Source organism: Serratia sp. X3, from assembly GCF_014982455.1.
GTDB classification, from domain to species: domain Bacteria; phylum Pseudomonadota; class Gammaproteobacteria; order Enterobacterales; family Enterobacteriaceae; genus Serratia; species Serratia ureilytica.
Genome location: NZ_JADCNB010000001.1, coordinates 225,115 through 282,785, shown reverse-complemented (window position 1 = coordinate 282,785; position 57,671 = coordinate 225,115). Strand labels below are relative to the sequence as shown.

Annotated in this window: 48 protein-coding genes and 3 tRNA genes (1 of these 51 running past the window's edge); 30 read left to right on the top strand and 21 right to left on the bottom strand. The window is 58.0% G+C overall.

Translation table 11 applies throughout. The annotated features are described in order from the left end of the window. Positions 1-129 precede the first annotated feature (129 nt). The 3 genes from IMX17_RS01390 to torA all read left to right on the top strand — a co-directional run bounded on the left by IMX17_RS01390 (position 130) and on the right by torA (position 4,432). The gene (locus IMX17_RS01390) at positions 130-552 is read left to right on the top strand and encodes an NUDIX hydrolase (protein ID WP_033652539.1); all 423 of its coding nucleotides are present in this window, start codon (positions 130-132) and stop codon (positions 550-552) included. Positions 553-784: 232 nt separating this feature from the next. Then, entirely contained in the window at positions 785-1,945 is a 1,161-nt protein-coding gene (locus tag IMX17_RS01385) for a NapC/NirT family cytochrome c (protein ID WP_074055852.1), read from the top strand. A 12-nt stretch (positions 1,946-1,957) separates the two neighbouring features. Continuing rightward, positions 1,958-4,432 (top strand): trimethylamine-N-oxide reductase TorA, encoded by a 2,475-nt coding sequence (torA, locus tag IMX17_RS01380; RefSeq protein ID WP_193549249.1) that lies wholly within the window; start codon positions 1,958-1,960, stop codon positions 4,430-4,432. Positions 4,433-4,717: 285 nt separating this feature from the next. Here torA and IMX17_RS01375 read toward each other — a convergent pair whose 3' ends face one another. Next, complete coding sequence (locus IMX17_RS01375; RefSeq protein ID WP_019453627.1) at positions 4,718-4,972, bottom strand: YkgJ family cysteine cluster protein; 255 nt, start codon at positions 4,970-4,972, stop codon at positions 4,718-4,720. 271 nt (positions 4,973-5,243) lie between these two features. On the opposite strand from IMX17_RS01375, the gene mtr reads away from it, so the two are divergent. After that, positions 5,244-6,488 (top strand): tryptophan permease, encoded by a 1,245-nt coding sequence (gene mtr, locus IMX17_RS01370; protein WP_193549248.1) that lies wholly within the window; start codon positions 5,244-5,246, stop codon positions 6,486-6,488. Positions 6,489-6,614: 126 nt separating this feature from the next. Further along, entirely contained in the window at positions 6,615-7,187 is a 573-nt protein-coding gene (gene yeiP, locus IMX17_RS01365; RefSeq protein ID WP_004935725.1) for an elongation factor P-like protein YeiP, read from the top strand. Positions 7,188-7,229: 42 nt separating this feature from the next. Here yeiP and uxuA read toward each other — a convergent pair whose 3' ends face one another. Further along, positions 7,230-8,420 (bottom strand): mannonate dehydratase, encoded by a 1,191-nt coding sequence (uxuA, locus tag IMX17_RS01360; RefSeq protein WP_046896359.1) that lies wholly within the window; start codon positions 8,418-8,420, stop codon positions 7,230-7,232. 292 nt (positions 8,421-8,712) lie between these two features. Between uxuA and IMX17_RS01355 the strand changes: the two genes are divergently transcribed. Beyond that, positions 8,713-10,185 (top strand): mannitol dehydrogenase family protein, encoded by a 1,473-nt coding sequence (locus IMX17_RS01355; RefSeq protein WP_193549247.1) that lies wholly within the window; start codon positions 8,713-8,715, stop codon positions 10,183-10,185. A 61-nt stretch (positions 10,186-10,246) separates the two neighbouring features. On the opposite strand, the gene IMX17_RS01350 is transcribed toward IMX17_RS01355, so the two are convergent. Continuing rightward, entirely contained in the window at positions 10,247-10,555 is a 309-nt protein-coding gene (locus IMX17_RS01350) for a type 1 fimbrial protein (protein ID WP_004935734.1), read from the bottom strand. 319 nt (positions 10,556-10,874) lie between these two features. Here IMX17_RS01350 and IMX17_RS01345 point away from each other — a divergent pair, with 319 nt between their 5' ends. The 8 genes from IMX17_RS01345 (at position 10,875) to yejF (ending at position 21,232) form a co-directional block, all read left to right on the top strand. Beyond that, entirely contained in the window at positions 10,875-11,849 is a 975-nt protein-coding gene (locus tag IMX17_RS01345; protein WP_193549246.1) for a GTP-binding protein, read from the top strand. 77 nt (positions 11,850-11,926) lie between these two features. Next, positions 11,927-12,637 carry a phosphatase PAP2 family protein gene (locus IMX17_RS01340; protein ID WP_033643814.1) on the top strand — a complete coding sequence of 237 codons (711 nt, stop codon included), beginning with the start codon at positions 11,927-11,929 and terminating at the stop codon, positions 12,635-12,637. Between the two features lie 410 nt (positions 12,638-13,047). After that, positions 13,048-13,623: a bifunctional murein DD-endopeptidase/murein LD-carboxypeptidase gene (gene mepS / locus IMX17_RS01335; protein WP_033643815.1), complete on the top strand. Its 576-nt coding sequence runs from the start codon at positions 13,048-13,050 to the stop codon at positions 13,621-13,623. A 393-nt stretch (positions 13,624-14,016) separates the two neighbouring features. After that, on the top strand, positions 14,017-15,609 hold the full coding sequence (locus IMX17_RS01330) for a cyclic di-GMP phosphodiesterase (RefSeq protein WP_182264138.1): 1,593 nt from the start codon (positions 14,017-14,019) through the stop codon (positions 15,607-15,609). An 82-nt stretch (positions 15,610-15,691) separates the two neighbouring features. Beyond that, on the top strand, positions 15,692-17,503 hold the full coding sequence (locus IMX17_RS01325; protein WP_046687527.1) for an extracellular solute-binding protein: 1,812 nt from the start codon (positions 15,692-15,694) through the stop codon (positions 17,501-17,503). 9 nt (positions 17,504-17,512) lie between these two features. Next, on the top strand, positions 17,513-18,607 hold the full coding sequence (locus IMX17_RS01320) for a microcin C ABC transporter permease YejB (RefSeq protein WP_046896355.1): 1,095 nt from the start codon (positions 17,513-17,515) through the stop codon (positions 18,605-18,607). Further along, positions 18,604-19,629 (top strand): ABC transporter permease, encoded by a 1,026-nt coding sequence (locus IMX17_RS01315; protein ID WP_042785062.1) that lies wholly within the window; start codon positions 18,604-18,606, stop codon positions 19,627-19,629. Before IMX17_RS01320 ends, IMX17_RS01315 begins: the two co-directional genes overlap by 4 nt. Before the next feature lies 1 nt (position 19,630). Next, positions 19,631-21,232 carry a microcin C ABC transporter ATP-binding protein YejF gene (yejF, locus tag IMX17_RS01310; protein WP_193549245.1) on the top strand — a complete coding sequence of 534 codons (1,602 nt, stop codon included), beginning with the start codon at positions 19,631-19,633 and terminating at the stop codon, positions 21,230-21,232. An 8-nt stretch (positions 21,233-21,240) separates the two neighbouring features. Here the strand turns inward: yejF and IMX17_RS01305 are convergent, their stop codons facing one another. The 3 genes from IMX17_RS01305 to rsuA form a co-directional block, all read right to left on the bottom strand. Next, entirely contained in the window at positions 21,241-21,585 is a 345-nt protein-coding gene (locus IMX17_RS01305) for a YejG family protein (RefSeq protein WP_004935763.1), read from the bottom strand. A gap of 594 nt (positions 21,586-22,179) precedes the next feature. After that, positions 22,180-23,376 (bottom strand): Bcr/CflA family multidrug efflux MFS transporter, encoded by a 1,197-nt coding sequence (locus IMX17_RS01300; protein WP_193549244.1) that lies wholly within the window; start codon positions 23,374-23,376, stop codon positions 22,180-22,182. Between the two features lie 41 nt (positions 23,377-23,417). Further along, positions 23,418-24,131, bottom strand: a complete 714-nt coding sequence (rsuA, locus tag IMX17_RS01295; RefSeq protein WP_193549243.1) for a 16S rRNA pseudouridine(516) synthase RsuA — start codon at positions 24,129-24,131, stop codon at positions 23,418-23,420. A gap of 316 nt (positions 24,132-24,447) precedes the next feature. Between rsuA and IMX17_RS01290 the strand changes: the two genes are divergently transcribed. Beyond that, the gene (locus IMX17_RS01290) at positions 24,448-26,205 is read left to right on the top strand and encodes a DEAD/DEAH box helicase (RefSeq protein ID WP_094141750.1); all 1,758 of its coding nucleotides are present in this window, start codon (positions 24,448-24,450) and stop codon (positions 26,203-26,205) included. A gap of 162 nt (positions 26,206-26,367) precedes the next feature. Beyond that, entirely contained in the window at positions 26,368-26,652 is a 285-nt protein-coding gene (gene rplY, locus IMX17_RS01285) for a 50S ribosomal protein L25 (protein ID WP_004935776.1), read from the top strand. Positions 26,653-26,736: 84 nt separating this feature from the next. On the opposite strand, the gene yejK is transcribed toward rplY, so the two are convergent. Beyond that, positions 26,737-27,744, bottom strand: a complete 1,008-nt coding sequence (yejK, locus tag IMX17_RS01280) for a nucleoid-associated protein YejK (RefSeq protein WP_042785067.1) — start codon at positions 27,742-27,744, stop codon at positions 26,737-26,739. A 211-nt stretch (positions 27,745-27,955) separates the two neighbouring features. On the opposite strand from yejK, the gene IMX17_RS01275 reads away from it, so the two are divergent. The 3 genes from IMX17_RS01275 to IMX17_RS01265 all read left to right on the top strand — a co-directional run bounded on the left by IMX17_RS01275 (position 27,956) and on the right by IMX17_RS01265 (position 30,129). Continuing rightward, entirely contained in the window at positions 27,956-28,183 is a 228-nt protein-coding gene (locus IMX17_RS01275) for a YejL family protein (protein WP_004935782.1), read from the top strand. Between the two features lie 9 nt (positions 28,184-28,192). Continuing rightward, positions 28,193-29,974, top strand: a complete 1,782-nt coding sequence (yejM, locus tag IMX17_RS01270; RefSeq protein WP_046896351.1) for an LPS biosynthesis-modulating metalloenzyme YejM — start codon at positions 28,193-28,195, stop codon at positions 29,972-29,974. Between the two features lie 78 nt (positions 29,975-30,052). Beyond that, positions 30,053-30,129: transfer RNA gene (locus IMX17_RS01265), tRNA-Pro, on the top strand. Positions 30,130-30,268: 139 nt separating this feature from the next. Here the strand turns inward: IMX17_RS01265 and maiA are convergent. The 4 genes from maiA to IMX17_RS01245 are packed head-to-tail and all read right to left on the bottom strand — an operon-like array spanning position 30,269 to position 34,057. Further along, positions 30,269-30,913: a maleylacetoacetate isomerase gene (gene maiA / locus IMX17_RS01260; RefSeq protein ID WP_046896350.1), complete on the bottom strand. Its 645-nt coding sequence runs from the start codon at positions 30,911-30,913 to the stop codon at positions 30,269-30,271. 20 nt (positions 30,914-30,933) lie between these two features. After that, positions 30,934-31,635 (bottom strand): fumarylacetoacetate hydrolase family protein, encoded by a 702-nt coding sequence (locus IMX17_RS01255; protein ID WP_193549242.1) that lies wholly within the window; start codon positions 31,633-31,635, stop codon positions 30,934-30,936. A 15-nt stretch (positions 31,636-31,650) separates the two neighbouring features. Further along, positions 31,651-32,688, bottom strand: coding sequence for a gentisate 1,2-dioxygenase (gene gtdA / locus IMX17_RS01250; RefSeq protein ID WP_033652521.1), 1,038 nt, complete (start codon positions 32,686-32,688; stop codon positions 31,651-31,653). Positions 32,689-32,707: 19 nt separating this feature from the next. Further along, positions 32,708-34,057: an aromatic acid/H+ symport family MFS transporter gene (locus IMX17_RS01245; RefSeq protein WP_101453949.1), complete on the bottom strand. Its 1,350-nt coding sequence runs from the start codon at positions 34,055-34,057 to the stop codon at positions 32,708-32,710. A 125-nt stretch (positions 34,058-34,182) separates the two neighbouring features. Between IMX17_RS01245 and IMX17_RS01240 the strand changes: the two genes are divergently transcribed. The 3 genes from IMX17_RS01240 (at position 34,183) to IMX17_RS01230 (ending at position 36,896) form a co-directional block, all read left to right on the top strand. Next, a complete protein-coding gene (locus IMX17_RS01240; RefSeq protein WP_193549241.1) occupies positions 34,183-35,094 on the top strand; it encodes a LysR family transcriptional regulator in 912 nt (303 codons plus the stop codon). A gap of 390 nt (positions 35,095-35,484) precedes the next feature. Continuing rightward, positions 35,485-36,147, top strand: a complete 663-nt coding sequence (locus IMX17_RS01235; RefSeq protein ID WP_046896345.1) for a VUT family protein — start codon at positions 35,485-35,487, stop codon at positions 36,145-36,147. A gap of 17 nt (positions 36,148-36,164) precedes the next feature. Next, on the top strand, positions 36,165-36,896 hold the full coding sequence (locus IMX17_RS01230; RefSeq protein ID WP_193549240.1) for a metallophosphoesterase: 732 nt from the start codon (positions 36,165-36,167) through the stop codon (positions 36,894-36,896). Here IMX17_RS01230 and IMX17_RS01225 read toward each other — a convergent pair. Together IMX17_RS01225 and IMX17_RS01220 are read right to left on the bottom strand one after the other, a co-directional pair. Next, positions 36,889-37,377 carry a hypothetical protein gene (locus IMX17_RS01225; protein ID WP_046896343.1) on the bottom strand — a complete coding sequence of 163 codons (489 nt, stop codon included), beginning with the start codon at positions 37,375-37,377 and terminating at the stop codon, positions 36,889-36,891. The genes IMX17_RS01230 and IMX17_RS01225 overlap by 8 nt on opposite strands. After that, a complete protein-coding gene (locus IMX17_RS01220; RefSeq protein ID WP_046896342.1) occupies positions 37,378-38,031 on the bottom strand; it encodes a helix-turn-helix domain-containing protein in 654 nt (217 codons plus the stop codon). A 757-nt stretch (positions 38,032-38,788) separates the two neighbouring features. On the opposite strand from IMX17_RS01220, the gene IMX17_RS01215 reads away from it, so the two are divergent. Then, a complete protein-coding gene (locus IMX17_RS01215) occupies positions 38,789-39,031 on the top strand; it encodes a DinI family protein (protein ID WP_046896341.1) in 243 nt (80 codons plus the stop codon). A 236-nt stretch (positions 39,032-39,267) separates the two neighbouring features. On the opposite strand, the gene IMX17_RS01210 is transcribed toward IMX17_RS01215, so the two are convergent. The 4 genes from IMX17_RS01210 to IMX17_RS01195 form a co-directional block, all read right to left on the bottom strand. After that, positions 39,268-39,343 (bottom strand) — tRNA-Thr (locus tag IMX17_RS01210). A gap of 6 nt (positions 39,344-39,349) precedes the next feature. Beyond that, positions 39,350-39,437 (bottom strand) — tRNA-Ser (locus IMX17_RS01205). Positions 39,438-39,594: 157 nt separating this feature from the next. Further along, on the bottom strand, positions 39,595-39,924 hold the full coding sequence (gene osmE, locus IMX17_RS01200) for an osmotically-inducible lipoprotein OsmE (protein WP_004935874.1): 330 nt from the start codon (positions 39,922-39,924) through the stop codon (positions 39,595-39,597). A gap of 127 nt (positions 39,925-40,051) precedes the next feature. Then, entirely contained in the window at positions 40,052-40,519 is a 468-nt protein-coding gene (locus tag IMX17_RS01195) for a nuclear transport factor 2 family protein (protein WP_033643833.1), read from the bottom strand. Between the two features lie 108 nt (positions 40,520-40,627). Here IMX17_RS01195 and IMX17_RS01190 point away from each other — a divergent pair, with 108 nt between their 5' ends. After that, on the top strand, positions 40,628-41,206 hold the full coding sequence (locus tag IMX17_RS01190) for a TetR/AcrR family transcriptional regulator (protein WP_193549709.1): 579 nt from the start codon (positions 40,628-40,630) through the stop codon (positions 41,204-41,206). On the opposite strand, the gene IMX17_RS01185 is transcribed toward IMX17_RS01190, so the two are convergent. Continuing rightward, complete coding sequence (locus tag IMX17_RS01185; RefSeq protein ID WP_193549239.1) at positions 41,200-41,616, bottom strand: VOC family protein; 417 nt, start codon at positions 41,614-41,616, stop codon at positions 41,200-41,202. The two genes, IMX17_RS01190 and IMX17_RS01185, sit on opposite strands and share 7 nt — an antisense overlap. A 158-nt stretch (positions 41,617-41,774) precedes the next feature. Next, positions 41,775-42,911, bottom strand: coding sequence for a porin OmpC (gene ompC, locus IMX17_RS01180; protein WP_182264127.1), 1,137 nt, complete (start codon positions 42,909-42,911; stop codon positions 41,775-41,777). A gap of 696 nt (positions 42,912-43,607) precedes the next feature. Here ompC and IMX17_RS01175 point away from each other — a divergent pair. From IMX17_RS01175 to rcsB, 4 genes are read left to right on the top strand one after another with little or no spacing between them, the layout of a single operon-like run. After that, positions 43,608-44,015: a DUF4186 domain-containing protein gene (locus tag IMX17_RS01175; protein WP_193549238.1), complete on the top strand. Its 408-nt coding sequence runs from the start codon at positions 43,608-43,610 to the stop codon at positions 44,013-44,015. Between the two features lie 54 nt (positions 44,016-44,069). Further along, the gene (locus tag IMX17_RS01170; RefSeq protein ID WP_182264125.1) at positions 44,070-45,224 is read left to right on the top strand and encodes an MFS transporter; all 1,155 of its coding nucleotides are present in this window, start codon (positions 44,070-44,072) and stop codon (positions 45,222-45,224) included. A gap of 20 nt (positions 45,225-45,244) precedes the next feature. Then, positions 45,245-47,947, top strand: coding sequence for a phosphotransferase RcsD (gene rcsD, locus IMX17_RS01165; RefSeq protein WP_182264124.1), 2,703 nt, complete (start codon positions 45,245-45,247; stop codon positions 47,945-47,947). Next, positions 47,940-48,590 (top strand): response regulator transcription factor RcsB, encoded by a 651-nt coding sequence (gene rcsB, locus IMX17_RS01160; RefSeq protein ID WP_004935900.1) that lies wholly within the window; start codon positions 47,940-47,942, stop codon positions 48,588-48,590. The genes rcsD and rcsB overlap by 8 nt, the downstream gene beginning before the upstream one ends. 61 nt (positions 48,591-48,651) lie before the next feature. Here rcsB and rcsC read toward each other — a convergent pair whose 3' ends face one another. Both rcsC and gyrA read right to left on the bottom strand, forming a co-directional pair. Further along, entirely contained in the window at positions 48,652-51,513 is a 2,862-nt protein-coding gene (rcsC, locus tag IMX17_RS01155; protein ID WP_193549237.1) for a two-component system sensor histidine kinase RcsC, read from the bottom strand. A gap of 166 nt (positions 51,514-51,679) precedes the next feature. Continuing rightward, on the bottom strand, positions 51,680-54,322 hold the full coding sequence (gyrA, locus tag IMX17_RS01150; protein ID WP_033643840.1) for a DNA topoisomerase (ATP-hydrolyzing) subunit A: 2,643 nt from the start codon (positions 54,320-54,322) through the stop codon (positions 51,680-51,682). Between the two features lie 212 nt (positions 54,323-54,534). On the opposite strand from gyrA, the gene ubiG reads away from it, so the two are divergent. Both ubiG and nrdA read left to right on the top strand, forming a co-directional pair. Continuing rightward, positions 54,535-55,260 carry a bifunctional 2-polyprenyl-6-hydroxyphenol methylase/3-demethylubiquinol 3-O-methyltransferase UbiG gene (gene ubiG / locus IMX17_RS01145; protein WP_033644327.1) on the top strand — a complete coding sequence of 242 codons (726 nt, stop codon included), beginning with the start codon at positions 54,535-54,537 and terminating at the stop codon, positions 55,258-55,260. A gap of 438 nt (positions 55,261-55,698) precedes the next feature. Continuing rightward, positions 55,699-57,671, top strand: partial view of a class 1a ribonucleoside-diphosphate reductase subunit alpha gene (gene nrdA / locus IMX17_RS01140; protein ID WP_033632525.1) — the 5' portion only. It continues 316 nt past the right edge of the window; the window shows 1,973 of its 2,289 coding nt (coding positions 1-1,973); the start codon lies at positions 55,699-55,701; its stop codon lies off the right edge, out of view.

Genomic DNA, 57,671 nt, shown 5'->3' with positions numbered 1-57,671 from the left:
AAGATGAAAGCAAGCTTTCTCCCTTTCGCCATTGCAGATTTTTGAGCTTACGCACACTTTCATCGGCGCATTGGTCAGCGCCGGGGCAAAATGACATACTGTGCTGAAACTTTGCTGACGGAGAAAAGCATGAATGTAGTGACGGGCGTCGGGGTGATCATCGTGAACCCGCAAGGCGAGATTTTGCTGGGCAAACGCTGCGGCTCCCACGCGCCCTTTTGGTCGATCCCCGGCGGGCATCTGGATGCCGGTGAAACCTTCGAGCAGTGCGCCCAGCGCGAAATTGCCGAAGAAACCGGGTTGATCATCGATCCGCCGCGCTTCGTTGGCGTCAGCAACAATCTGCAAACCTGGCGCGCCGAAGGCAAACACACGGTGTCCATCTGTCTGCAGGTGGCGCATCCCGGCGGCGAAGCCGAGCTGAAAGAACCCGAAAAATGCGCCGAATGGCGCTGGTGCGCGCCAGACTCTCTGCCGGAACCCCATTTCGAAGCCAGCCGCACGGCGATCCGCCTGTGGCTGAGCGGCCAAACCTACTTGCCAACGGCCTGAGCCCTTCGCGAGCGCGCGGCGTTCGCGTTGCCTGCCTCACAGCCCCATCGCTATATAAAATAGAATATAACGCTATTTTTTGCGATATACGCCATTTTTTTGACTACGGATAACCCCATGGGGTTAACCCTCTTCTATCATTACCCCTGCAATCGACGTGGCATTCTGACCTCCGGTCGGCGGCCTTTTGGCAAGATTTTATTTTAAATTCATAATTATAAGCGGGTTTACCATGAGCAAAAAACTGACTGGCTTTGAAAAAAAGCGCCGGTGGGGATGGCTATGGCTTTTGCTGCTGGGGATTATCCTCGGCGCGGCGCTGTTGGCCGGGACCGCCACCGTCTTCCATAAAACCAGCGATACCGCCTTCTGCGTTTCCTGCCACACCATGCAACAACCGCTGGCCGAATATCAGGGCAGCGTCCACTTCCAAAACACCAAGGGTATCCGCGCCGAGTGCGCCGACTGCCACGTGCCGCACCAGCCGATCGATTACCTGTGGACCAAGATCCGCGCGGTAAAAGACATCTACGGCGAGATGGTCGGCACCATCGATACGCCGGAAAAATATGAAGCGCACAAGCTGGCGATGGCGCAGTCGGTCTGGAAAACGCTGAAAGAGAACGATTCGGCCACCTGCCGCTCCTGCCACAGCTACGACGCCATGGACATCACCGCCCAGCGTCCCGAAGCGCGCCTGCAGCACCCGGTGGCGATCAAACAGGGCGAAACCTGCATCGACTGCCATAAAGGCGTGGCCCACATCCTGCCGGACATGAGCGGCGAAACCCAGGCCGGCGCCGCCGAGCTGGCCAAGGCCGCGGCGCTGACCGCACCGGGCGCCACCACCCTCTACACCATCGCCACCGAACCGTTCTTCCTCAACGCAGACGACAGCCATAATGCCGGCAACCTGATGCCGTCCACCGAAGTGCAGGTGGTGAAACAGGATGGCGACAAGGTACTGGCCACCGTGAGCGGCTGGCAGCAAGACGGGGTCAGCGAAGTGTTCTACGCCGCGCAGGGCAAGCGCATCCTCAGCGTGCTGCTGGGTGAAGACGCGCGCAAACAGCTGAAGACCGCGTCCACCCAGACCGATGCGGAAACCGGCCTGGTCTGGCATCAGGTCTCTCTGCAGGTGTGGCTGCCGCGCAAGCAGCTGATCGACGATCAGCAAAAAATCTGGCGCTACGCCGCGGACATGATGTCGGCCAACTGCACCGGCTGCCACGGGCTGACCGCGCTCGATCGCTTCAACGCCAACCAATGGATCGGCGTCATCAAAGGCATGGCGCCGCGTACCTCGCTGACGCAGGAACAGCTGCGCGTGCTGACACAATACGTACAAAAACACGCCAGCGACATGCCACCTGCCGCACCGGCCAAGCTTTAAGGGAGAAGCGCAATGAGCAACCAAAAACCGTTAACCATGAGCCGCCGCCGCTTCCTGACCGGCGCCGCCGCGCTGACCGCCGCCCCGCTGCTGGCGGGATTATGGCCCAAAGCGGCGCTGGCGCAGGCCATCAGCGAAGCGCTGCCGCAGTTCATCGTCTTGCGTCAGGCGCAGAAAGGCATCCTGACCGGCGCCCACTGGGGCGCGTTTGAAGCCATCGTGCAGGACGGCAAGATGGTCGGCGTGCAGCCGGTGCAGGACGATCCGTATCCCAATGAGCTGATCACCATGGCGCCTTATCAGGTGCACGCCGAGAACCGCATCAAATACCCGATGGTGCGCAAAAGCTGGCTGGAAGGCGGCCCCGGCAGCCGCACCGAGCTGCGCGGCCGCGACGAGTGGGTGCGCGTCAGCTGGGACAAAGCGACCGAGCTGGTGTGCAATGAGATCACCCGCCTGCAAAAAGATCACGGCCCGCAATCGATCTACGCCGGTTCCTACGGCTGGAAAAGCGTCGGCATGCTGCACAACAGCCGCACGCTGCTGCAGCGCCTGATGAACCTGACCGGCGGCTTCCTCGGCTACGCCGGCGACTACTCCACCGGCGCGGCACAGGTGATCATGTCGCACGTGGTCGGCTCGATGGAGGTCTACGAACAGCAGACCGCCTGGCCGAACGTGATCGAGAACAGCGAGCTGGTGATCCTGTGGGGCTGCAACCCGATGGTCACGCTGAAAAACAGCTGGAACGTGCCGGATCACGTCGGCCAGACCGGCTTCGAGGCGCTGAAGAAAAAAGGCACCCGGGTGATCAGCATCGATCCGGTACACAACGACAGCGCCAAGTTCGTCAATGCGCAGTGGATCGCCCCGCGCCCTTACACCGACGGCGCCATGCTGATCGGCATCGCCCATACGCTGCTGACCGAGAAGCTGCATAACCCGGACTTCCTGAAAACCTATACCGTCGGCTTCGACAAGTTCCAGGCCTACCTGCTGGGTGAGAACGACGGCGTGGCGAAAACCGCCGAATGGGCGGCCGACATCAGCGGCGTCGATGCCGACACGCTGCGCGCGCTGGCGCGCGAGATGGCGAAACATCGCACCATGATCATGGGCGGCTGGGGCATTCAGCGCCAGCATCACGGCGAACAGCAGCACTGGCTGCTGGTGACGGTGGCGGCGATGCTCGGCCAGATCGGCCTGCCGGGCGGCGGCTTCGGCTTCAGCTACCACTATTCGTCCGGCGGCAGCCCGACCGCCAAGGGCGGCATCATCGCCGGCATCTCCGCCGGCAACGCGCCGAAGAACTCACCGGCGCCGATCCCGGTGGCGCGCATCGCCGAATGCCTGAGCAATCCGGGCAAAACCATCGACTTCAACGGCGCCAAGGTCACCTACCCCGAGGTGAAAATGGTGTATGTGGCGGGCGGCAACACCTTCCACCAGCATCAAGACACCAATAACCTGGTCAAAGCCTGGCAGCGGCCGGACACCATCGTGGTCAACGAGCCTTACTGGACCGCCACCGCCAAGCATGCCGATATCGTCCTGCCGGCCACCACCAGCTACGAGCGCAACGATCTGGAAATGGGCGGCGACTATTCGCAGCTCTACGTGTTCCCAATGCATCAATGCGTGCCGCCGCAGCACGAGTCGCGCAGCGACTTCGACATCTTCTCGGCGATGGCGGCCAAGCTGGGCGTGCAGGAGGCCTTTACCGAGGGCAAGGATGAAACCCAGTGGCTGAAAGGCATGTACGACGACATGAAAAACCAGGCGCGCGCCGCGCGGGTGGCGCTGCCGCCGTTCGACATGTTCTGGCGATCCAATAACTACGTGCGTTTCCCGGTGCCGGAGGCCAATAAGCAGTGGGTGCGCTTCGCCGATTACCGCGAAAACCCGCTGCTGAACCCGCTGGGCACGCCGTCGGGCAAGATCGAAATCTACTCCGACGCCATCGCCAAAATGCATTATGAGGATTGCCCGGGTATCCCGACCTGGATGCCGCCGCACGAGTGGTATCGCGGGCCGGAAGCGGCCAAGTATCCGCTGTCGCTCAATACCGCGCACCCGACCAACCGGCTGCACTCCCAGCTCGACAATACGCCGCTGCGCAAGAAATACGCGGTGGCGGATCGTGAAGCGATCCTGATCCACCCGCAGGACGCGCAGCCGCGCGGCATCACCGGCGGCGATCTGGTGCGGGCGTTTAACGATCGCGGCCAGATCCTGGTGGGGGCGGTGGTCAGCGAAGACGTGCGGCCTGGCGTGGTGCGCATCAGCGAAGGCGCCTGGTTCGATCCGGCCGATCCGGCGCAGCCCGGCTCGCTGTGCAAGAACGGCAACGTCAACTGCCTGACCTTCGACATCGGTTCCTCCAGCCTGGCGCAGGGCAACTGCGGGCAGATGGCGCAGCTGCAGATCGAGAAGTATCAGGGGCCGGCGCTGAAAAATACCGCGCACGCCGTGCCGCAAGGCGCCTGATCCCGCGGTAAACAGAGGGCGCAACGCGCAATGCCGGTCAGTTAAACCTGACCGGCATTTTTTTATCCAGTCTCTGTACGTGCCGTGCAAAAGGAATGGCCTTAAATATCCGCTAGTTCTCTGCGACCGCCATGAACGGCACCTGGAGAGACAGCCACAACGCCGTTCCCCCACACCATCCGGGTCGGCTGCGGTAGCGGAAATCTGGAACTACCATGCGGTGTTTTACGCCGCGCTGGCGATGGCGGCAGGCGCGACGCTGTGTCTGTGGCGGTTGAAAGACGCTTAGGGCGCGGTGTCCGCTTCCAGCCTGGCGAGATAGATCAGCGCCTGATCGCGGTGATCATGGCACATGTCGCGGCTCGGCTGCAGGCTGCCGCACACCTTCGGCCGCAGCGGCGAATGAAACAGGCCGCAGCGCAGCTGTTCATCCAAATGAATGCAGCGGGTATTGGCGGGCTTGCCGTTCGGCATGCCGGGGATCGGGCTGGATATTGACGGCGCGATACAGCAGGCGCCGCAGTCGCTGCGACAGTCCATCAGCGCTACTCCTGGTGGGCTGGGGAAAAGAAGCGCGACAATAGCAGCCGCGTGCGGCGGCCGCCAGCAGAATCCCTGCGCCTTGGCGATCTTTACACTCGTCCCGCAACCGTCTTGCCCCGCCTGATTCGCCGCCTGGCGAATAAACGCCCAAAAAGCCGCAATTCAAGGACAAAAACGCGTGAAGCGTGCAATTACCACGCTTTACATGCGCCATGCACCCATGTACCATTGAGCTAGTACAAAAGAACCTCTTCCATCAGGAGCGCACATGTCTACGGACACCATCCAGAAGCTGGCCCGCCCTTCCGTTCTCGGCGGCGCGATGATCATTGCCGGTACCGCCGTAGGCGCCGGCATGTTTTCCATCCCGATCGTCACTTCCGGTGTCTGGTTCAGCGGCTCCGTCGCGCTGCTGGTGTATACCTGGGCCTGCATGTTGCTTTCCGGCCTGATGATCCTCGAAGCCACGCTGCACTATCCGAGCGGCGCCAGCTTCAACACCATGGTCAAGGATCTGCTGGGCAAAGGCTGGAACGCCGTAAACGGTCTGTCGGTGGCGTTCGTGCTGTATATCCTGACCTACGCCTATATCTCCGCGGGCGGTTCGATCATCGCGCACACGCTTGAGGGCATCGTCGGCGTCGGCCAGACCACCGCCGGCCTGGTGTTCGCGCTGGTCGTGGCGTTTATCGTCTGGCTCTCCACCCGCGCGGTCGACCGCCTGAGCACCATTCTGATCGGCGGCATGGTGATCACCTTCGTGATGTCGGTGGGCGACATGTTCACCCACGTGCAGCCTGCGGTGCTGTTCAACACCGGTGATGACCAGGCCAGCTATCTGCCTTACGCGCTGGCGGCGTTGCCTTACCTGCTGACCTCGTTCGGCTACCACGGCAACATTCCCGGGCTGGTGAAGTACTACCACAAGGACAGCGGCTCCGTGGTGCGCAGCCTGGTGTACGGCACCCTGTTGGCATTGGCTATCTACATCCTGTGGCAGTATGTGATTCAGGGCAATATCGCGCGCGACGCCTTTAAGCAGGTGATCGCCGAGGGCGGCAATATCGGCAGCCTGCTCAAGCAAATGGGCAACGTCTCCAGCAGCCAGACCGTCAGCCAACTGCTGAACGCCTTCTCCTATATGGCGCTGGCCAGCTCGTTCCTCGGCGTGTCGCTGGGCCTGTTCGACTACCTGGCGGACTTCTGCAGGTTCAAGGACGACGCCATCGGACGCAGCAAGACCGCGCTGGTGACCTTTGTGCCGCCGACCCTGGCCGCGCTGCTGTTCCCGAACGGTTTCCTGTACGCCATCGGCTTCGCCGGGCTGGCGGCCACCATCTGGGCGGTGATCGTGCCGGCGCTGATGGCGCGCGCCAGCCGCCGCCGCTATCCGCAGGCCGGTTATCGCGCACCGGGCGGCCATGCCGTGATCCTGTTCGTCATCCTGTTTGGACTGATCAACGCCGCCGCACATATTCTGTCGCTGTTCGGCCTGCTGCCGGTCTTCCGGTAATCCCCGACGGGAGGGCTGCCGCCCTCCCTTTCCCGCACTGTTTTTGCGCCGGGCTCTTGCCTGAAATCGGCGGCGCGAGTACCTTGTCGCAACTTCTCTAATACTCTTCATTGCGGATGAATTGAAATGGCAAGAGCTAACGAAATTAAACGCGGCATGGCGATCAGCTACAACGGCAAGCTGCTGCTGGTTAAAGATATCGACGTGCAGAGCCCGAGCGCCCGCGGCGCCAGCACCCTGTACAAAATGCGCTTCTCCGACGTGCGCACCGGCCTGAAAGTGGAAGAACGCTTCAAGGGCGACGATATCCTGGACACCATTTCCCTGTCGCGCCGCAAGGTAAACTTCTCCTATATCGACGGCGAAGAATACGTGTTTATGGATGACGAAGATTACACGCCGTACATCTTCAAGAAAGACCAGATCGAAGACGAACTGCTGTTCATTCCGGAAGGCGGCCTGCCGGGCATGCAGGTGCTGACGTTGGATGGCCAGGTGCTGGCGCTGGAGCTGCCGCAGACCGTGGATATGGAAATCGTCGAGACCGCACCGGGCATCAAAGGCGCTTCCGCCAGCGCCCGCAACAAACCGGCCACCATGGCGACCGGTCTGGTGATCCATGTGCCGGAATACCTCAGCGCCGGCGACAAGATCCGCATTCATATCGCCGAACGCCGCTACATGAGCCGCGCCGACTAGTCGCGTCAGCGGGGCCGATACTCGGCCCCGTTTCATTTTCCGCTACGGCAATTCCGGGAAAAAGCGCCGCTTGAGCGCCAGCTCGACGCCGCGCAGCTCCGCCAGCCCTTTCAACCGCCCGATGGCCGAATAACCCGGATTGGTTTTCTTTTTCAAATCGTCCAGCATCTGATGCCCATGATCGGGGCGCATCGGGATCGGCCGCCGATCGCCCGCCCGCTGCCGACGCAGTTCTTCGGTCAGGATCGCTTCGATCACCGCCACCATGTCCACATCGCCCTGCAGATGCGCCCCCTCGTGGAAGCTTTTCGGGTTTTCCTCGCGGCAGGTGGCGCGTAAGTGGGTAAAGTGAATGCGATCGCCGAAGGTTTCAATCATCCGCACCAGATCGTTGTCGGCGCGCACGCCGTAGGAACCGGTGCACATGGTGAAGCCGTTATGAATGCTGTCGACGGTCTGCTTCAGCCACTGCATGTCTTCGATCGTGGAGACGATGCGCGGCAGGCCGAGGATCGGCCGCGGCGGATCGTCGGGATGCACCGCCAGCCGGATGCCGGCCTCTTCCGCCACCGGCACGATGGCGCGCAGAAAGACCGCCATGTTTTCGCGCAGTTGCGCCTTGTCGATGCCGTCGTATTCCGCCAGGCGGCGGCGGAACTGCTCCAACGTATAGCCTTCTTCCGCCCCCGGCAGCCCGGCGATGATGTTGCCCGTCAGCGTGGCTTTCTCCTCCTCGCTCATGGCGGCGAAATAGGCTGCCGCCTGACTGCGCTCTTGCGCCGTATAGTCCGCCTCGGCGCCGGCGCGTTGCAGGATATGCAGCTCGAACGCGGCGAAGGCGATGTGATCGAAACGCAGCGCTTTGGCGCCGTCCGGCAGCGAATAGGCCAGATCGGTGCGCGTCCAGTCGAGGATCGGCATGAAGTTGTAGCAGACGGTGTCGATGCCGCAGGCCGCGAGGTTGCGCAGCGTCTGTTGATAGTTGGCGATATGCCGCCGCCAATCGCCGCTGTGGGTTTTGATCTCTTCATGTACCGGCACGCTCTCCACCACCGACCACACCAGCCCTTTTTCCGCCAGCAGCGCCTGCCGCGCGCGGATCTCGTCGATCGGCCAGACTTCGCCGTTCGCAATATGGTGCAGTGCCGTGACCACCCCGGTCGCCCCGGCCTGACGCACGTCATCCAAAGAGACCGGATCGTTCGGGCCATACCAACGCCATGTTTGTTCCATGTTGTATCCTTATGCCTGTCTCGCATCGCGATGTTGTTATACCAGTTTAATTTAGATGTCAGCTATCTTTAACTTACTCTTTCGCCGCGCGCTGTCAAAATTGAACCGTCCATTGGTTGATCCGCTTCACGATTCTGGCTTATTTTGGCCTGACCAATTCCCTTAACCTGCCGACAACTTTAGACTGATGGCAGTTTTTTATCGCCGGCGCCCCGCTGTCCATGCGTCGGCAAACTGGTCCGCTAACTTGACGCAAGTGGCCCGCCAGCTGTCTACTCGCTTTGGAGATGAGATGAATACGATCGCCAACACCCCGCTGCCGGGCGCCGTCCGGCAACCGAATTATGATCGCCGGGCCCTGCGCAGCCGCATCGTGCACCTGGGTTTCGGCGCATTCCACCGTGCGCATCAGGCGCTGCTGACCGATCGGGTGTTGAACGCCCAGGGCGGCGACTGGGGCATTTGCGAGGTCAGCCTGTCCGGCGGCGTGCCGCTGTTTCAGGCGCTGCGGCAACAGGATCATTTATACAGCGTGCTGGAGAAAGGCGCGGACGGCCATCAGGCCCTGGTGATCGGCGCGGTGCATGAGAGCGTGCACCGCAAGCTGGAGGGCATTGCCGCGGTGTTGGAGAAGCTGGCCGAGCCGCAGGTGGCGATCGTCTCGATGACCATTACCGAAAAGGGCTACTGCATCGAACCCGGCAGCGGGCGGCTGGATCGGCGGCATCCGGGGATCGTCGCCGATCTGGCGGCGCCGCATCAGCCGCAGACCGCGCCCGGCATTTTGGTGGAGGCGCTGCGGCTGCGGCGTGAACGCGAGCTGCCCGCCTTCACCCTGCTCTCCTGCGACAATATTCCGGAGAACGGCCACGTACTGCGCCGGGCGGTGCTCGATTTGGCGCAGGCGCGGGATCCGTCGCTCGCCGACTGGATCGCCTCCGCCGCCACCTTCCCCTGCACCATGGTCGATCGCATCGTGCCGGCCGCCACGCCGGCCACGCTGGATGAGATCGCCGCCGCGCTGGGCGGCGTACGTGACGAATGCGCCATCGCCTGCGAGCCCTTCATTCAATGGGTCGTGGAAGACAATTTCGCCGCCGGACGCCCGGCGTGGGAGCTGGCCGGCGCCCAGTTGGTCCGCGATGTGCTGCCGTTTGAGCATATGAAGCTGCGCATGCTGAACGGCAGCCACTCGTTCCTGGCATATCTCGGTTACCTGGGCGGCTACCGCTATATCAACGAGTGCATGACGGACGAGCACTACCGCCGCGCCGCACAGCGGCTGATGCTGCGCGAGCAGGCCCCGACCCTGAGCGTCACCGGCATCAGTCTGCCCGACTACGCCGCGCAGCTTATCGCGCGCTTCAGCAATCCGGCGCTGCAACACCTCACCTGGCAGATCGCCATGGACGGCACGCAAAAGCTGCCGCAGCGCCTGCTGGACGCCGTGCGCTGGCATCTGCGGCACGGCGGCGACTATAGCGGGCTGGCGCTGGGCGTGGCGGGCTGGATGCGGTACGTCGGCGGTGTCGATGACGCCGGCCAGCCCATCGACATTCGCGATCCGCTGGCAGATGTCCTGCAACAGACGATCGCCGCCACTGCGGACGATCGGCGGCGCGTAACGGCGCTCCTGGCGCTGAAATCGGTGTTTGGCGAACAGTTGGCGACGCATGCCGCGTTTACCGAGGCGGTGACGCAAGCCTATTTGTCACTGCGCGATCGCGGTGCGCGTGAAACGGTGAAGGAGTGGGTGGAGCGGTGAAGTGCCCGCAGGCTGAGAATAACCATGCCGGCGTAACGTTACGCCGGCATGGCGGAACGACTTAACGATAAACGACCGTCATAACAGCAAGTTTTTTCTGTTGGTCTACCCACTTCATTTCGGTTGTGCCAAGATTCAGCGGAAGTTCTTTGCGTGTAGTATCAAAACCTGACAACGCTTGCTGGGCCTGATAATGCTGGCCGTTGCGGTAACATTGCGTATTCGCCTTAGAATCTGCAATCTTGACCGTGCAAGGACTTTCAACGATAGAGCCGACGAAGCGAATTACCCCGCCGGCCACTCCTGCCTGACTCACTGCCGTCCATGAAAACAACATTCCTACGATCAAAAATAACCGAAAGGTATTCATGGCAACCTCATTTTTAGTTAAGCCAATTTAACCATAGAGGATCTTGTTCGGAATAATCGCAAGGAAAGGGACGGGATTTGATCGTTAATCGCGTCATTAACAATGTAAAAACAAGCTACTAACAAAAGTTAACCGCATCTAATACAGGGTTTTATCTAAGAATTTTCTTGCCAAGAAAGGTGGATTTTGCCGGTTGAAAAGCGCATCGTGGCGTGCAAAATTTGCGAGGTAGAGCACAAATTAAATCGCACTCGCCGCCGCGACCGCGCAGAGTCGCTCATTTATAAGGCAGGTTGATTTTTGCACCCAGGAATGATTAATGACTAAAACCAATCTGATTACCGGCTTCCTCGGCAGCGGTAAAACCACCGCCATCCGCCATTTGCTGGCCCATAAACCCGAGCATGAACGCTGGGCGGTACTGGTCAACGAATTCGGCGAGATCGGCATCGACGGCGCGCTGCTGGCGGACAGCGGCGCGGTGCTCAAAGAGATCCCCGGCGGCTGCATGTGCTGCGTCAACGGCCTGCCGATGCAGGTGGGTCTGAATATGCTGTTGCAGCAGGCCAAACCGGACCGGCTGCTGATCGAGCCGACCGGGCTCGGGCATCCGAAGCAAATCCTGTCGCTGCTGACCCAGGAGAGCTATGCCGGCTGGATCGATCTGCAGGCCACGCTGTGCCTGCTGGATGCCCGTCAACTCAGTCAGCCCCGCTACCGCGACAACGAAAACTTCCGCGATCAGCTGGCCGCGGCCGACGTTATCCTGGCCAGCAAAAGCGATACCTATCGGCCGGAAGACAGACGGGCGCTGGAAGCCTGGACGGCGCAAGATCCGCTGCAGCGGCCCTGCTACGCCATCGCGCAAGGCGAGGCGGATGTCACGCTGTTGTCACTTCCTCGCACAAATCGTACAGAATTGCCGGACGCACGACATCATCATGGTCAGGCGAAAACGCAGGGACTGGCGGCGTTGCGGCTGCCGGAGAACGCGCGTTGGCGGCGAGCGCTGAACGAAGGGCAAGGCTTCACCAGCTGCGGCTGGATTTTTGACGGCGACACCCGGTTCGATACCGTCGGCTTTATGGAATGGGTGCGGCTGGCGCCGGTCGAACGTGCCAAAGGCGTGGTGCGCATCCCCGAAGGCACGTTGCTGATCAATCGCCAGGGCCAGGATCTCAACATCGAAACCCGCCCGAACGCGCCGCTCGACAGCCGGGTTGAACTGATCCACAGCGAAAATGCCGACTGGAACGCCCTGCAATCCGCCTTGTTTAAGATTCGTTTAAGTTAAACCCCGTACCGTTGCCCCCCGGTTGCCGCAGGGCGGCCGGTTTTGTTTCGTTTTCATTTTTCCAACAGGTTTATGTCATGACACGCCGCAATTTACCCTTCATTCTCTTCTTCAACTTACTGGGCGTTGCGCTGTTTCTGTCCTGGTTCCTGCCGGCCAATCACGGCGGCTGGTTTACCCTGGATTCGGCGATCTTCTTCTTCTTTAACCGCCATCTGGCCACCGACCCGGCATTTTTGCATCTGGTCGCCATCACCAATAACCGCGCGTTCGATGTGATTTCGCTGCTCGCCATGGGCCTGCTGTATTTGTACTTCTACCTGAAGCAGGACGCCGCCGGCCGCCGCCGTCTGGTGATCACCGGCGTGGTGATGCTGCTGACCGCCGTGGTGCTGAATCAGCTTGGCCACCTGCTGCCGGTGAAGCATCCGAGCCCCACCCTGACCTTCGACAATATCAATCGCGTCAGCGCATTGACCGGCATCCCCACCAAGGACGCCTCCGGCGACAGCTTCCCCGGCGACCACGGCATGATGCTGATTATTTTTTCCTGCTTTATGCTGCGCTATTTCGGCCGCGGCGCCTTTGCCGTCGCCCTGCTGATTACGCTGATCTTTTCATTGCCGCGCGTGATGATTGGCGCCCACTGGTTTACCGATATCGCCGTAGGCTCGCTGTCCGTGGTCTTGGTTGGCGCCAGTTGGGTGCTGATGACGCCTTGCAGCGACTGGATTATCGAACGGTTGAATCGCCTGTTGCCCGGCAAGCACCGTCCCGGCCAACCATAACTTACGTCTATGAGTCATTCCGGGAGGCGCCCGCCTCCCGCGTTTTATCCCCTCGCGATGCGCAAAATTTCTCTGCCTCCCGTTAACGCTTTTGCAACCTGATTTCACGCCAGATTCATACATCGGACAATTGGCGTTTTTTATATGAAGTTTTACATTATGTTACATCACAAATTCATATAAAAAAGACCGGAAAAAGACTCGCAATCCCCTATTTGTTCCGGTAATCTCAGATGCGTTTGTGCCTGGTTTAAGTCGAATCAGTACGGAATCCGATAAAAATGTGCGTTCCCGCACGTTTTCAACGGTAACTGATTGTCGATGCAACAGGTGCGGACTAGGCTCGTTTCGTTTGGCATTTTTCAGGTAGCGACTTTCGTCGTTAAGGACTTCAAGGGAAAACAACAACAATGGTCAAATCTCAACCGTTTCTGAGATATTTTTTGCGGGTAGTCCCTGCAATTGCCGCTGCGGTTATGCTGTCAGCGTGCAGCTCGACTCACACTTCGAACTTGAGTAACGCACAAACTGAGATGCGTGCAGTTAATGACAAAGACGGTCTTTTACTGCAAGCCTCTCAGGATGAATTCGAAGCGATGGTCCGCAACGTTGACGTCAAGTCAAAGATTATGGATCAGTACGCGGACTGGAAAGGCGTTCGCTACCGTTTAGGCGGTGACACCAAGCGCGGCATCGATTGCTCGGCGTTTGTACAACGCACCTTCCGCGAACAGTTCGGCATGGATTTACCGCGTTCTACCTACGAACAGGAAGACCTCGGTAAGAAAATCCAGCGCACCAAACTGCGCGCCGGCGATTTGGTGCTGTTCCGCGCCGGTTCTACCGGGCGCCATGTCGGCATCTATTTAGGCAACGATCAGTTCGTTCACGCTTCTACCAGCAGTGGCGTCATGATTTCCAAGCTGACCGATAACTATTGGAATAAACGTTACCGAGAAGCGCGCCGAGTGTTGACCAACGGCTGACGGCGCAACGCCCTGAAGATCCTGAATACCAAACGAGCGATAAACGCCGCCTACGGGCGGCGTTTTTTTTGGCTGTCGAACAAGAGCCCCCGGGGCTGAGCCAGGCCTTATCGTCACCTCACACCATTATTTTGATAAACTGCCGGCCGGAAATCGCGCCGACGAGGAAAAACTCGCCTATTATCGTCAGATGACGGCAACGGCGCGCCCGGCGTTATTTAAAACGTTTCCGCTTAAATAGGTGCATTATATTTCTGTCGGCGACGCCTTGTATTTAAACGGCGTCGCCGGTTGGGTACAGGATAAAAGGCAAAAAATGAAAAAAAAGCCGTTGGCACAATCCATTAAATGGCTGCGCGACACGCCTGACGCCCCGTTGCAGAGGTCTCGGTTATGGGTTTAAAAAGGGCGTTCTCTCGCAGCGTGTCGCACCGACAGCGCAGTCTGGCCAAAAGCGTCGTCGCCGCCCTGCTATTCTTTACGCTATTCACCGCGGTCACACTTTCTTTGATCAACCACCAGCGCACGCAATATCAACACAAGGTTGAAGCGCGTACGCAAAAATTCGCGCTGGGTTATATCTCGCACCTGACGGATGTCATGCAAAAAATGATGCCGCTGCTGGACAAACCCTGTCTCTCAAGCCAGTCGGACATCACCTATCAGGCGGCCTTTACCAGCGGCGTGCGCACCTTCCTGCTGGTGAAAGACGGTTACGCCTACTGCTCCTCCGCCACCGGCGACATGATGCTGCCGATGAAAAACGTGTATCAGGACATCGATACCCACCTGCCTTTGGATCTGAAGCTGCAGCAGGGCACGCCGATCGTACCGGACAAGCCGGCGGTCGCGGTTTGGCTGCGGCATCCTGGCGCATCGGCGACCGGCATCCTCGCCACGCTGGACATCAATTTGATGCCCTACCTGCTGTTCACTTCGCATGACGAGCAGGCGCCGGGCATCGCCATCGTGATGGGCAACCGCGCGCTGACCACCTTCAGCCCGAACCTGATGCCGATCGCGCAGTTGCCGCAAGACAAGGCGGATACCCTGACGCTGCCCAATCTGCCGCTGAGCATCCTGTTCTACAACGAGAAACTGACGCCCAACGATATTCGCCTGACGCTGCTGGGCAGCCTGGTGCTGTCGCTGATGATCGGCGTGCTCTGCTACTACATGCTGCTGTTGCGGCAAAGCCCGGAGCGCGCGCTACTGCGCGGCATCAAGCGCAACGAGTTCTTCATCGAATATCAGCCGGTGTTCCATAGCGGCAGCAACAGCATCGGCGGGCTGGAAGCGTTGATCCGCTGGCAGCACCCTATCGAGGGCCGCATTCCCCCGGATGTCTTTATCCCATACGCCGAAAGCAACGGGCTGATCGTGCCGCTCACCCGCCATCTGTTCAGGCTGATTGCCGAAGATGCGCCGCAGCTCGCCAAGGCGCTGCCGCGGGGAAGCAAGATCGGCCTCAATATTTCCCCCGCCCACCTTAGCGCGCCGTCATTCCATCAGGACGTGTATGAACTGTTGGCGCAGCTGCCGGGCGATTACTTTACGTTGGTGTTCGAAATCACCGAACGCGGCATGGTGGAGGAAGAGAGCGCACTAGCGGAGTTCGACTGGCTGCATAAACAGGGCATCGAGATCGCGGTGGACGATTTTGGCACCGGCCACAGCGCGCTTATTTATCTTGAGCGTTTCACCATGGATTACCTGAAGATCGATCGCGGCTTCGTCAACACCATCGGCCAGGACACGGTCACCGCGCCGGTGCTGGATGCGGTGATTTCGCTGGCGAAAAAGCTGAAAATGCTGACGGTGGCCGAAGGCGTGGAAACCGCCGAGCAGATGCAGTTCCTGCAAGAACGCGGCGTTAACTTCATGCAGGGCTATTACTTCAGCAAGCCGCTTAGCATCGCTAATTTCGTCGCTTACTGCAACGCTCATCAGGTCTTTGATTATCAGGAAAAAATAGTTAATCTTTAAGCATCTTTACCCTGCGCCCGCCCGAAGAATGTTATGCTGGGCGCCGGTTGTACTTTATTCCACAGCAGGAGCTTAACGTCTGATGTCCGTGCGCATTTTCGCTGCTCTGGTGCTCTCGGCACTGAGCTTCGCCTCGCAGGCCGAAGCCCTCAACGAAAGCTACGCTTTCGCCCTTCTCGGTGAACCGAAATACGCCGCCGACTTCAGCCATTTCGACTACGTCAATCCGGCGGCGCCCAAAGGCGGCGACGTGCGGCTGGCGGCCATCGGCACCTACGATAACTTCAACCGCTTCGCCACCCGCGGCGTGCCCGGTGCGCGTACCGACGAACTCTACGATACTCTGTTCGCAACGTCCGACGACGAACCCGGCAGCTTTTATCCGTTGATTGCCGAATCGGCGCGTTTCCCGGCCGACATGCGTTGGGTGGAAGTGGATATCAACGCCCGCGCGCGTTTCCACGACGGCAGCCCGATCACCGCCGCCGACGTGGCCTTCACCTTCAGCAAATTCATGGCCGAGGGCGTGCCGCAGTTTCGCTCCTACTACAAAGGCGTCACGGTCAAAGCCATCTCTCGGTTGACGGTGCGCATTGAATTCCCGCAGCCGAACAAAGAAGCGATGCTGTCGTTATTCGGCAGCCTGCCTATTCTCCCGGCCGCCTTTTGGCAAAACCATAAGCTCAACGAGCCGCTCAACACGCCGCCGTTGGCCAGCGGCCCGTATAAAATCGGCGATTATCGCCTCGGCCAGTACATCACCTATCAACGGGTGCGCGACTACTGGGCCGCCAATCTGCCGGTGAACCGCGGCCGCTATAACTTCGACAGCATTCGCTACGATTATTATCTGGACGATAAAGTGGCGCTGGAAGCGTTCAAGGCCGGCGCTTACGATTTCCGCATCGAGCCGTCGCCCAAGAGCTGGGCCACCCAGTATCAGGGCGGCAACTTCGCGCGCAACTACATCATCAAACAGGACGAGACCAACCAGGCGGCGCAAAACACCCGCTGGCTGGCGTTCAACATCCAAAAACCGCTGTTTGCCGACCCGCGCGTGCGCGAAGCGATCACCCTGGCTTTCGACTTTAACTGGATGAACAAGGCGCTGTATTACAACGCCTATCAACGCGCCGACAGCTATTTCCAAAACACCGCCTACGCCGCCCGCGGCTATCCGGACGCCGCCGAACTGGCGCTGCTGGCGCCGCTCAAAGGTCAGGTGCCGCCTGAGGTGTTCACCAGCATCTATCAACCGCCCGCCTCCGACGGCAGCGGCAACGATCGGCAAAATCTGCTGAAGGCGACCCAACTGTTGAAAGAGGCCGGTTGGGTGGTCAAAAATCAAAAGTTGGTCAACGCCAAAACCGGCCAGCCGTTCGCCTTTGAGCTGATGCTGCTGAGCGGCAGCAACTTCCAGTACGTGTTGCCGTTCCGCCACAACCTGCAGCGGTTGGGCATCGATATGGCGATCCGCGAGATCGACGCCTCGCAATATACGCGCCGCATGCGCGAACGCGACTTCGATATGATGCCGACGGTGTACATGGCGATGCCGTTCCCCACCGCCAATTTACGCATCATTTGGGATTCGGAGTACATCAACTCCAGCTATAACACCCCCGGCGTCAAGGATCCGGCGGTCGACAGCCTGGTCAGGCAAATCGCTGAGCATCAGGGCGACGAAAAAGCGCTGCTGCCGCTCGGCCGCGCGTTGGATCGGGTGTTGACCTGGAACCGCTACATGCTGCCGATGTGGTACTCCAACCACGACCGCTACGCCTATTGGGACAAGTTCTCCACGCCGCCGATCCGCCCAGCCTACGCCATCGGCTTCGACAACTGGTGGTACGACGTCAACAAGGCGGCGCGCTTGCCGGCTCAACGGCAATAAGGAGTCGGCATGGCAGCCTATCTGATACGCAGACTGTTGCTGGTGATCCCCACGCTGTGGGCGATCATCACCATCAACTTTTTTATCGTGCAAATCGCCCCCGGCGGCCCGGTCGATCAGGCCATCGCCGCCATCGAACTGGGTCAGGGCAGCGGTTTTGGCAGCGGCGGGGTCAATGAAGGCCTGGGCCATGCTCGTGCCGGCGTTCCCGCCGCAACTGAAGGCCAATACCGCGGTTCGCGCGGTTTGGATCCGGAGGTGATCGCCGAGATCACTAAGCGTTACGGCTTCGACAAACCGCTGCACGAGCGCTACTTCACCATGCTGTGGAACTACATGCGTTTTGACTTCGGCGACAGCCTGTTTCGCGGCGCTTCAGTGATGCAGCTGATCGGCCAAAGCCTGCCGGTCTCCATCACGCTGGGCCTGTGGAGCACGCTGATCATCTATCTGGTGTCGATCCCGCTCGGCATCCGCAAGGCCGTCCACAACGGCAGCGCGTTCGATACCTGGAGCAGCACGCTGATCATTATCGGCTACGCCATTCCTGCGTTCCTGTTCGCCATCCTGCTGATCGTGCTGTTCGCCGGCGGCAGCTATCTCGACTGGTTCCCGCTGCGCGGCCTGGTCTCCAGCAACTTCGATACCCTCTCGTGGCCGGCGAAGATCGCCGACTATCTGTGGCACATCACGCTGCCGGTGCTGGCGACGGTGATCGGCGGTTTCGCCACCCTGACCATGCTGACCAAAAACTCGTTCCTCGATGAAATCCGCAAACAGTACGTCACCACCGCCCGCGCCAAGGGTCTGGACGAGAAAAAGATCCTGTACCGCCACGTGTTCCGCAACGCCATGCTGCTGGTGATCGCCGGTTTTCCGGCCACCTTTATCAGCATGTTTTTCACCGGCTCGCTGCTGATTGAGGTGATGTTCTCGCTCAACGGCCTGGGGCTGCTGGGTTACGACGCCACGCTGCAGCGCGACTACCCGGTGATGTTCGGCACGTTGTATATCTTCACCCTGATCGGCCTGCTGTTGAACATTCTCAGCGATATCACCTATACCCTGGTCGATCCGCGCATTGACTTCGAGGCCCGCCAATGAGCCGCCTTAGCCCAATCAATCAGGCGCGCTGGGCGCGTTTTCGCCGCAACCGCCGCGGTTACTGGTCACTGTGGATCTTTCTGGCGCTGTTCACCCTGAGCCTGGCCGCCGATCTTATCGCCAACGACAAACCGCTGTTGGTGCGTTATGAAGGCCGGCTATACCTGCCGTTTATGATCAACTACAGCGAAACCGCGTTCGGCGGCGAACTGAACACCGAAGCCGACTATCAGGATCCGTTCGTCCAGCGCCAAATCGACCGGCACGGCTGGGCGATCTGGGCGCCGATCCGTTTCAGCTACGACACGATCAACTTCGCCACCGAAGTGCCCTTCCCCTCCCCGCCTTCGCGCCATAACCTGCTGGGCACCGACAGCAACGGCGGCGACGTGCTGGCCCGCGTGCTGTATGGTTTTCGCATTTCGATGCTGTTCGGCCTGGCGCTGACGCTGTTTTCCAGCCTGATCGGCGTGTGCGTCGGCGCGACGCAGGGGTATTACGGCGGGCGTTTCGATCTGTGGGGGCAACGCTTTATCGAAGTGTGGTCGGGCATGCCGACGCTGTTTCTGATCATTCTGCTGTCGAGCATCGTCCAGCCCAATTTCTGGTGGCTGCTCGGCATCACTATTCTTTTCGGCTGGATGAGCCTGGTGGGCGTGGTGCGCGCCGAGTTCCTGCGCACCCGCAACTATGACTATATCCGCGCCGCGCGCGCCATGGGCGTGCCGGATCGGGTCATCATGTCCCGCCACATGCTGCCCAACGCCATGGTGGCGACGCTGACCTTCCTGCCGTTTATCCTCTGCGGCTCGATCACCACCCTGACGTCGCTCGATTTTCTCGGCTTCGGTCTGCCGATCGGTTCGCCGTCGCTCGGCGAACTGCTGCTGCAAGGCAAAAACAATCTGCAGGCGCCGTGGCTCGGCATCACCGCCTTCCTGGTGCTGGCAGTGCTGCTGTCGTTATTAATCTTTATCGGCGAAGCGGTACGCGACGCCTTTGACCCCAGCAAGGCGCATTGATATGGCTACACCTCTGCTCGCCATCCAGGATCTCAGCATCGCCTTCCGTCAGGGCGACGCCGTCACGCCGGTGGTCAACGAACTCTCTTTACAAATAGCCCCGGCGGAAACGCTGGCGCTGGTGGGAGAATCCGGCTCCGGCAAAAGCGTCACCGCCCTGTCGATACTGCGACTGCTGCCCGCGCCGCCGGTGGTTTACCCTGGCGGCGATATTCTGTTCAACGGCAACTCGTTGCTGCATGCGCCGGAGGCTGACCTGCGCAAAGTGCGCGGCAATCAGATCGCGATGATCTTTCAGGAACCGATGGTGTCGCTCAATCCGCTGCACACCATTGAGAAGCAACTGGCGGAAGTGCTGATGCTGCACCGCGGCCTGCGGCGCGAAGCCGCGCGCGCAGAGATCGTCGACTGTCTGGAGCGCGTCGGCATCCGCCAGGCCAAAACCCGGTTGCAGGACTATCCGCATCAACTCTCCGGCGGTGAACGCCAACGCGTGATGATCGCCATGGCGGTGTTAACCCGCCCGCAATTGCTGATCGCCGACGAACCCACCACCGCGCTCGACGTGACTATCCAGGCGCAGATCCTGACGCTGTTGCAAGAATTGAAACAAGAAATGGGCATGGGGTTGCTGTTCATCACCCATAACCTGAATATTGTGCGCCGTCTGGCGGACAACGTGGCGGTGATGCGCCAAGGGCGCTGCGTGGAGCAAAACGGCCGCACGCAGCTGTTCAGCCGGCCGCAGCATCCCTACACGCAGCAGCTGCTGGCCGCCGAAGACGTTGGCGAACCGCTGCCGCTGCCCACCGTGCGCCCCGGCGACGAGCGGCCGCTGCTCAAGGTGGAAGATCTGCAGGTGCGCTTCCCCATCCGGCGCGGCCTGCTGCGCCGCACGGTGGATTATCACTATGCGCTGAAATCGTTGAGCTTCGAGTTGCGCGCCGGGGAAAGCGTGGGGCTGGTGGGGGAATCCGGATCGGGTAAAAGCACCACCGGGTTAGCGCTATTGCGTCTGCTGGCCTCGCAGGGCGCCATCTGGTTCGACGGCGAACCGCTGCACCCGCTGACGATGAAACAAATGCTGCCCTACCGCAGCCGGATGCAAATCGTCTTCCAGGACCCGTATTCCGCCCTCAACCCGCGCCTGAACGTACAGCAGATCATCGCCGAAGGGTTGGAAGTGCACCAGCGGCTGAACGCCGAGCAGCGGGAGCAGCGCGTGATCGAGGTGTTGCAGGAGGTCGGCCTGGATCCGCAGCTGCGCCATCGTTACCCTACCGAGTTTTCCGGCGGTCAGCGCCAGCGTATCGCCATCGCGCGCGCGCTGATCCTGCAGCCGCAACTGCTGATCCTCGACGAGCCGACCTCTTCACTGGATAAATCGGTGCAGGCGCAGATACTGACGCTGCTGAAATCGCTGCAGCAACGCCACCGGCTGGCTTATCTGTTCATCAGCCATGACCTGCAGGTGGTGCGTTCGCTATGCCACCAGGTCATCGTGCTGCGACAGGGGGAAGTGGTTGAGCAAGGGGACTGCCGGGCCATTTTCGCGGCGCCTGCAGCCGACTATACCCGACAACTGTTGCAGTTGGCGGATTAGCGGCGAATTCAGAAGGGGTATTGCGCGCTGAGCGGTTCGGCGATCGCGGCACCGACGTTTTTCAGGCGGCACATCGTCGCGCTCTCATCGCTGCGCTGCACGAACAGGCAAGGTTCCCCTTCCCATTCGACGATCGCGCAGTCGACCTGAATCTCCTGCAACGACAGATTAAGCTGTTGCATCACCTGCCAGGCCTCGGCCCCTTCATGGCTGAGCAGCTTCAGCCCAATCAGGTTGTTATCCTCGTCTATTCCGTTAAACGGAATCGGTTCGACCTTTACGCCGGTGAAACCGGATAGCCAACGATAACTTTGCGGCAAGCGATGCACTACCGAAAGTTGGATACTCTCCACATGAAATCCCTAGTTTGAAAAGGTGAAACACTTTTACCTGACAGGGTTACTAAGTTATAGCCGTTGACTCCCGACTCTGCCGCGCACAAATGTTATTTAAATGTAAATTTTGCCGCAAGCGATTAACCTGACCCCGTGCTTGCCGATGCCGTGCCATTTTTTGGCGCGCCGTGCGGTGTTATTTCACGGCATTTTGCGACTCAGCTCGCATTTTTGCGTTATATGTAACCCTTTCCCGCAGCGATCTCAACTCTTTTTTCTTGCAATGCGACTACTTTTTCGTCGCCATATTTTTACATTGAAGAAACATTTCACCCGTCGCGTTAGCGCACCGTCCTCCACTAATGCCTTGATTTACATCACCCCTATTGCAAACCGCCCGCACCGACCCGCCGGCAAAACGCCGCGATACCGGAGGATATCGGGCAGCTCAGCGACGGTATTTTTTAACAAAAAGCACACAGAAGGGTAAATGACCCATTGATTAGCAGGCATATGTTTAGCAACAAAATTTTCATTGCCGGTTGCACCACAAACTGGCAAGGCGCAACCCTTTGACGGCTCGGGGCAACTTCGCCCCGAACCTGGAGAACGTCAGGCTGCGCGATCGCGCGGCCGGCTGGCGTACAGATAGAACAACACCGCCACAATGCTGCACAGCGCCATCGAGGTGACCATTGGCCAGGCGCTCTTGCCCGGCGCCATCGACAGCACCGCGCCCACCAGTGCGCCGATGCTGAACCGCAACGTGCCGGCCAGGGAAGACGCGGTGCCCGCCATATGCGGAAAATCATCCAGGATTACCGCCATGGCGTTGGAGGAGATCATCGCGATGCACCCCAGATAGACCGCTACGCCGATCACCAGCGCCCAGAAGCCCAGCCCGACGGCGCTCACCGCCAGCAGCCACAGCCCCATCGCCAGCTGCACCAGCAGCCCCAGTTTGAACATCTTGACCGCGCCGAATCGCCGCACGTTGCGGCTGTTGATCAGCGTCGTCAGGAACAGGAAGACGATATTCAGCGCAAAGTAGTAACCGAAGTTCTGCGGCGAAACCTGGTTCAGTTCGATGTAGACGAACGGCCCGGCGCTGAGGAACGAGAACATGCCGGCGAACGAGAAGGCGCTGGCCAGCATGTAGCTCAGCACCCGCTTGTGACGAAACAGCGAACCGAAATTGCCCAGCGTAGTGCGCAGGTAGAACCGCTGTCGCCGCTCTTTCGGCAACGTCTCCTTGATGAACAAGGCCACCAACAGTGAACCGATTAGCGCCGCGGCGCCCATGGTCCAGAAGATGGCATGCCAGTTGAACCACAGCAGCAGCGCCCCGCCGATCATCGGTGCCAGCAGCGGCGCGATGGTCATCACCAGAATGACGAACGACATCATGCGCGAGAACTCGTCCTTGGTGAACATGTCGCGCATCAGGGCGTTGATCACCACGCTGGCGGCCGCCGCCGCCAGGCCGTGCAGGAAACGCAACCCGATCAGCTGATCGATCGACTGCGCCATGGCGCAGGCGCAACCGGCGATGGCGAAGATCAGCGTTCCCCACAGGATCACCGGCTTGCGGCCGATGCTGTCCGACATCGGCCCATAGAACAGCTGCCCGAAGGCGAAGCCGAGCATATAGGCGCTGAGCGTCATCTGCACGCTGCCGGACTCGACGCCAAACTGGGCGGCGATCACCGGCATGCTGGGCAGGTACATGTCGATGGCCAGCGGCATCAGCATGGACAGCAGGCCCAGAATGAAAATCAAACCGAGATGAGAGGTTCGGTTCTGTTGCACGTTCCACGACTCCTTAATCGGCCGCAATCAATGATCGGTTATCAGTCTTGCAGGTGCGGCGCGCCCACGCTGGCGATCTCTTCTTCGGTCAGTGGGCGGTATTCGCCCGGCGCAAGATCGTCATCCAGCACGATGGCGCCGATGCGCTCACGGTGCAACGCGATCACCCGGTTGCCGACCGCAGCGAACATCCGCTTCACCTGGTGGTAGCGCCCTTCGCTGATGGTCAGGCGCACCACACGCTCGTCAACCTGCTCCAGCGTCGCCGGCCGCGTCAGATCTTTCTCGTTGTGCAGTTGCACCCCTGCGGCGAAACGCTGCGCGGTGTCTTCCGCCAGCGGGTGCTCCAGCGTCACCAGATAGGTTTTCTCGCAGTGGTGGCGCGGCGAGGTGACGCGGTGCGACCACTGGCCGTCGTCAGTCATCAGCACCAGCCCGGTGGTGTCGATATCCAGCCGCCCGGCGGCGTGCAGTTTGTACGCGACCGGCTCATCGAGGAAGTACAGCACCGTCGGATGATCGGGATCGTCGGTGGAGCAGACGTAACCCTGCGGTTTGTTGAGCATGAAATAGCGCGGGCCGTTCTGCTGCTGCAGCGGATTGCCGTCGAACGCCACCTCTTGTTCCGGGGTCAGTTTGACAGCCCCGCTCTTCACCACCTCACCGTCTACGGTGACGCGTTTAGCCCGAAGTTCGCGCGCGACCAGCGCACGGCTGATACCTAACTGCTGAGATAAAAACTTGTCCAATCGCATGGGATCTGCTTTGCCTGTCGTTGTTATGATCGCATTGATCGTATTGCCAAAATATGACGCCCGCCGTTGCACCGGGTGCAAATGGCAGGCTCAGGGGGGAAATCGCGTGGGGGCACAGCGATTGCTGTCACACGAGTATAGCGGCACAACGCGCTGCCCGACAGGGGTAATTTTCACGCTTCTCGCACCGCGCGCGCTCAGAAGGCATAATATAGACATTTCTCGGTCGCCCGGGGCGTAAAATGTCAGCGTTTCTGTGGCAACAGCGCTGACAAACCTAACCCCCGCGGCCCATTCCAACCTACGGCGTTCATTTATGGCCTTTACCCTACGCCCCTACCAACTGGAAGCGGTCGAAGCCACCATCAACCATTTCCGGCGGCATCCCGAGCCGGCGCTGATCGTGCTGCCGACCGGCGCCGGCAAAAGCCTGGTGATCGCCGAGCTGGCGAAACGCGCCCGTGGGCGAGTGCTGGTGTTGGCGCACGTCAAGGAACTGGTGGCGCAAAACCACGCCAAATACTGCGCCTACGGCCTGGAGGCGGACATCTTCGCCGCCGGGCTGCAACAAAAAGAGAGCGCCGGCAAGGTGGTGTTCGGCAGCGTGCAGTCGGTGGCGCGCAACCTGCCGCTGTTCGACGGCGCCTTTTCGCTGCTGATCGTCGATGAATGCCATCGCATCAGCGACGACGACGACAGCCAGTACCAGCAAATCATCCAGCACCTGCAGAAAACCAACCCGCAATTGCGGCTGCTGGGGCTGACCGCCACGCCGTACCGGCTGGGCAAAGGCTGGATTTACCAGTACCACTACCACGGTTTCACCCGCGGCGACAGCGCCAGTCTGTTTCGCGACTGCATCTATGAGCTGCCGCTGCGCTACATGATTAAACACGGTTTTCTGGTGCCGCCGGAGCGGCTGGATATGCCGATCGTGCAATACGACTTCAGCCGTCTGGAGGCCAGGAGCAACGGCCTGTTCAGCGAAGCGGACCTGAACCGTGAGCTGAAACGGCAAAACCGCGTCACGCCGCATATCATCAGCCAGATTGTAGAGTACGCCGACGACCGCAAAGGCGTGATGATCTTCGCCGCCACCGTCGAGCACGCCCGCGAGATCCACGGCCTGCTGCCGAACGGCGAAGCCGCGCTGGTCAGCGCCGAAACGCCGCCCGCCGAGCGCGATGCGCTCATCGAGGCGTTCAAACAGCAGCATCTGCGCTATCTGGTCAACGTGGCGGTGTTAACCACCGGCTTCGACGCGCCGCACGTCGACCTGATCGCTATCCTGCGCCCCACCGAGTCCGTCAGCCTGTATCAGCAGATCGTCGGGCGCGGGCTGCGTTTGGCGCCCGACAAAAAGGATTGCCTGATCCTCGACTACGCCGGCAACCCGCACGATCTGTTTACGCCGGAGGTCGGCGTCAGCAAACCGCACGGCGACAGCCAGCCGGTGCAGGTGTTCTGCCCGGCCTGCGGCTTCGCCAACCTGTTCTGGGGCAAGTGCACCGAAAACGGCGACATCATCGAACACTACGGCCGCCGCTGCCAGGGCTGGCTGGAGGACGACGACGGCCACCGCGAACAGTGCGATTACCGCTTCCGGTTCAAGAGCTGCCCGCACTGCGGCGCGGAGAACGACATCGCCGCGCGCCGTTGCCATCAGTGTCAGGAGGTGTTGGTCGATCCTGACGACATGCTGAAGGCGGCGCTGAAGCTGAAAGACGCGCTGGTGCTGCGCTGCGGCGGCATGGAGTTGCAAAGCGGCCGCGACGACAAGGGCGAATGGCTGAAGGCCACCTATTACGACGAGGACGGCACCAGCACCAGCGAGCGCTTCCGCCTGCAGACGCCGGCGCAGCGCAAAGCGTTCGAGATGCTGTTCCTGCGCCCGCACCAGCGCGCGCCGGGCGTACCATTCGCCTGGCACACCGCCGCCGACGTGCTGGCGCAACAGCAAGCGCTGCGCCATCCGGATTTCGTGGTGGCGCGCAAGCGCGGGCAGTTTTGGCAGGTGCGCGAGAAAGTGTTCGATTATCAAGGCCGTTTCCGCCGCGCCAATCAGTTGGCCTGAGCGAGCGGCTCTCAATCTGGGCAGGTTTTCGTTGCCCTGCGGGCGGCTTTCCGTTAAAATGCCGCGCGCTTTACCTGGGCCTGCCCAGCGTTAAAGCGGAATTCCGAACTTGCTACTTGGGTCGCCTGTAGCAGGGTAAATTTTCTTTTAAGAGAAAAAACAATGTTCACTATCAATGCAGAAGTACGTAAAGACCAGGGTAAAGGTGCGAGCCGCCGCCTGCGTGCAGCAAACAAATTCCCAGCTATCGTTTACGGTGGCAAAGAAGCTGCAGTTTCCATCGAATTGGATCATGATTCTGTCAAGAACATGGAAGCTAAACCAGAATTCTACAGCGAAGCAGTAACTCTGGTTATCGACGGTAAAGAAACCAAAGTTAAGGTTCAGGCTGTACAGCGTCACCCGTTCAAGCCAAAACTGGCTCACATCGACTTCGTTCGCGTTTAATCGCTACGTTTTCGAACCTTTCGGGACGCCGAAATAAAGAACGCCGCAATTGCGGCGTTTTTTATTGTCTGCGATTCGGCAAGCTTACTTGCCGCTGCCGGTCCGGCGCTGCAGCTGATCGCGCAGGTTCGGCGGCGTGCCTCTGATGGTCAGCGTGTCGGTGGCCGCATCCCAGAAAATGCGCTCGCCCAGCAGCATGGCGTCGAAGTTCAGACTGATACCGCCGCCGCTGCCAGCGAATTTGGTCAGCTGGCGCAGCGTGCCGCGATCCGCCGGGAAGCTGTCTTCCAGCTGATAGCCTTGCTCGCTGGAGAACTGCATGAAGTCTTTCTCACCGACCGGCGACAGCTCCTGCGACAGCGCCTGCAGTTCGATCTCTTCGCCCGCCTGCAGCTGTTCGTTGCAGTAGCTGTACACCTGCTGGCGCACCGACTGGCGCTCATTCTTGTCCAACTGCGCGTCGGCGCAGTAGTCGTCCACCGCCTGCAGCAGCCCGCGGTTTTGCGCCTTGGTGTCCAACCCTTCGGACGCCGCCAGGAAATCCATGAAGAAGTCGGCGACCTTACGGCCCACGCGCCCGCGCAGGAAGGTCAGATAGCGGGTCGATTCCGGGTTGGTTTCCCACTCGGTCAGATCGATGCGCGCAACGATATCGGCGTTGTTGATGTCCAGATAGTGCGTAGTGTTGATATCCAGCTCTTCGTTGACGCGCATGCTGTTACGGCTGTTCAGCACCGCGATCAGCAGGTACTCGACCGCCAGATAACGGTATTGACCGAACAGCACCACGCCGCCTTCGGCGAATGGATACTTCGCCAGTTCGTCGCGCAGACGGCCGGTCGCCGCGCGGCTGAAGGCCAGAAAGTCCTTATCGTCCTTGCGGCAGGTGCGCAGCGCTTCCGCCAGCTCGCTGCCCTCGTTGAACAAGCCCAGGGCCTTGCTCTTGGCGCTGTAGACGCGATGCAGTTCCGCCATCATTTCTTCCACCGCCGCGTTGGTGGGAAGCAAGGAATCGCGCAGCACCACGTCCAGCGTTTGCTCGTCGCGTTTCACCAACTGGTGCAAAGCGATCTGGTCGATATCCAGACTCATGGTAAATCCTCCTGTTCTTTAGGCGCGTATTCAAACACTGAAGGCCCCGCCCTGCAATACTAAAAAACCGCGGCAAACCGGAAAGGAGCAGCGGTGGGCGGCCCCGTCGTGGGCGAACCCTTTCCCGAATGACAGGAAGTGATAAAAGAGCGGAAAATCACTGTCCTATACGGTAAGATAGGGCACTTTGCAGATTACTAAGCGCAATTTTATGCCACAATCATCCCGTTACAGTGACGAACACGTTGAACAACTGCTCTCAGAGCTGGTCAATGTTCTGGAAAAACACCATACCCCCACCGATCTTTCCCTGATGGTGCTGGGCAATATGGTCACTAATTTGATCAACACCAGCGTTGCCCCCGCGCAGCGGAAAACCCTGGCGAGATCGTTCGCGGAAGCCCTGCAGGCTTCTGTCCGTGAAGATAAAGCGCATTAATATTTATTTATGGTGACAAACCGTCAGCGTTATCGTGAAAAAGTCTCCCAGATGATCAGCTGGGGGCACTGGTTCGCCTTATTCAACATCCTGCTCGCCCTTGGGCTGGGCAGCCGCTACCTGTTTGTCACCGACTGGCCCGCTTCCCTGCTGGGCCGGGTCTATGCCCTGGTCAGCCTGCTGGGGCATTTCAGCTTTATCGTGTTCGCTGGCTATTTGCTGGTGATCTTCCCGCTCACCTTCGTGGTGATGTCGCAGCGGCTGCTGCGATTTATTTCCGCCGCGCTGGCCACCGCCGGGCTCACGCTGTTGCTGGTCGACAGCGAGGTGTTCTCCCATTTCCACCTGCACCTCAATCCGGTGGTGTGGGATCTGGTGGTCAACCCGGATCAAAGCGAGCTGTCGCGCGACTGGCAGCTGATGTTTATCTGCGTGCCGGTGATCTTCCTGGTGGAGATGCTGTTCGGCACCTGGAGCTGGCAGAAGCTGCGCAGCCTGAACCGCCGCCGTTTCGGCAAGCCGCTGGCGGCGCTGTTCATCAGCGCCTTTTTCGCCTCGCACCTGATTTACATCTGGGCCGACGCCAACTTCTATCGCCCGATCACCATGCAGCGGGCCAACCTGCCGCTCTCGTACCCGATGACCGCGCGCAAGTTCCTCGAAAAACACGGCCTGCTCGATCAGCAAGAATATGAACGCCGCCTGGTGCAACAGGGCAATCCGGAAGCGGTGGCGGTGGAGTACCCGCTCAGCGATCTCAGCTACGGCGATAAAGGCAGCGGCTATAACCTGCTGATGATCGTGGTGGACGGCATTCGCGCCAAAGACGTGGCGCAGGACATGCCGACGCTGACGCGTTTCGCCCAGGAAAACGTGCGCTTCAGCGATCACTACAGCTCGGGCAACCACGCTGACACCGGGCTGTTCGGCCTGTTCTACGGCATTTCCCCGACCTATCTGGACAGCGTGCTCGCCGGCCGCAAGCCGTCGGCGCTGATCAACGCGCTCGGCGAGCAGGGTTACCAACTGGGGCTGTTCTCGTCCGACGGCTTCAACGCCAGCCTGTACCGTCAGGCCCTGTTGACCGACTTCTCGCTGCCGACGCCGGCGCCGCAAAGCGACGCGCAGACCACGCAGCAATGGCAACGCTGGCTGACGGATCAGGGCGACAAAGAGCCGTGGTTCTCCTATATCAACTTCAGCGGCGCCGAGCCGGCCGAAAGTGCTAAAACTCCGGCGCCAGCAGATTTTATCCAACGCTATCGCACCGGCGCCCAGGACGTGGACGCCCAGATAGCCCAGGTGCTGGACACCCTGAAACAGCGCGGCCTGCTGGATAAAACCGTGGTGGTGATCACCGCCGAGCACGGCGTCGAGTTCAACGACAGCGGCAAAGGCCAATGGGGCGCCGGCACCGCCTTCAACCAGGCGCAGCTGCAGGTGCCGCTGGTGATCCACTGGCCGGGCACGCCGGCGCAGACCATCAACAAGCTGACCGGCCATAACGACGTGATGCGTACCTTGATGCAACGGCTGCTGCACGTGAAAACCGCGCCGAAAGACTATTCGCAGGGCGAAGATCTGTTTACCGCCCAGCGCCGCAACAACTGGATCGCCACCGGCGATGGCAACCAGCTGGTGATCACCACGCCGACGCAGACGCTGATGCTGGACAACAGCGGCAACTATCGCGTCTACGATCAGAACGGTGATGAAATAAAAGACGAGAAACCGCAGCTTGCTCTGCTGTTGCAGGTGCTGACCGATGTAAAACGCTTTATCGCCAACTAACTGCTTAAAACTAAAGCAATCAAGTGGTAAGGCGCTTGCATAAACATCGAGAATCGGTAGTATGATTTTTCATAGCGTCGGCATGTAGCGCAGCCTGGTAGCGCACCGTCATGGGGTGTCGGGGGTCGGAGGTTCGAATCCTCTCATGCCGACCAAATTCAAGAAAACCTGCTGTAACAGCAGGTTTTTTTTCGTCTGCACTTTGAGAGGATAAGAGCGCAGCCGCTTCGCCCCTGCCTCCCCCAACGATCATTGCGCGCCTCGCTTTCGCGACGGCCTTTCTCCTTATCAGGCTCAGGCTGAGATTTTGTCTTGTTGGTTTTCGGGCGCTGCGGCGATGAACGCCGGGAGCTGAGTACAGGCGTCGTAAATCGCTTTACAGCGCGGATACCCGCTCAGATCGCACCCCATCCGCAGGGCATTCGCCCACTGAGGGATCAGGCAGCAATCCGCCAACGTCGGGCTGTCGCCAACGCAGAAGGGCCCTGGCGGCCTCTGGAGCAACAGCTGTTCCACGGCGCTCAGCCCTTGCCGGATCCAGTGCGCATACCAGCGTTTTTTCTCTTCCTCATTCACCTTCAGCTCTTCACTCAGGTAGCGTAACACCCGTAGGTTATTGACCGGGTGAGTATCGCAAGCGATGACATAAACGATTTCCAGTACCCGGCTGCGCGCCGGATCGGCCGTCGGCAACAGCGGCGACTGGGGGAAATGGCGATCCAGCCAGTCGGTAATCGCCAGCGACTGGCTGAGAGACTCGCCGTCGTCCGTGAGCAGCGTCGGCACCAGCCCGACCGGGTTCATGCGCCGATAAGCCAGCTCATTCTGCTGCCCGATGCGAATATTGACGCCCACCGTCTGGTAATGGATACCTTTCAGCGCCAGCGCGATGCGCACGCGGTAGGACGCTGAGCTATTAAAAAAACTGTACAGCTTCATCATTCACCTCAGAATCAGCCTCAGACAATCTTCACGGCGATAGGGGTAAGCCCCTCTACATTCCCGGTAATCACATCGCCTTTCACCACAGCGCCCACCCCTTCCGGCGTGCCGGTAAAAATCAGATCGCCGGGCTGCAGCTCAAAAAAGCCGGACAGATAGCTGATGGTTTCCTTCACCGACCAGATCAGATGACGGATGTCGCTGCGCTGACGATCGCTGCCATTGACCTGCAGCCAGATAGGCGCAGTGTTGACGTCTGCGCTGTCGCCGGCTTTATGCAGTGGCGCGATGGGCGCAGAGAGATCGAACGACTTGCCGATTTCCCATGGGCGCCCCATTTGACGCATGTCCATCTGCCGATCGCGCCGGGTCATGTCCAGGCCCGTGGCATATCCCCAGATATATTCATGCGCGTTTTCCAACGGAATATCGCTCCCCCGTTTGCCAATCGCCACCACCAGTTCGATTTCGTAGTGATAGTTGTCCGTTTGCGCCGGATACGGCAGCGCCAGCGTTTCGCCGGCCGCCACCGGCACCACCGCATCGGCAGGCTTGCAGAAGAAGAACGGCGGCTCACGATCCGGATCAAAGCCCATTTCGCGAGCATGGGCGGCATAGTTGCGCCCGACGCAGTAGACACGGCGCACGGGGAACTGTTTATCACTCCCCACGACTGGAACAGTCACGGGGGCTGGCGGTGCAAATACGTATTGCGTCATGTTGTCTCTCCCAAATTAATAACGTGCTTCACGGAACAGCCCCAGGGCTTCCTGAACCGGCCGGTCCGAAAAACTGAATAACACGGTGTCTTCATGCGCCTGAAACGACACGTCGAACCAGGTCGGCGCCACGAAGATATCTTTTGCCGAAAAGTGAAGGGTTTCGTTGCCGATGCTGACCTGGCCGCGCCCTTCCACCACGTGGTAGAGGGTGCTGTCCGTGGTGCGCGCCTTTCGTGAGGAAAAGCCTTTCGGCAACAGTTGCAGGAAGGCGCCCATTGAGGGCATGGGATAGCCGCCGGTCACCGGATTGACGTAGCGCATCTTGTAGCCGTCCCACTCGTCGGCGTCCCCCATGCGGGTGAGGTCGTACAGCGTTTCGCGGCTGCGATCGTAGCGGTAGTTGAAAATGGGCGATGAGTTGCCTTTCTGATGGCGCAACGGCAGCATATTGGCCGCATAACGCGGTAAATAGTCCCCCTCCCGGCGCGTCACGGGCTGCTGTTCTTGCGGATAGTCTTCCGCGAAACCGCAGCCCAGCAGGTTCACCAGCGGCAAATCCAGCCCGTCCAGCCATACCACCGGCTCAGCGCCGGGATTGCCGTGATCGTGCCAGCGCCACTGCGGCGTCAAAATGAAGTCGCCTTCATGCATTTGCGTTCGTTCGCCGTCAACGGCGGTAAACGCCCCTTTCCCTTCGACGATAAAACGCAACGCGGACTGATTATGGCGATGGCTCGGCGCGATTTCGCCCGGCATGATCAACTGCAATCCGGCGTACAGCGTCGGGGTGATGGCGGCTTGTCCGCGCAACATCGGGTTTTCCAGCACCAGCACGCGGCGCACTGCTTCTTTGGCGCCAATCAACTCGCCGCTGGCCAGCAGGTGCGGGCGAATCTCCTGATAGTTCCAGTAAGCCGGGGCGCAGTTTGCATTCGGCGTTGACGGTACCAGATGGTGCAGCGACTCCCACAACGGGGTCAGGTTCTGCCCGGAAATCTGCCGGTAAAACTGCTGGCGGCTGGGGTTAACATCCTGATGGCGTTCAGGCATAGGGATTCTCCTTTTTCATTCACGACGCTGCGCGAGGCAACGTGTCAGGGGCTGGGGCAGACAGACGAACGACAGCCGTCAGCAGCATTAACATCACCGTACTGAGCGCCGCCGGAAGGGCAATAATGAAAAATAGCGTATCGAATGAGAAATTCATCGCCATCATCACGCCGCCGGAAAGCGAGCCGACAATCGCGCCGCAGCGGCCAATGGCATTGGACCAGCTGACGCCCGTCGCCCGGCTTTGCGTCGGATAGAGCGTGGCGGTCAAAGCATTCAGCCCGACCTGCGACCCGCTGATGCCGATGCCGGTGCCGAAGATGGCCAGCGCCATTTGCCACAGGCCGTTCTCGCTCAGGCCAATCATGACAATACACACCGCGCCCAAAGCGTAGCTCACCGCCAACACCCGGAAGGGATTGCATTTGTCCATCAACACGCCCAGCCCCAGCGCGCCCACCGTGCCGCCTATCTGGAAAGCGGCGGTCACCCAGGAGGCATGCCGCAGATCAATACCGCGGTGGTTAAGCAGCGTCGGCATCCAGCTGGAGAGCAGGTAGATGATCAGCATGCTCATGAAAAAAACCGCCCAGAGCATGAGGGTGATGCGCAACTGGCGGCCGGCGAACAGCGGGCTGATGCTGCCTTTGGCCGACGTGGCGGCTTCGTTCAGATAAAAATGGGTCTCTTCATCCCACTCGCCAGTCATGGCGCTGACCGTTTTGGCAATCACCTTTTGCGGCAGTTGGCGGCGAACCTGCCAGCGCGGGGATTCCGGCAGGGCAAACAGCAGGGCCGCAAAGAGCATCAACGGCAAGACGCCGCCGAGCACCAAAATGCCGGACCACCCCACCCTCGGCACCAGTTGGGCGCTGACGATCCCGCCCAGGGCCGAACCGAGCGTGAAACCGCAGAACATCAGCGTGACCAGCGCGCCACGGCGGCGAGCGGGCAGATATTCAGAGGTCATCGTGATGGTGTTCGGCATCGCGCCCCCCAAGCCCAGGCCGGTGAGAAAACGCAAAACGACCAGCGTTTGCAGATCGGGGGAGAAGGCCGAAATCAGGCTCAGCGCGCCAAACAGCGCCACGCAGAGTTCGATAACGCGCTTGCGGCCAAAGCGGTCAGAGAGCGGACCGCAAAGCAGCGCGCCCGCCGTCAATCCCAGCAACCCCGCGCCAAACAGCGGGGCCAGCTCACCGGCGGACAGTTGCCACTGGGCGCGGATGTCGGGCGCGATGAAACCAATGGCGGCGGTGTCAAAACCATCGAGCATCACCACCAAAAAGCAGCAGAGAATGACGCGCCACTGCGTCTTGCCGATAGGGGCTGCGTCGATCAGTGCTTGTAAATCACGCCGTTGAGTCATAGTGAGCGCCTCGGAGCAGGTAGGGAGATGTCTGTGTTGTTTTAGGTATGTTACGAATTTGTATCTTTAGCGATAAAATGTACAATGGCTTTTCGGGCGGAGACATAACCGGAGGGTTATAACAAATGGCGAACTGGGCGCAGAAATTGAAGCTGCACCATCTGCAAATGTTGGTGGCATTGGGTGAACAGGGAAATCTGACCCACGTTGCGCGGATGATGAACATCTCCCAACCCGCTCTGTCAAAATGGCTGTCGCAGCTCGAGGATGAGATGGGGATCACGCTCTTTGAGCGGTATAGCAAAGGGCTGCGCCCCTCCGAGGGGGGGAAGTTGCTGCTTCAGCATGCGCAGCGTTTGATCAATGATCTGGAGCGTTCGCAGTCTGAAATCGCCCGCTTTAAGCAAGGCGGGCTGGTGGGAAGCCTGAAAATCGGCTGCTCGCCGGTGGCGACCGACTGCGTTTCGCAGGCCATATTGAGCCTGCTGCAGGAAATGCCGACGCTGCATCTCAATATTGAGGAAAAGGTGATGACCCCCCTGCTGCACGATCTGCTCGCGGGCGCGGTGGATGTCGTCGTGGGCCGCGTCGGGGGGCGGGCGCTGCAACTGCCGCTCAACTATCAAGTGCTCTACACCGAACCGGTATGCTTCGTTGCCCGCCCTCACCATCCGCTGGCAAAATCCGCCTCCCTCACCTGGCACGATCTCACCCACTGGCGCTGGATAGTCTGGCCGACCGGCACGCCAATCCGCCTCAGCATCGATAATGCGTTGGCAGATAACGGCGTGATGCTGCCTGAAAACACGGTTGAATCGGCATCGATGAACGTCAGCACCAACCTGCTGCAAAGCAGCGACATGATCTCCATTCTTTCACTACGGCTGGCGCAGCGTTATGCCAGTCAGGGGCAACTGGCGATCCTGAACCTGCCGAAGATAGAGCAGAAAGGCAGCGTGGGTGTTTTCTGGCGCAACAGCGAGCCGCCTTTTGCCGCACTGAGCCGCTTTTTGCAGCTGCTGACGAAGGCCAGATAAAAACCGGCCCCCGCCCCGGTTGTGGCTACCCTTAAATTCCGTAACAACCTGCGCAGCGACTTTTCACGGCCGCGGTTTGCTGTGCCCTTCGTTCTTGATTGACACTGCGTGAACCAGGCAATATATTCATTAGCAATATTAATGAATCAGGGTAAAATCCTCTCTCCCCGCCGAACAGGCCATCAGCATTCTCCGCAAAACTTGGCGTGACGCTCTCGCCAGCCGGGCACGCAGGGGAGAAGGCGTTGTTGTCTTGCTTGAATAAAGAGGCATGATGGCCATGTGACATTATTCGCGTCTCATTATGCGACTCGCGGGTTGCGTAATTTGCGCGTTAAATAAGTATGGATAATTAATAACAGAAGAACACGGACTAAATAAGGAGTAAAAATGCAAGGAAATCTCAAGCTCTATGGCCTTTTTGTTGGCCTGACGGTGACCATTATGATCACCTGCGACACGTTGGTTTATAAAGTCTTTGATATCTATGGTTTTAAAATAACGGCAAGCGGCATTGTATTCTCCTTGTGTTTCTTGATATCAACATTGCTGACTGAGGTTTACGGCTATAAATTGTCGGTAAGAGCAATATGGATCATGGTGTTCTGCCAAAGCTTATATGTCATAATACTTAATCTCTCAGCCGTTATTCAGCCAGAAAACAATGATATCGCCACGCACTATTATTCTTTATACCATGAATTTTGGCGAGTCATGATAGGCACCTGGGTGTCCGTTCCGGTCGCTTATTTCGTCAATGGTTTTATTATTTCAAAGATGAAGATTATTTTCTCAGGAAAATACTTCTTTATCCGATATATTGTTGGTTCCATGTCTACACAGGCCGCCCTGTTGCTGACAGCCTATCCGATAAGTCTTTCAGGAAAATATACCTTTATAGAGTTGGTTAACATCATAAGCACGACGTGGTCTTATAAAGTTGTCGTCTCTATTGTATTGCTACCGCTCGCTATCGCCTTAGTCGAGTGGGTGAAGAAGATAGAAAACACCGATCACTATGATTGGGGCACTTCATACAATCCATTTAAGTAATATCAACAGGGTATAGCATGAAAGTAATTCAGATTAGTGACATACATATTATGCCTAATGCAAGCGCGCTGGCTTCGAAGCATCTTGCTAATTTCGAAAGGGCGATTGACTTCATTAACGCCAATGCCGACAAAATTAATGCCAACTTAATCATTGTGACAGGTGACATCTCGCATGATGGCGATATTCCCTCTTATGAGCGCTTCTTTAAAATAATGAATCGCACTTCATTACCTTTCTATCTGTTCCCAGGCAATCACGACAACAAAAAAAACCTGGACGATGAAGCCCGTAAACAGGGCGGCAGCTATGATATAAACTCGTTTGAAGATGACGAATGGCGCATGCTCAGCATCGACTCGGTGGTCGATAATGAAGATTTCGGCAGGATCTCGACGCATTCGCTCGAAACGCTTGAAAAAGCCATAGTCTCGAGCGGCAATAAAAAGATCGCCGTCTTCCTACATCATCACCCTATTCCTGTAGGCACGCCCATTGTTGATAGTTGTATGTTAAGCAATGCTGAGGAGCTTTTGAGCCTCTGCCAACGGTTAAACGTTAAGTTTATCGGCTCAGGCCATGCACATACGTTATTCCAAAGAAAGCTGGGGGAAACCTTAATCTCTGTTTCCCCGGCGATTTGTTCGCAATGGAAAAACGGCACAAGCGATGTCAGTACCATAGACAATTCGGCTTTCAGCGTGATTACCTTCGATGAGCATATTCACGTCGAACCCTGGTTTATTTAATCAACGTCAGTATTGTTTTTTTAGACCTGTCACTTTTCTTTGCATTTTTCAATGAGGCAGAGAGTGCTCTGCCTTCCTTTACCCCGGCATAAAAGGCTATTTTTGTCGCATCCAGGGACTCGGTTTTGTCAACAAGATCGCGATCCCTTAGAAAATCCGCCCCTGATATTGATATCGAGTCAACGTCATTTTTCAACGTCCACATACAGTTTCGTTTCTCTTCATGAATCGACAGTTTGGCTGAGGCGACTTTTATCTTAGATTCGGTCTCGGCGATAAAAGCGATGTCTTTCGGGTTAACGTGCCTGAGAAAATCGCCCTCAATGAGTTGCCCCCAGCTTTTTTTCACGAAAGTATGGGTGCCAAACTCTTTGAAAAGCCAATATCCATCCGCCGTTCGGATAACGCTACGATCTAACGTGTATAGGTAACTGGGAGAGTATATCTTTCTTAACTTTCTCATTATTTTAAATAAATCCATTTATTTCAGCCTCTTTATCGTTTTCAATAGAACACCGACGATCGCATAATCGCTATAGGACTTCACACTGCTATCTGAATCTAATGAGATGTTTGTAAACAACAAGTCGTCGTCGGAAACAAAAACTCGCCTTAAACATATTGGGTAATTTTTCAGCTTAACCAAGACGATATCGCCATCGCAAAATGGCTCCTTGAGGGAGATCACACAATACGTTCCACGGTCTAATTCAGGCGACAGTGAATTATTCGTTATCTCTACCACAAACAGCGAATCGTCCGTCATGTCATCGACTTCTGTCGTATAGGTATCTGCCGTTCTGATCGTGTTGGCCAAGAAACGCTCTACATCGCTGTAGCTAATGAGCGGAAGCGATCTCACATTGTGTTTACCCTCTCCCGCGGCGCTTAAATCCTTGTCAGTCAGCTCTCCTACTTTTACGCTGAAAAACTCACCAATTGACGCAAGCGTGGCGATCGTGGGATTCCCCACGCCTTTCCTCAGATTATTGATCGTGGCAATACCTATCCCTGTTTCGCAGCTCAACCGACTGGCGTCAATCCCGTGCATACGCATGAGGTAAGTGAGGTTTTCACCAATCATTTTCAATGACATACCATTTTCTTCTGATATTTTAATGTTGTTTAGTTGCATTATAATGTTTTAACCCTATACTTTAGCGTCATTAAAGTGAATCTAAAAATATTAAACCACTTACTGGGTGAACATGACAATGGCCCAGGGCGAAAGGTATATGAAAATACAGAAAAACCATTGTAATAAAACAATTTTATTAAAAACCACCGTTCTTGACGAACGCGACTGGCTGCCATTGAAATAATTCAATTTGCTTATAAAAACACTACATTAACTCCGCAGCAATTTAACGCGCAGAAGCCAACCTGGAGAGCAAGACGCATCCCGGTTCAATAATTTTAAAGAAAATGAGATGAATGTTTTATTCAGCGCTCATAGAGCGACTATTGCCTAACACTCGGGATTTTTTCTCCTTCAGAACACGAAGGAGCAGCGTCAGGGCCCGTAACGTCGAGTTCCGGTACATACCTGCGTTGATCGATTTTATGCCAAGAACGGCGACCAGAAAGGTGGCGTCGGGCCCCCAACACCAGGGAGCACCCAGCCCGGCGCCACCGCCCTACGTACTGAGTTGTACAGGAGAAAAACACAGGCACCGAGGGGATAATCGCGTCCTTTGAAGATTCAACGCGCGAAGCGAGCAGGGAAAATGCAGGCCATCGGCCAGACGTAAGAAAAAGATTCAGCGGCAGGCTTGGCCACCCGCTGCGCAAGCAAGAATGAACGCCTCATGCAAAATTCCGCGCCCCCTCTTGCCAACCCGAGCGCCTCAGGCCAGAATACTGTACATTAAATCAGTGTTTACAGGTGAGTCATGTTTGTAGAATTGGTATACGACAAACGCAACGTCGCTGGGCTGCCCAACGCCGCCGAGATTATTCGCAACGAGCTGGAAAAACGCGTGCATGCGTTGTTCCCGGAGGCGGAAGTGCGCGTGAAACCGATGCAGGCCAACGGCCTGAACTCCGACGCCAGCAAAAGCGATCGCGAAAAGCTGAACCGGATGTTGGAAGAGATGTTCGAAGAAGCGGATCAGTGGCTGGTTATGGATATATAAACCCAATCTGAAAGCCGGGCTGACCCACCGGCTATTATTTCCACCAGCATATCGCACCGCTCAACCTCCGGTTCCGCAGCGAATACCCCCTTGGGTCAAAGGACTGACTGCGGCACATGCCCCCGATTATCGGTTAATCCTGGCGCACTTCGAAGCGTGTATTCCTGCGTGGACACCTCTTCCTCGTACAAGCAGCATAACAAAAAGCCCCAGCATCGCTGCTGGGGCCTCTGTCATGGTGCCGGCTACCGGAATCGAACTGGTGACCTACTGATTACAAGTCAGTTGCTCTACCTACTGAGCTAAGCCGGCTGAATTTGGCGGAAGGACAGAGATTCGAACTCTGGGAGCTGTTACACTCGACGGTTTTCAAGACCGTTGCCTTAAACCACTCGGCCATCCTTCCAATGGGCGCTGATATTAGCGATACCGTTATGAAATGTCTATCGTTTTCATGCAAAAAAATCGCATCGGCGGCGCAGTTGCCTAAACTTCAGGCCTTAAACGCTTAAAAAATGAAAAGCCCCGCAAAAGCGAGGCTTTTATGTTCGGCTGAAACGCGATTACTTCGGCTGCGAATCGTAGTCTGAACAGGTTTGATAGCCCTTGTTCATGACATGGCCCGTGTCGTTGTAGCTGACAAAATACGTTTGCACTTTGCCATCGCGCGGCGCGACCGCATAGGTGTCGCAAGTGCCCTGCGCATGGATCAGCGTGGCGGACGTCGACGGCGGACCGGCAATCGCCCGCACCTGCTGCTTGGTCATCCCTACTTTGACATCGCTGACCACCGGCTCATTGACATAACTGGTTGCACGGTCATAGGCAGTGCAGCCGGCAAGAATGGAAAATACCGCCGCAGTGCCGACGGCCAAAACCAACTTCTTCGTCATAGCTTGTCCTCTTGGAGTACGTTTGTTGTCCCCTAAGTCTAGAAGTGGAAAGGCTTTTCTACAAACTCCCCTTTGTCGATCGGTGCGCTTTTTCTCGCGATCGGCCGGCACGGGCGCGACATCGGATTCAAAAGCCGAAATCGCTCAGCGCCGGGACATCGTCCGGGCGCCGACCGAGCGGCCAATGAAAACGCCGATCCTGTTCGCGAATCGGCATGTCGTTGATGCAGGCATGGCGGTTAATCATCAACCCTTCCTGATTGAACTCCCAGTTTTCGTTGCCGAAGCTGCGATACCAGTTGCCGGAATCGTCGCGCCACTCATAGGCGAAACGCACCGCGATGCGCGCGCCGTCAAACGCCCACAGTTCCTTAATCAGCCGATACTCCAGCTCTTTCGCCCACTTGCGTTGCAAAAATGCGACCACCGCCGCGCGGCCGTCGACAAACTCCGCGCGATTACGCCAATGGGTATCGAGGGAATAGACCTGCGACACCCGCTCAGGATCGCGGCTGTTCCAGGCATCTTCCGCCAACCGTACTTTTTCGATGGCGGATTCACGGGTGAAAGGCGGCAATGGGGGTTTAATGCTCATGATCATCTCCTGGGTGAAGGTGTGTAGACAACTCTGTCTACATCATTACGCTAGCGCATGTAGACAGAGTTGTCTACAATCACTCGAAAATAGCCAGGGAGAAAAATGATGACCACCGATCGCAATACCTTGCCCGCCCGTCAGCGCATCCTGCTGACGGCCCACGATCTGTTTTATCAGGAAGGGATCCGCGCCACCGGCATCGATCGCGTCATCAAGGAATCAGGCGTCACTAAGGTGACGTTTTATCGCCACTTTCCCAGCAAGAACGATTTGATTACGGCGTTTTTGGCCTACCGTCACCAGCAGTGGCTAACCTGGTTCAGTACAGCGTTGGATCGACATGTGGTGCAGAGCGGCGGGTTACTGCCGGCGCTGGCGCCCTGCCTGGCTGAATGGTTCGACGATCCGCGTTTTCGCGGCTGCGCGTTTATCAATACGGCCGTGGAGATCGCCGATCTGCTGCCGGAAAGCCTGCACCTCGCCGGCCGGCATAAGCAACAGATGACGGATGAACTGGCGCGCCACCTGCCCGCAGGTCCGCAGCGGGAACAACACGCCGCGATATTGGCTATGCTGATCGACGGCGCCATCGTCAGGGTGCAGATTGAGCGCCAGCCGCAGCCGGCGTTGCAGGTGCTGAATGCCGCGCTGGCGTTGTTGGCGCAAGGCGGGTTCGATCAGTAATTGGACCAGATGCCCGGCGTCACCAGTTCCAACAGGTGGGCGTCGGGATCGCGAAAGTAAATGCTCTCACCACCGTGCTCCCAACGCATGCGCCCCTCAATTTCCACGCCGTTGGCCGTCAGATGCTGTTCCCAGTGCGGCAGTTGGTCTTTCGCTACCGCCAGCCCGATATGCGCCGGCCCCACACCATCGTGCGCGGGAATAAAGCCGGTCGGATAACGCGCCCCGCGCAGCGAGTCGCCCTCGACAAACAGCAACAGTACGCTCCGATCGCCAACGTTATAGGCGCGGAACCGCTCGTTGGCGACCATCGCCGGCAACCTCATCACCTCTCGGTAGAAAGCGTCCGCGCGCTCAATATCGCTGACGTACAGTACCGTTTCGATCACCTTATCGATTTTGAGTTCCATATCATCCTCCTCTTTTTTTGTACTGACAGCGTAGGCTTAGAGGAGGAAAACCACGGTGCTTCCCGTGCCGATAGCGGATCAATCCGTGCTTTTTTACCGGTTTACAGGCAAAAAAAACGCGGCCCGAAGGCCGCGCGATGACGTTCACACTGAGGTGCTTAGAACTGGTAAACCAGGCCCACGGCAACCACGTTGTCGGTGTTGATACCGGCAGCGTCGGTGAAGTCGTTGTTGTCCAGCAGGTTGATTTTGTAATCAACATAGGTGGACATGTTTTTGTTGAAGAAGTAGGTCGCACCCAGGTCGACGAATTTGACCAGGTCTTGATCGCCGTAGTCCTTGCCGTTACCGGCGCGGCCCAGGTCTTTACCTTTGGTCTGGTTATAGCCGACGAACGGACGCAGACCGAAATCGAACTGGTAGTGCGCATAGGCTTCGAAGCTCTGCGCCTTGTTGGCGTAGCCGTAAGCACCATCATCCTTGGCAGAGCTGCCGAAACGCGCCGCGTTGTAGGACTGGGTGAACATCACCGCCAGGTAGACGTCGTTGGCGTCATATTTCAGACCGCCGGAGTAACCTTCGGCCTTGTCGCCGCGGCCCATGATGTTCTGGTGACCGTTAGCGCCGTTCTGCTCGCTGGTGCGGCGAGAGTTGAAGAAGGCGCCCGCCGCGCTGATGCCGTAGCCCATGTCATAGCTCATGGACATACCGTAGCCTTCGCCGTTCTGGCCAAGGACGTCGCGACCGTTGTTGGTCTCTTCGCCATTGCCGTTTTTACCCTGGTACTGCAGGGCAAAGTTCAGGCCGTCAACCAGACCGAAGAAGTCGTTGTTACGGTAAGTCGCCAGGCCGCTGGAACGCTGGAACATGAACTGGTCGGCGCCGTAGGTCATACCGTCGAACTCAGGCTGCAAGTCGGTATACGCCGCGACGTCGTACAGCACGCCGGTATTACGGCCGTAGTCGAAGGAACCGTAGTCGCCGAATTTCAGACCGGCGAAGCCGTAACGGGTGAAGTTCTTGTTGTCCTGGTTTTCAGCGTGGTTCAGGTTAGCCTGATATTCCCACTGGCCGTAGCCGGTCAGTTGATCGCTGATTTGCGTTTCGCCGCGCAGGCCAAAACGCATATAAGACTGGTCACCGTCCACGCCGTTGTTGCTGGAGAAATAGTGAAGACCGTCGACTTTACCGTACAAATCCAGTTTATTACCGTCTTTGTTGTAGATTTCCGCCGCGCCTGCTGTGCCTGCAACCAGCAGTGCGGGTACCATCAGAGAGAGTACTCGAAGTTTCATCGTTATTATCCTCGTTAATTATGTCGAGCTACGGCCACTGCCCTTTTCGAGCATTATTAGCACGACTGTGCATTACCATTCTGGTAACAAGGGTTATATTAATCCAGAAAGAAAATGATACCAAGTATCCGATAGTGTTTCAGTGTAATTAATAAAGGTTTCAAAATGTAAATACGCGCGAACTTTCACAAAACATTACCGACAAACAAAATAAAGCACTTAAAGACAAAGAATAGATTAATTGATAAAAAATCATGAAGTTATACAAATCTTTAAGAAAAAAAAGCCAACCATACAATTGTACTGGACAATAAGCACATTGTGCCAAAACGCCGCCTGCACTCAGCCGCTATAATCACCCCGCTATCATCATTATTTTCATTATTACCTTCATTATCCGAAGATAATTTCTGCATACCTTTAACCGGCTTCTGGCCGGTTTTTTATTTCCCTCCACACTGGCCTCACAATTTCAATCCGCACAAATAGCACGCAAATAAATAACCTCGCGATATAGTTTCGCCAATTTACATCCGCACTAATTGCTAATCTTTTCTCTTATTTTGGTCTACAAATTGAATTTGTTTTTCATTTCGTGCTTTATCTCGCCGAATATTGTGCGTCACAGGCAAAATTGGCCGCGGAGTTTCACTTCTGGTAGCCTGAAAAAAAAGCTCACCCTCAGCGAGTAAAGTCATGATGCCATTTCACCCAGAGGCGCTATGGCGGCGGCTGCAAGGCTCCCCCTTCCGCGCCCGTTTCCGTTTGAATCCCAAAGACCAGAGCTATCTTGACGACAAAGGCTTGCCGCTGATCCTCAGCCATGCCCGCGACTTTATCGATCGCCGTCTGGCCGCCGCCCACCCCAAAAACGATGGCAAGCAGACGCCGATGCGCGGCCACCCGGTGTTCGTCGCCCAACACGCCACCGCCACCTGCTGCCGAAGCTGCCTGGAAAAATGGCACGGCATACCGCAGGGCGTCGTGCTGGACGAGCAGCAAAAAGACTATATTGTCCAGGCGATCGCCCTGTGGCTGGTGCGCCGAGGCGGTGCCAGAGAGGAATCAGGCGCGAATCTTTTCGACCCGGATCGCGGATTGTGATAAAAACTGTCAGTAACTTTCGCCACTCTTTTGACCCAAGATCCTGACGCTTACATGACAGCCACCTTGTGCAATGAACAGCAAACGCCCGGCGTTCCTCAACAGATCGCCACCCGCCTGGCCTTTTTCGTCGCCGGCCTCGGCATGGCCGCTTGGGCGCCGCTGGTGCCCTTCGCCAAAACGCGCATCGGCCTCGATGACGGCTCGCTCGGCCTGCTGTTGTTATGTATCGGCGCCGGCTCCATGTTGGCGATGCCGCTGACCGGCTTCCTGACCGGCAAACTGGGCTGCCGCGCGGTGATCCTGATGGCGGGGCTGGGGCTGTGCATCGATTTGCCGTTGCTGGCGCTGATGGACTCCCTCGGCGGCATGGCCGTGGCGCTGCTGTTGTTCGGCGCGGCGATCGGCATGATAGACGTGGCGATGAACGTGCAGGCGGTTATCGTCGAGCGCAACAGCGGCAAGGCGATGATGTCCGGCTTTCACGGCTTCTTCAGCATCGGCGGCATCGCCGGCGCAGGCGGCGTCAGCGCGCTGCTGTGGCTGGGGCTGACGCCGCTGCAATCCACCCTGATCACCGTGCTGGCGGTGATCGTGCTGCTGGCGTTCGCCAGCCGCCATCTGCTGCGTGACAGCGGCGCCGACGACGGCGGACCGATGTTCGTCTTGCCGCGCGGTTGGGTGATGTTTATCGGCATTCTGTGCTTTATCATGTTCCTGGCGGAAGGCTCGATGCTCGACTGGAGCGCGCTGTTCCTCACCACGCTGCGCGCCGTCGAACACAGCCAGGCCGGGCTGGGCTATGCGCTGTTTTCCATCACCATGACGCTCGGCCGCCTCAATGGCGATCGGGTGGTGAACTCGCTGGGCCGCTACCGGGTGCTGCTGCTGGGCAGCCTGTGCGCCGCTGTCGGTCTCAGCCTGGCTATCGCCTTCAATCACGCCACCGTTTCGCTGGTCGGCTTTATGCTGGTTGGCCTGGGCGCTTCCAACGTCGTGCCGATTCTGTTCAGCGCCGCGGGCAACCAACGCGATATGCCGGCCAATTTGGCGATCGCATCCGTTACCACCGTCGGCTATGCCGGCATTCTGGCCGGCCCGGCGCTGATCGGCTTTATCGCTCAGTTTTCCAGCCTGACGGTGGCCTTCGCCTGCGTAGCCGCTCTGCTGTTGGCGGTGACTGCCAGCGCCAGGGCCGTCACTCGCTGATTCAGGAATGCGCAGCCACTATGCAAAATAAACAACTGACCATTAGCTCCAGCAATATCACTCGCTGCTTCCTGCTGTTTATCGTGCTGCTGACGATCGGCATCGGCCTGTATGGCTACAACTACACCAACGCCTGGCTGGCGGAAAAGAAGTACACGCTGAACAGCATCGCCGGTTCGCTGCAAAAGCGCATCGATACCTATCGCTACATGACCTATCAGGTCTATGACAAATTCGGCAACGCGCCGGCGCAGAATGTCGATCCCGGTTTGCAGGAAACCCGCCTGCGCCCCGACGTCTACTATGTCGAGAAGCCGCACAAGAAAACCGACGCGGTGATCTTCGGCAGCCATGACGAGAACACGCTGGCGATGATCGCCAACATCTCGGACTACCTGGACAACCGTTGGGGCGCCAAGACCGAGAGCTACGCCATGTATTACCTCAATGGTCAGGACAACAGCCTCAGTCTGATCACCACTCAGCCGCTCAAAGAGCTGGCTTCACGCTTTAGGGAAAGCTACCTGACCACTTCGGCGGACGAACGCCGCGCCGAGATGCTGCAACAGGCCAATATGCTCGACGAACGCGAGAGCTTTTCCGATCTGCGCAAACAGCGCTTCCAGAACGCCTATTCGTTCTCGATTCGCACCACCTTTAATCAGCCAGGACATCTGGCGACGGTGATCGCCTTCGACTTGCCGATCAACGACATCATTCCGGCCAACCTGGCCCGCGCCAATTTCCTGCTGCAGCCGGACGATGTCGAGCTCGACGACAGCGCCATCCCGGCGGAAACCGCCCTCGGCGCCCAGGCGGCGATGAGCGGCGGCTGGGTGGAGTTCAGCGCCGCCCTGCCCAATGCGCCGCTGAAGGTGGTGTATCGCGTTTCGGCCATTAATCTGGCCATCGATCTGCTGCGCAACAACATCTGGCTGATCGCGGTCAACCTGCTGCTGTTGGCGCTCTCGATGCTGAGCATCTACTTTATCCGCCGCCAGTACATCCGCCCGAGCGAAAATATGGCGGTTGAGCTGGAGGCCGAGCGCGCGCTGAATCAAGAGATCATCGCCAGCCTGCCCTCCGGCCTGCTGGTTTACAGCTTCGCCAACAATGCGGTGATCGCCAGCAACAAAATCGCCGAACATCTGCTGCCGCACCTCAGCCTGCAAAAAATCGCCCACATGGCCGAACAGCACCACGGCGTCATTCAGGCAACGGTCAACAACGAGGTGTATGAAATCCGCATTTTCCGCAGCCAACTGTCGCCGGATACCTACCTGTTCCTGATGCACGATCAGGATAAAGAGGTCATGGTGAACAAGCGGCTGCAGCAGGCACGGCGTGAATACGACAAGAACGTGCAGGCGCGCAAACTGATGTTGCACAACCTGGGCATCGAACTGAATCAGCCGGTGCGCCAGATGCACGATCTGGTCGACAGCCTGCGCAACCAGCCGGATGAGGAACAACGGCAGGCGCTGCTGGGCCAACTGACGGCGGCGTCGTCGTCGGTGCTGGGATTGATCGATAACATCACGCTGCTGACGCGGCTGGAAACCCAGGACTGGCAACCGACGCGCGAGCCGTTCAACCCGGCGGCGATCATCGACGAGTTGCTGCTGGAAGCCCTGCCCGCTCTCAATCAAAAGGGGCTGGCGCTGTTCAAGCATTTCCAGCTGGACGTCGAACAGAACTACATCGGCGACGCCAACGCGCTGCGCAAAGTGATCTCGCTGCTGGTGCATTACGCCATTATCACCACCGCCTGCGGCAAGATTTCTCTGGTCATCGACCACGAGCCCGAACACCCGGATCGCCTGATTTTCCAAATCAACGACACCGGCTCCGGCATCTCCAACGAAGAGATCAGCAACCTCAATTACCCGTTCCTCAGCCAGACGCTGGTGGACCGCTTCAACCACGGTTCCGGCCTCACTTTCTTCCTGTGCAACCAGCTGTGCAAAAAGCTTAACGGCCAGTTGGACATTCGCAGCAAAGTGGATATCGGTACTCGCTATACCATTCGCGTCGCCATGGAGATGGAGAGAAAAGAGCCGCAGGAACAGGAAAAGCTGCTCGACGGCGTCACCGCCCTGCTGGACATCACCTCAGATGAAGTGCGCGGCATCGTGACCCGCCTGTTGCAGGCTTACGGCGCCGACTGCCTCGTCGCCGAAGATCGCGCGGTCAACCGCGATTATGACGTGCTGCTGACCGATAACCCGCAGCGAGCCGATGATTACACGCTGTTGCTGGCGACCGATGAACCGGGTTGGCAAGCGCTGGATAAACGCTACATTCGGGTGAACTATAACCTGAACGGCGCATTAATCGACGCCGTGCTGATGCTGATCGAACAGCAAATGGCCGCGCTGGAGCAGGAAGAAAGTCCGCTTTCACTGAGCTCAGAAGATATCCAACTCTATGAAAAACAATTGAAATCAAGTGATTACTATGGGCTGTTTGTCGATACAGTACCCGATGATGTCAAAAAACTGTATACTGAGGCGGGCAGCAGTGATTTCAATGCGCTGTCACAAACCGCACACCGCCTGAAAGGCGTGTTTGCCATGTTAAATCTGCTTCCCGGCAAGCAGCTGTGCGAATCGTTAGAACAGCGCATCGCAGAAGGTGATGCGCCCGAGATCGAGAATAACATCAGTCAGATTGATTTTTTCGTCAGCAGACTGCTGAAGCAAGGTAGCCAACAACATGAATAACCTGAACGTAATTATTGCTGATGACCATCCTATCGTACTGTTTGGCATCCGGAAGTCACTTGAGCAAATTGAATGGGTGAATGTCGTTGGGGAGTTCGAAGACTCAACCGCACTGATCAACAATCTGTCCAAGCTGGATGCCAACGTGCTGATCACCGATCTGTCGATGCCGGGTGACAAGTATGGCGACGGCATCACGCTGATTAAGTACATCAAGCGTCATTATCCGCAGTTGTCGATCATTGTGCTGACCATGAACAACAACCCGGCGATCCTGAGCGCGGTATTGGATCTGGATATCGAAGGCATCGTGCTGAAACAAGGCGCGCCGACCGATCTGCCGAAGGCGCTGGCCGCCCTGCAGAAAGGCAAGAAGTTCACGCCGGAAAGCGTCTCCAAACTGCTGGAGAAAATCAGCGCCAGCGGCTATGGCGACAAACGCCTGTCGCCGAAAGAGAGCGAAGTGCTGCGTCTGTTCGCCGAAGGTTTCCTGGTGACCGAAATCGCCAAGAAACTCAACCGCAGCATCAAAACCATCAGCAGCCAGAAGAAATCGGCGATGATGAAGCTGGGCGTCGAAAACGACATCGCCCTGCTCAACTACCTCTCGTCCGTCAGCATGACGCCGTTGGACAAAGACTAAAGCCCGCCTCGCGGCAGGTTAACGCCAAACAGGCACGGCATCCGCCGTGCCTGTTTGCTTTTCAGGCCTCGCTGCGGTTGTAGCGCACCTGCTGGCTGTAATAAGCCAATGTCTGCTCCAGCGTCTCCAGCGTAACCGGTTTCGACAGGCAATTATCCATGCCCGCCTCGAGACAGCGCTGCTTCTCCTCCGCCAATGCGTTCGCCGTCACACCAATCACCGGCGCGCTGAACTGCATCTGCCGCAGCGCCTGCGTCAGGCGATAGCCATCCATGTTCGGCATATTGACGTCGGTCAACACAATATCGACGTGGTGCTGTTTCAGTACGCCGAGCGCATCTACGCCGTCGTTGGCGGTCACCACCTGATACCCCAGCGACCCCAGCTGATCGGAAAGCAGACGACGGTTGATCGGATGATCGTCGACCACCAGCAGATGAATATCGCCGTTGTCCGCCGCGCTGGCCTTAGCGGGCACCGGCAGCTGCACCAGCGCCTCTGCCGCGCCGTTGCCGACGCCGAACAATCGGTTGATCAAGGTCAGCGTTTCACGCGGCGTAGAGGTGCTGTGCATCCAATAGCCTGGCCGGGTTTCCAGCGACGGGCCGATATGTTCGGTCGAGAACTGGATCTGAGCCAACAGCGGCGTATTCAGCATCAGCGGATAATCGCTGAGCATCACCTCGTCGGCGGCGGTCTCCTGTCCGTCATATCGCTGGATATCGGCGCCGTAGCCGCCCAGAATCGCCATCAGGTAGCCTTCCAGCCGCTGATTGCGGATATCCAGCCACAGCCGCCGGCCCTGCCAGGTATCGCTGGCCTGCGGGATCGGGAACTGGGCGTTAAACAATGGAATGCGAATGCTGAACAAGCTGCCCAGCCCCGGTTCGGACTCGACGGAGACGTCGCCGTCCATCAGGTTGACCAATTTCTCGCAGATCGCCAGCCCCAAACCGGTGCCCTGGAAGTGGCGCTGCACGCCGGTGCCCACTTGGAAGAACGGATCGAACAGGCGTGAGATCTCCTTCTCCGGAATACCAACGCCGGTATCGCGCACGCTGAATTCCAGGTAGCTGCCGCGGGTGCAGACCTGCAGCACGATGCAGCCGGTATCGGTGAACTTGATGGCGTTGTTCACCAGGTTGGACAGCACCTGCTGCAGCCGCACCGGATCGCCGAAGATACGCTCCGGCACGTTTTGCTCGATAAAGCAGTACAGCCCCAAACGTTTCTTCACCACCAACGGCAAATAGTTGCCGGCGATATGGGTGATCACCTCCAGGCAGGAGAACTCACGCGGTTCAATCTTCAGCTGCTCGGACTCGATTTTGGAGAAGTCGAGAATATCGCTGATGATTTTAAGCAGCAGCCCGGAAGAGTTGTTCATCGCATTGACCAGCCGATCGACCCCTGGCGGTAACGCCTTGGTCTGCAGCAGATCGAGGTTGCCGATAATGCCGTACAGCGGCGTGCGCAGCTCATGGCTGACGGTGGCCAGGAACATCGATTTGGACTGGCTGGCCTGCTCCGCCGCCGCCGCCATCTCCTGCAGCGACTCTTCCATTTTCACGCGCGCGCTGACGTCCACCAGCACGCAGATCGCCACCTCTTCGTTGCGGTAGCGCGAATGGACAAAGCTGATCTGCAGGTTATTGTTGTTGCTGGTCATCACATCGACGAAGTTCGCCTGCTGTTCGCAGATGATGCGCGTAATGCGATCGCGATCTTCATGGGTCAACAGGTTGATGTAGTTGTGCGCCAGTTCGTTACTCAGAATATTGGTGCCATCGCTGATGCGCAGGATACAGATGCCCACCGGCGCCGAGGCGACGATCTTGCGGTTGAACTGTTCGTGTTCTTCCAGCCGGAAGGCATTGTCCTCCGCCGGCAGGAACATCTTGCGCTCAAACAGCCACGCCAGCGTGAACAGCACGATAGCCGACAACAGGTTCAGCAACAGCGCATTGAGGATCAGCATTTTGAAGCGTTCCACCACGCTTTTCACCGGCAGCGCATAAACGATGCTCAGCGATGAAGGCGGCAGCGCTTTTTTCAGGATCAGATCGCGGTAGTTGTCGACATAACCGAAGTAAGCATGCTCTTCGGGGTAGCTGTTGAGCGCAGCGGCATAGCGATCGCCATCCGCCAGGCGCAGTATCGGATCGTTGTTTTCATCCAGCAGCGTGACGCCGATCGGCAGGTTGCCGGCGGTGACGAAATCTTCCAGCCGGACAGTTTGCTCGATGCCCAGCAGCGCCTCCAGCTTGTTGCCGATATAGAGAGGCGTCAGCACATACAGATAACCGATGTCAGGCCGCTGCGCGCTGGGGCTAATCCAATACAGGTTGTTGTCTTTGTCCAGATTCTTGGCGTTGCGGTATTTCAGAATGCGCTCGTGCAGCAACTTCAGCATGTTTTCCCGGTTGGCAACCGCGTTGCCGCCGCCGAATTCCGCCAGACACAGGCTGTCGCCGCCGATAAAGAACACCCGGTTGAGATCGTAGGCCGCCACGAAGTTCTCTTTCCAATACTGGATCAGGCCGCTCAGCGAATCGAGTGAACTGCGGTAAGTGGCGCTCAGGGCGCAGTTAGACTCCGGATACAGCGGGTAGAATTGCGGTGGGCTGCCCTTGCCGGGGATCACGCCGCTGAACATGTCCAGGCTGCTGACCGAACCGTTGAGGCGGTTTTCCGCCATGTACTTGATGTCGCGTATGATGTCGGCAGAATGGCGGATATAGCCCTGCGCCTGATCGAAATTGAGGTTGTACTCCTGGCGGATGTCCGATTCTTTCTGATGCAGGATATTCAGAATATAAAAGGTGGTGAGCAGCGCTCCCAACGACCACAGCAAAATCGCCAGCACCCGGAACAGATAGCGGGATATCTTCAGCGTAGTTCGAAAAGAGGCTAAATATTTCAATCGGATACCATACGAAAGTCAGTGGCGGCGCGCGTTGTCGCCGGCGCAGCGGCCGGCGGCTCGGTGCGCCAATTAAACCATATAACTGAAAAAGGGCCTAGCATCGCTGCCAGGCCCTTTTGTCTCAGTGCATTACGGTGTCGGCATGCCGACGCCCTCACCTTGCTTAAACGTTGTCGTCGTCCATCGGCTCAGCCGCGTCGTCGCCATCGTCCAGCGGCGTAGTGTCTTCTTCCACCGCTTCCGCGCCCGGTTCCAGGCTGTCCAGCTCTTCGTCTTCCACCGGCTCGGCCACGCGCTGCAGACCGACGACGTTTTCGTCTTCCGCCGTACGGATCAGCGTCACGCCCTGGGTGTTACGACCGACCACGCTGACTTCCGAAACGCGGGTACGCACCAGCGTGCCGGCATCGGTGATCATCATGATCTGGTCGCTGGTTTCCACCTGCACGGCGCCGACCACCTGGCCGTTACGCTCACTCACCTTGATGGAGATAACCCCCTGGGTGGCGCGTGACTTGGTCGGGTACTCGGTGACTGCGGTACGTTTACCGAAGCCGTTTTGCGTGACGGTCAGAATGTCGCCCTCACCGCGCGGCACGATCAGGGAGATCACGCTGTCGCCTTCGCCGAGGTTGATGCCGCGCACGCCGGTCGCGGTGCGGCCCATCGAACGCACCTGCGTTTCCGGGAAGCGCACCACTTTACCGTTGGCTGAGAACAGCATCACTTCGTTGGTACCATCGGTCAGATCAACGCCGATCAGCTCGTCGCCCTCGTTGAGGTTGACGGCGATAATGCCGGCGCTGCGCGGACGGCTGAACTCGGTCAGCGCGGTTTTCTTCACGGTACCGCTGGCGGTGGCCATGAACACGTGACGCCCTTCTTCATACTCGCGCACCGGCAGAATGGCGGTGATACGCTCATCGGCTTCCAGCGGCAACAGGTTGACGATTGGGCGGCCGCGCGCGCCACGGCTGGCTTCAGGCAGTTGATACACCTTCATCCAGTACAGGCGGCCACGGCTGGAGAAGCACAGGATCGTATCGTGGGTGTTGGCCACCAGCAGGCGATCGATAAAGTCTTCTTCTTTAATGCGCGCGGCGGACTTGCCTTTGCCGCCGCGGCGCTGAGCTTCATAGTCGGACAGCGGCTGATACTTCACGTAGCCCTGGTGAGACAGGGTCACCACAACATCTTCCTGGTTGATCAGGTCTTCGATGTTAATGTCGGAGGTATTGGCGGTGATCTCGGTGCGACGACCGTCGTTGTACAGCTCTTTGACCGCCACCAGCTCTTCGCGGATCACTTCCATCAGGCGCTCTGGGCTTTCCAGAATAAAGATCAGCTCGGCGATAAAGTTGAGCAGCTCTTTATATTCGTCCAGCAGCTTTTCGTGCTCCAGGCCGGTCAGTTTCTGCAGACGCAGATCCAGAATCGCCTGAGCCTGCTGCTCGGTCAGGTAGTACTTGCCGTCGCGGATGCCGAACTCCGGCTCCAGCCACTCAGGGCGAGCGGCGTCGTCACCGGCGCGTTCCAGCATGGCGCTGACGTTGCCCAGATCCCACGGCTGAGCCACCAGCGCGACTTTCGCTTCCGCCGGCGTCGGCGCACGGCGAATCAGCTCGATGATCGGGTCGATGTTGGCGAGCGCGATAGCCAGCGCTTCCAGGATATGGGCGCGGTCACGGGCCTTGCGCAGTTCGAAGATGGTGCGGCGGGTGACCACTTCGCGGCGGTGGCGCACGAAGGCTTCGAGGATATCTTTCAGGTTCAGCAGCTTAGGCTGCCCCTGATGCAGCGCGACCATGTTGATGCCGAAGGTGACCTGCAGCTGCGTCAGCGCATACAGGTTGTTCAGCACCACTTCGCCGACCGCGTCGCGTTTGACTTCGATCACGATGCGCATGCCGTCTTTATCGGACTCGTCACGCAGCGCGCTGATGCCTTCTACGCGTTTTTCTTTCACCAGCTCGGCGATCTTTTCGATCAGACGCGCCTTGTTCACCTGATACGGGATCTCGTGAACGATGATGGTTTCGCGGCCGGTTTTGGCGTCGGCTTCCACTTCCGCGCGCGCGCGCAGGTAGACTTTGCCGCGCCCGGTGCGGTAGGCCTCTTCAATGCCGCGACGGCCGTTGATGATCGCCGCCGTCGGGAAGTCCGGCCCCGGGATGTGTTCCATCAGCCCTTCGATGCTGATGTTTTCATCATCGATATAGGCCAGGCAGCCGTTGACGACTTCAGCCAGGTTGTGCGGCGGAATATTGGTGGCCATGCCCACGGCGATGCCCGACGAGCCGTTGACCAGCAGGTTCGGGATCTTGGTCGGCATGACGGCCGGGATCTGCTCGGTGCCATCATAGTTAGGCACGAAGTCGACGGTTTCTTTCTCCAGATCCGCCAACAGTTCGTGAGCAATCTTGGACATGCGCACTTCGGTATAACGCATCGCCGCGGCGGAGTCGCCGTCGACGGAACCGAAGTTACCCTGACCGTCCACCAGCATGTAGCGCAGTGAAAACGGCTGAGCCATACGCACGATAGTGTCGTAAACCGCGCTGTCACCGTGCGGGTGATATTTACCGATCACGTCCCCGACGACACGGGCCGATTTCTTGTATGGTTTATTCCAGTCGTTACCCAATACACTCATCGCGTAAAGAACGCGGCGGTGAACCGGCTTCAGCCCATCACGAACATCTGGCAGCGCACGTCCGACAATAACGGACATCGCGTAGTCCAGATACGAGTTTTTCAACTCGTCTTCGATGTTTACCGGTGTGATTTCTCTGGCAAGGTCGCTCATGGAGCTGCTATCCCTCTACTAATGATTCATCTGCCCGCTGCCATAGTGGCAAAGGTGTAAAACTATATCACAAAGCACGCTTTACGGGAAAATAACCGCCGCTGTTTCACGGAAATTGTACAGATTAGTGCGCTAAAAACGCATCGACGCAGACGATGCCGCGCCGGAACATGTATAATCCGCGCAACGAGAACAAGGAGCCAGACAAGCCCATGAACGCAGAATCATCCAGCCGAGTGCAAAACGTTGACCACCAGGAAATCGCCAAGTTCGAGGCCGTCGCCTCCCGCTGGTGGGATCTGGAAGGCGAGTTCAAACCGCTGCACCGCATCAACCCGCTGCGCCTGAACTACATCATGCAGCGCGCCGGCGGCATTTTTGACAAGCAGGTGCTCGACGTGGGCTGCGGCGGCGGCATTCTGGCGGAAAGCATGGCGCGCGAAGGCGCCGAAGTGACCGGTCTGGACATGGGCGGGGAGCCGCTGCAGGTCGCCCGGCTGCACGCGCTGGAAAGCGGCGTGAACGTGACTTACGTGCAGGAGACGGTGGAAAGCCACGCTCAAGCCAACCCGCAGCGCTACGACGTGGTCACCTGCATGGAAATGCTGGAGCACGTGCCCGATCCGGCCTCGGTGGTGCGCGCCTGCGCCCAACTGGTGAAACCGGGCGGCCACGTGTTCTTTTCCACCATCAACCGCAACACCAAAGCCTGGCTGATGGCGGTGATCGGCGCGGAGTACGTGCTGAAGATGGTGCCGCAGGGCACCCACGATCATAAGAAGTTTATTCGCCCTTCCGAACTGATCGGCTGGGTCGACGGCACGCCGCTGCGCGAAAAGCACATGATCGGCCTGCATTACAACCCGATCACCGATCATTTCAAGCTTGGGCGCAACGTTGACGTGAACTACATGGTGCACACCCAGCACGAAGGCTGAGCGCTGTAAACCGCGCCGGCCCTGCGTTATCGGGGTTCGGCGCCAACGCGCTGTTAGGAAAAATACCTAATTTCCACGACTTCGATCAAAATCGCGGTTGTAGACAGTTTTTTAGAATATTAAATCAGATCAATATGCCGTTTTTTTCTAACGTTTAATAAAGCGCCAAACGATCGGTTTTTTCAGTTTTTCAGTAAAATCTGATCTCGCTTATTGACAAGCTTGTCGCGCCAGTCACGGCGCGCACTGCGAACGGCAAGTTACATTTCACCCCCAAGTTATCCACAAATTAGGCCGGTTTTGTTCACTTGCAAACGCCGTTTTTTCTCACTATCTTGTTACCTCACCGACATACAACCCCTATATATAGTGTTTACATACTGAGCAGAGCGACTACACTTCTGCTTAGGGGCACCATACGGACAGGTAAAACACCACATGAACCAAAGTCTGCTTGTAACTAAACGCGATGGCCGTAAAGAGCGCATCAACCTCGACAAAATCCACCGGGTCATCGATTGGGCCGCAGAAGGATTGCACAACGTCTCGGTTTCTCAAGTAGAGTTGCGTTCCCACATTCAGTTTTATGACGGCATCAAAACCGCCGACATTCACGAAACCATCATCAAAGCCGCTGCCGATCTGATCTCCCGCGATGCGCCGGACTATCAGTACCTGGCCGCTCGCCTGGCGATCTTCCACCTGCGTAAAAAGGCTTACGGTCAGTTCGAACCGCCGAAGCTGCACGCTCACGTGACCCGCATGGTCGAAATGGGCAAATACGATAAACATCTGCTGGAAGACTACAGCGCTGAAGAGTTCGAGCAGATGGACTCCTTTATCGATCACTGGCGCGACATGAACTTCTCTTATGCCGCCGTCAAGCAGCTGGAAGGCAAGTATCTGGTGCAGAACCGCGTCAGCGGCGAGATCTACGAAAGCGCCCAGTTCCTGTACATGCTGGTATCCGCGTGCCTGTTCTCCAACTACCCGCGTGAAACTCGTCTGGACTACGTCAAACGTTTCTACGACGCGATTTCCACCTTCAAGATTTCGCTGCCTACGCCGATCATGTCCGGCGTGCGCACCCCAACCCGCCAGTTCAGCTCCTGCGTGCTGATCGAGTGCGGCGACAGCCTGGACTCCATCAACGCCACCTCCAGCGCCATTGTGAAATACGTTTCGCAACGCGCCGGCATCGGCATCAACGCCGGCCGCATCCGCGCGCTGGGCAGCCCGATCCGTGGCGGTGAAGCCTTCCATACCGGCTGCATCCCGTTCTACAAACACTTCCAGACCGCCGTCAAATCCTGCTCGCAGGGCGGCGTGCGCGGTGGCGCGGCAACGCTGTTCTACCCGATGTGGCACCTGGAAGTGGAAAGCCTGCTGGTGCTGAAAAACAACCGCGGCGTTGAAGGCAACCGCGTGCGCCACATGGACTACGGCGTGCAGTTGAACCGTCTGATGTACCAGCGCCTGATCAAAGGCGAAGACATCACTCTGTTCAGCCCGTCCGACGTGCCGGGGCTGTATGACGCGTTCTTCGCCGATCAGGACGAATTCGAGCGCCTGTACACCCAGTACGAGAAAGACGACAGCATTCGCCAGAAGCGCGTGAAAGCGGTTGAGCTGTTCTCGCTGATGATGCAAGAACGCGCCTCTACCGGCCGTATCTACATCCAGAACGTCGACCACTGCAACACCCACAGCCCGTTCGATCCGCAGATCGCGCCGGTGCGCCAGTCCAACCTGTGTCTGGAAATCGCCCTGCCGACCAAACCGCTGGAAGACGTCAACGACGAAAACGGCGAGATAGCGCTGTGCACCCTGTCCGCCTTCAACCTGGGCGCGATCGACAGCCTGGACGATCTGGAAGAGCTGGCGACCCTGGCGGTACGTTCGCTGGACGCCCTGCTGGATTATCAGGATTATCCGATCAAGGCCGCGCACCGTGGCGCGATGGGTCGCCGCACCCTGGGCATCGGCGTCATCAACTTCGCCTATTATCTGGCGAAGAACGGCGTGCGCTACTCCGACGGCAGCGCCAACAACCTGACCCACAAGACGTTCGAAGCCATTCAGTACTACCTGCTGAAAGCCTCCAACCGTCTGGCGCAGGAACAAGGCGCTTGCCCGTGGTTCAACGAAACCACCTATTCGCAGGGCATCCTGCCGATCGACACCTACAAGAAAGACCTGGATGCGATCTGCAGCGAGCCGCTGCACTACGACTGGGAAACCCTGCGTAAAGAGATCCAGGAAACCGGCCTGCGCAACTCGACGCTGTCCGCCCTGATGCCGTCGGAAACCTCTTCGCAGATTTCCAACGCCACCAACGGCATCGAGCCGCCGCGCGGCCATATCAGCATCAAGGCGTCGAAAGACGGCATCCTGCGCCAGGTGGTGCCGGA

Coding starts and splice junctions, on each gene's coding strand:
- IMX17_RS01340 (WP_033643814.1), top strand. CDS start 11,927: ATGACACGCCGCAATTTACCCTTCATTCTCTTCTTCAACTTACTGGGC.
- IMX17_RS01375 (WP_019453627.1), bottom strand. CDS start 4,972: ATGGACTGTCGCAGCGACTGCGGCGCCTGCTGTATCGCGCCGTCAATA.
- IMX17_RS01230 (WP_193549240.1), top strand. CDS start 36,165: ATGAAAGTAATTCAGATTAGTGACATACATATTATGCCTAATGCAAGC.
- ompC (WP_182264127.1), bottom strand. CDS start 42,911: ATGAAACTTCGAGTACTCTCTCTGATGGTACCCGCACTGCTGGTTGCA.
- maiA (WP_046896350.1), bottom strand. CDS start 30,913: ATGAAGCTGTACAGTTTTTTTAATAGCTCAGCGTCCTACCGCGTGCGC.
- IMX17_RS01245 (WP_101453949.1), bottom strand. CDS start 34,057: ATGACTCAACGGCGTGATTTACAAGCACTGATCGACGCAGCCCCTATC.
- IMX17_RS01385 (WP_074055852.1), top strand. CDS start 785: ATGAGCAAAAAACTGACTGGCTTTGAAAAAAAGCGCCGGTGGGGATGG.
- IMX17_RS01225 (WP_046896343.1), bottom strand. CDS start 37,377: ATGGATTTATTTAAAATAATGAGAAAGTTAAGAAAGATATACTCTCCC.
- mepS (WP_033643815.1), top strand. CDS start 13,048: ATGGTCAAATCTCAACCGTTTCTGAGATATTTTTTGCGGGTAGTCCCT.
- IMX17_RS01170 (WP_182264125.1), top strand. CDS start 44,070: ATGACAGCCACCTTGTGCAATGAACAGCAAACGCCCGGCGTTCCTCAA.
- osmE (WP_004935874.1), bottom strand. CDS start 39,924: ATGACGAAGAAGTTGGTTTTGGCCGTCGGCACTGCGGCGGTATTTTCC.
- IMX17_RS01325 (WP_046687527.1), top strand. CDS start 15,692: ATGTCCGTGCGCATTTTCGCTGCTCTGGTGCTCTCGGCACTGAGCTTC.
- IMX17_RS01195 (WP_033643833.1), bottom strand. CDS start 40,519: ATGAGCATTAAACCCCCATTGCCGCCTTTCACCCGTGAATCCGCCATC.
- IMX17_RS01220 (WP_046896342.1), bottom strand. CDS start 38,031: ATGCAACTAAACAACATTAAAATATCAGAAGAAAATGGTATGTCATTG.
- gtdA (WP_033652521.1), bottom strand. CDS start 32,688: ATGCCTGAACGCCATCAGGATGTTAACCCCAGCCGCCAGCAGTTTTAC.
- torA (WP_193549249.1), top strand. CDS start 1,958: ATGAGCAACCAAAAACCGTTAACCATGAGCCGCCGCCGCTTCCTGACC.
- IMX17_RS01175 (WP_193549238.1), top strand. CDS start 43,608: ATGATGCCATTTCACCCAGAGGCGCTATGGCGGCGGCTGCAAGGCTCC.
- IMX17_RS01320 (WP_046896355.1), top strand. CDS start 17,513: ATGGCAGCCTATCTGATACGCAGACTGTTGCTGGTGATCCCCACGCTG.
- rcsB (WP_004935900.1), top strand. CDS start 47,940: ATGAATAACCTGAACGTAATTATTGCTGATGACCATCCTATCGTACTG.
- IMX17_RS01350 (WP_004935734.1), bottom strand. CDS start 10,555: ATGAATACCTTTCGGTTATTTTTGATCGTAGGAATGTTGTTTTCATGG.
- rsuA (WP_193549243.1), bottom strand. CDS start 24,131: ATGCGATTGGACAAGTTTTTATCTCAGCAGTTAGGTATCAGCCGTGCG.
- IMX17_RS01255 (WP_193549242.1), bottom strand. CDS start 31,635: ATGACGCAATACGTATTTGCACCGCCAGCCCCCGTGACTGTTCCAGTC.
- rcsD (WP_182264124.1), top strand. CDS start 45,245: ATGCAAAATAAACAACTGACCATTAGCTCCAGCAATATCACTCGCTGC.
- IMX17_RS01345 (WP_193549246.1), top strand. CDS start 10,875: ATGACTAAAACCAATCTGATTACCGGCTTCCTCGGCAGCGGTAAAACC.
- IMX17_RS01390 (WP_033652539.1), top strand. CDS start 130: ATGAATGTAGTGACGGGCGTCGGGGTGATCATCGTGAACCCGCAAGGC.
- yejM (WP_046896351.1), top strand. CDS start 28,193: ATGGTGACAAACCGTCAGCGTTATCGTGAAAAAGTCTCCCAGATGATC.
- IMX17_RS01290 (WP_094141750.1), top strand. CDS start 24,448: ATGGCCTTTACCCTACGCCCCTACCAACTGGAAGCGGTCGAAGCCACC.
- IMX17_RS01315 (WP_042785062.1), top strand. CDS start 18,604: ATGAGCCGCCTTAGCCCAATCAATCAGGCGCGCTGGGCGCGTTTTCGC.
- yejK (WP_042785067.1), bottom strand. CDS start 27,744: ATGAGTCTGGATATCGACCAGATCGCTTTGCACCAGTTGGTGAAACGC.
- IMX17_RS01355 (WP_193549247.1), top strand. CDS start 8,713: ATGAATACGATCGCCAACACCCCGCTGCCGGGCGCCGTCCGGCAACCG.
- yejF (WP_193549245.1), top strand. CDS start 19,631: ATGGCTACACCTCTGCTCGCCATCCAGGATCTCAGCATCGCCTTCCGT.
- IMX17_RS01215 (WP_046896341.1), top strand. CDS start 38,789: ATGTTTGTAGAATTGGTATACGACAAACGCAACGTCGCTGGGCTGCCC.
- IMX17_RS01235 (WP_046896345.1), top strand. CDS start 35,485: ATGCAAGGAAATCTCAAGCTCTATGGCCTTTTTGTTGGCCTGACGGTG.
- IMX17_RS01190 (WP_193549709.1), top strand. CDS start 40,628: ATGACCACCGATCGCAATACCTTGCCCGCCCGTCAGCGCATCCTGCTG.
- rplY (WP_004935776.1), top strand. CDS start 26,368: ATGTTCACTATCAATGCAGAAGTACGTAAAGACCAGGGTAAAGGTGCG.
- IMX17_RS01275 (WP_004935782.1), top strand. CDS start 27,956: ATGCCACAATCATCCCGTTACAGTGACGAACACGTTGAACAACTGCTC.
- mtr (WP_193549248.1), top strand. CDS start 5,244: ATGTCTACGGACACCATCCAGAAGCTGGCCCGCCCTTCCGTTCTCGGC.
- IMX17_RS01330 (WP_182264138.1), top strand. CDS start 14,017: ATGGGTTTAAAAAGGGCGTTCTCTCGCAGCGTGTCGCACCGACAGCGC.
- yeiP (WP_004935725.1), top strand. CDS start 6,615: ATGGCAAGAGCTAACGAAATTAAACGCGGCATGGCGATCAGCTACAAC.
- ubiG (WP_033644327.1), top strand. CDS start 54,535: ATGAACGCAGAATCATCCAGCCGAGTGCAAAACGTTGACCACCAGGAA.
- gyrA (WP_033643840.1), bottom strand. CDS start 54,322: ATGAGCGACCTTGCCAGAGAAATCACACCGGTAAACATCGAAGACGAG.
- IMX17_RS01185 (WP_193549239.1), bottom strand. CDS start 41,616: ATGGAACTCAAAATCGATAAGGTGATCGAAACGGTACTGTACGTCAGC.
- IMX17_RS01240 (WP_193549241.1), top strand. CDS start 34,183: ATGGCGAACTGGGCGCAGAAATTGAAGCTGCACCATCTGCAAATGTTG.
- uxuA (WP_046896359.1), bottom strand. CDS start 8,420: ATGGAACAAACATGGCGTTGGTATGGCCCGAACGATCCGGTCTCTTTG.